This is a genomic window from Streptomyces sp. NPDC005962, from assembly GCF_040629205.1.
Lineage (GTDB): Bacteria > Actinomycetota > Actinomycetes > Streptomycetales > Streptomycetaceae > Streptomyces.
In genome coordinates this window covers 228,861-286,531 of sequence record NZ_JBEXVE010000009.1, presented here as the reverse complement: position 1 = coordinate 286,531, position 57,671 = coordinate 228,861, and the positions used below count along the sequence as shown (strand labels likewise).

Sequence of the window (57,671 nt, the reverse complement as noted above, 5' to 3'; positions counted from 1 at the left end):
AGGTCCAGCTCCGTCGGCTGGGCGAAGCGCGAGAAGTTGTGCACGCACAGCACCAGGTCGTCCTCGCCGTCCCGGGTCTGCGGGGCCTCGCGGAGGAACGCGAGGACGGCGGGGTTGGAGGAGGGCAGCTCGGTGAAGGAGCCCAGCCCGAAGGCCGGGTTCTGCTTGCGGATCTCGATCATCCGCCGGGTCCAGTGGAGCAGCGACGAGGGGCTGCTCATGGAGGCCTCGACGTTGGTGACCTGGTAGCCGTAGACCGGGTCCATGATCGTGGGCAGGAAGAGCCGCCCCGGATCGCAGGAGGAGAAGCTCGCGTTGCGGTCGGGGGTCCACTGCATGGGGGTGCGCACCGCGTCGCGGTCGCCGAGCCAGATGTTGTCGCCCATGCCGATCTCGTCGCCGTAATACAAAATAGGCGAGCCGGGCAGGGACAGCAGCAGAGCCGTGAACAGCTCGATCTGGTTGCGGTCGTTGTCCAGCAGCGGGGCGAGCCGGCGCCGGATGCCGATGTTGGCGCGCATGCGCGGGTCCTTGGCGTACTCCGCGTACATGTAGTCGCGCTCTTCGTCGGTGACCATCTCCAGCGTCAGCTCGTCGTGGTTGCGCAGGAAGATGCCCCACTGGCAGCCGGACGGGATGGCCGGGGTCTTGGCGAGGACTTCCGAGACCGGGTAGCGGGATTCGCGCCGCACGGCCATGAAGATGCGCGGCATGACCGGGAAGTGGAAGGCCATGTGGCACTCGTCGCCGCCCGCCTCGTAGTCGCCGAAGTAGTCGACGACGTCCTCCGGCCACTGGTTGGCCTCGGCCAGCACCACGGTGTCGGGGTAGTGGGCGTCGATCTCGGCGCGGACCCGCTTGAGGAGCTCATGGGTGCGGGGGAGGTTCTCGCAGTTGGTGCCCTCCTCCGCGTACAGATACGGCACGGCGTCGAGCCGGAAGCCGTCGATGCCGAGGTCCAGCCAGAAGCGCAGGGCGCCCAGTACTTCTTCCTGGACGGCCGGGTTCTCGAAGTTGAGGTCCGGCTGATGCGAGAAGAAGCGGTGCCAGTAGTACTGCTTGCGTACTGGATCAAAGGTCCAGTTGGACGTCTCGGTGTCGACGAAGATGATGCGCGCGTCCTGGTACTGCTTGTCGTCGTCGGCCCAGACGTAGTAGTCGCCGTACGGTCCGTCGGGATCGGCGCGGGACTCCTGGAACCACGGATGCTGATCGCTCGTGTGGTTCATGACGAAGTCGATGATGACGCGCATGCCGCGCTGGTGCGTGGCGTCGACGAACTCGACGAAGTCGGCGAGGTCGCCGAACTCCGGCAGCACGGCCGTGTAGTCCGAGACGTCGTAGCCGCCGTCGCGCAGCGGCGAGGCGAAGAAGGGCGGCAGCCAGAGGCAGTCGACGCCGAGCCACTGGAGGTAGTCCAGCTTGGCCGTGAGCCCCTTGAGGTCGCCGACGCCGTCCCCGTTGCTGTCCTGGAAGGAGCGGACCAGCACTTCGTAGAAGACGGCGCGTTTGAACCAGTCGGGGTCACGGTCCTTGGCCGGGGTGTCTTCGAACTTGTCCGGTACAGGCTCGTTGACGATCATGTTGTGGGTGACCCTCCGATCGGTGAGGACGGTCGCAGGGAGAGCACGTGCGCGGGAGCCATTTCACGCCCAGGCTCCAGGCGCACGTAGTTGTCCCTGCCCCAGTGATAGGTCTCGCCGGTGAGCTCGTCGCGCACCGGGGCGGACTCGTGCCAGTCGAGGCCGAGTTCCGGCATGTTCAACGAGACCGTCGCCTCCTGGGTGTGGTGGGGGTCCAGGTTGACGACGGCCAGCACGCACGAGTCGCCCGTGCGCTTGGAGTAGGCGATGACGGAGTCGTTGTCGGTGTGGTGGAATCGGAGGTTGCGCAGCCGGCGCAGGGCGGGGTGCCGCCGGCGCAGCCGGTTGAGCCGGGTGAGGAGCGGGGTGAGGGTCTCCCCGGTACGCTCCGCCTCCGCCCAGTCGCGGGGGCGCAGCTGGTACTTCTCCGAGTGGAGGTACTCCTCGCTCCCGGCGCGCAGCGGGGTGTTCTCGCACAGCTCGTAGCCCGCGTAGACACCCCAGGCGGGGGAGAGGGTGGCGGCGAGGACGGCCCGTACCGCGAAGGCCGGGCGGCCGCCGTCCTGAAGGTAGGCGTGGAGGATGTCGGGGGTGTTGACGAAGAAGTTGGGCCGCATCCAGGCGGCCGCGTCCCCCGACAGCTCGGTGAGGTAGTCGGTCAGCTCCTGCTTGCCGTTGCGCCAGGTGAAGTACGTATACGACTGCTGGAAGCCGATCATGCCGAGGGTGTTCATCATCGCGGGCCGGGTGAACGCCTCGGCGAGGAAGAGGACATCGGGGTCGGTGCGGTTGATGTCCCCGATCACCTTCTCCCAGAAGACCACGGGTTTGGTGTGCGGATTGTCGACCCGGAAGATCCGTACGCCGTGCGACATCCAGAACCGCAGCAGCCGCTCGGTCTCGCGGACGAGGCCGGAGAAGTCGGCGTCGAAGGCGAGGGGGTAGATGTCCTGGTACTTCTTGGGCGGGTTCTCGGCGTACGCGATCGTCCCGTCGGCGCGCCGGTGGAACCACTCGGGGTGCTGGGCGACCCAGGGGTGGTCGGGCGAGCACTGGAGCGCGAAGTCGAGCGCCACCTCCATGCGCAGCTCGCGCGCCCGGGCCACGAAGTGGTCGAAGTCGTCCAGGGTGCCGAGGTCGGGGTGGATCGCGTCGTGGCCGCCGTCCGGGGAGCCGATGGCCCAGGGGGAGCCGACGTCGAAGGGGCCCGCGGAGAGCGTGTTGTCGGGGCCCTTGCGGAACGCGGTGCCGATGGGGTGGACGGGCGGCAGATAGACGACGTCGAACCCGGCGGCGGCGATGGCGGGCAGCCGCTCGGCGGCGGTGCGCAGCGTGCCGCTGACCGGCCGCCGCCCCTCGGCCACCTTGGCGCCCTCGGAGCGCGGGAACAGCTCGTACCAGGAGCCGAACAGCGCGCGCTCCCGCTCCACCTGGAGCGGCATCGGACGGGAGGCGGTGACCAGTTCGCGCAGGGGGTGGCGGCCGAGGGCGGCGGTGACCTCGGGGGTGAGGGCCGCCGCGAGCCGGTCGGCGACCGGGCGGCGCTCGTCGCGCAGCCCGTCGACGGCCCCGAGCACCGCCTCCCGGCCGTCGCTCTTGGGCACTCCGGTCGCCGCTCTCTCGTGCAGCCGGGCGCCCTCCTCCAGCACCAGATCGGTGTCGATCCCGGCCGGGATCTTGATACGGGCGTGCCGGCGCCAGGTGGCGACGGGGTCGCTCCACGCCTCGACCGTGTACGACCAGCGGCCGGGCGCGGTGGGGGTGACCTCGGCGCCCCAGCGGTCGGTGCCGGGGGCGAGTTCGCGCAGCGGGGTCCATGGCCCCGACCGTCCCGCCGGGTCGCGGAGGACGACATTGGCGCCGACCGCGTCGTGGCCCTCCCGGAACACGGTGGCACTGACCTCGAAGGTCTCGCCCACGACCGCCTTGGCGGGACGGCGGCCGCAGTCGATCAGCGGACGGATATCCAGAAGGGGAATACGACCGATCATAGGATCACCTGACGGCGTCGCGGGCTGATGTGCGGAGGGCGCTCGATGGTCGGCGGCGGCTTCTGTCCTTTGTATAGGCTTTACCGCCGGGCGATGGGTTGCGGGCATGACAGCTCCTGTCCGCGTTCACTCTGGTGGGCGGATGAGTCGGCCATGGGGGGCGCGTTCGGGAAGCCTTCCCACCGCACACCGGGAGACAATCCGGGTTCCCGTTAACTACCGGTTCGTAACGCGGGGTGCACGACAAGGCCCCGCGCGTATCCGTGCGGGGCCGATGATATGACCGCAATCTCGGGTGATGTCAGATGCCGTGTCAGCCGCCCACGCGCAGCAGCCGGTTCGGCGAACCGCGCCCCGCGTTCCGTACCGCGCCCTCGGTCGCCTCGGCGTCGAGCGCCGCGCTCACCCGGGCCGGGCTCGCCGAGCGGTGGGCGGCCAGGTAGAGCGCCGCCGCGCCCGCGACATGGGGCGCCGCCATCGACGTACCCGACAGCGTCGCCGCCGCCGTGTCGCTCGCCCGGGACGCCGACACGATCCGGTCGCCGGGCGCGAACAGATCGACCGCCGGACCGTAGTTGGAGAACGGCGAGCGGCGGTCCGCCCGGTCCGTCGAGCCCACCGTGATCGCCTCGGGCACCCGGCCCGGCGAGTACGACCCCGCGGGCCGCCCCGCGTTGCCCGCCGCGACCGTGAAGGTGAGACCGGCCCGCACCCCGGCCCGAACGCCTGCGTCCCACTCCGGCACCGGCCCGGCGACCGGCGACCCCAGGCTCAGGTTCACCACCGCCGGTTTCCGGGCGTGCCGCAGCACCCAGTCAAGACCGGCCAGCACCTGGGCGCTGGTGCCCTCGCCCCGGTCGTCCAGCACCCGGACGGCGACGACCTCGGCCTTCTTCGCCACGCCGTACTGCGTACCGGCGGCGGTCGCGGCCACATGGGTGCCGTGGCCGTTGCCGTCCTGCGCCACCGGGTCGTCGTCCACGAAGTCCCAGCCGGAGCGGGCCCGGCCGCCGAAGTCCCGGTGGCTGGTGCGCACTCCCGAGTCGATGACGTAGATCGTCGTCCCGCGCCCGCCGCCCGACGGGGCCGAATACCGCCCGTCGAGCACCCCGGCGCGCTGATCGACCCGGTCCAGCCCCCAGGACGGCGGATACGCCTGGGTGGCCGTGGAGCGCAGCGACACCTCCGCGTCGCGGGTCACCGACGCGACGCCCGGGTCCGCCGCGAGCCGTCTCGCCTGCGCCTCGTCCGCCCGTACGGCGAAGCCGTTCAGCGCCCTGCTGTACGTACGGCGCACCGTCGCCCCGTACCGCTCCACGATGCCCCTGCCCTGCCCGGACGACGCCGACGGCGCCCCCGCCCCCCGTTGCAGCGTCACGATGTACGTGTGGTGCGCCGCCGAACCCGCGGCCTGGGCGGGCAGAGCCCCGCCCGTCAGCATCAGCGCGGCGGCGGCCAGCGCCCCGGCCGCCCGGCGGCGGCCCCTGCTCCTCCCGCGCGTGCTCCTCCTGTGCGCCATGGACGAACCCCTCCCACCCTCCCCGATGCGAAGGCGGCCAGGGTCTCGTGGGGCGGGGACCCCGACAAGTGCGCATCAGGGGGCGGAACCGGCGCGGTGCGCCCACGGGACGCGCGCCGCGCCCGTCCCCGGTGAAGGGGGCGGACACGGCGCGCGGTGGACCCGTTCCGGCGCCTACTTGTAGGAGATGTCGGACTCCTTGTAGAGGCACGTCTTGGCGTCCGGGCCGGAGCCGGTCTCCTCGGGCTCCGCACCGGTGTCGTTGCCCTGGAAGTGGACGCAGGGGTCGATCTTCTTCTTGTCGTCCCCGATGATCGTGATGTCGCTGAGCTTCGCGGTGTCCCCGAAGTTCTCGTTGACGCCGACCAGCGACTTGCCCGGCGCGGTCACCTCCACGCGGTCCACCACCACCGCGCGCTTCTGCTGCTTGGAGCAGTTGCCGCACGAGCGGTAGAGCTTGCCGAAGTCCCGCACGGCGAAGTCGCGGATGGTGAGGGTGCCGCCGCCGTTGTGCTGGAAGACCTTGTCGTCGGCCTTGCGCGCGCCGCCGCCCTCGACGGTGTACGTGGCGCCCGCGCCGCCCAGGAAGGTGGCGGCGTCCTCGCCGACGTCCTCCCACCAGACGTTTTGCAGCGTGCAGCTGCCCTCGCAGTGGATGCCGTCGGCGGCGGGGGCGCCGATGACGACGTTCTTCAGCGTGGCGCCGTCGGCGAGTTCGAACATCGCGGGCTGGCCCTCGTCCTGGCCGCCGTCGCCGAGTTCGCCCTCGCCGATGAAGCGCCGCATCTTGCCGTCGACGACCCCGGAGATCTTCTGCGTCGAGCTGACCGGCTTGTCGTCACCGGGGGTGGGCCACTCGGCGGACGCCGAGGCCGAGGAGAGCATCGTCCCGGCCGTGATCGCGCCGAGGGTGAGGGCCGCGGCGCCGAGGCCGCCGATCAGGGCGCGCTTGCGGGTGGGACGCGGTTTGTGGTGCTGCCGTGCCATGGGTATCCGTTCCGTGGGGGGAGCCCGGCCCGCGGAGAAACCACGGGCCGGGCGGTGGACCTCAGACGCGCGTGATGGCTACTTGTAGGTGAGGTCGGAGCTGCTGTACTTGCAGTACGTGCCGTCGGCGTCGGCGCCGTTCTTCGTCGGCTCCTTGCCGGTGTTGTTCCCGATGTACTTCTGACACGGGACGATCTTCTTGCTGCTGTCTCCGACGATCGTGACCTTGCGCAGGGTCAGCGAGTCGCCGTAGTTGGTGTTGATCCCGCCGATCACCTTGCCCGGCGCGGTGATCTCGGTGTTGCTCACATTGATCGTGCGCTTGTACTGGCTGGAGCAGTTGCCGCAGGAGCGGACGAAGGTCGAGAAGTCCTGTCCGGCGAAGTTGGAGATGTTGAGCGTGCCGCCGCCGTTGAACTGGAAGATCTTGTCCGAGGCCTTGCGGGCGCCGCCGCCGATGACGTTGTACGTCTCGCCGGTGCCGCGGAAGGTGGCGGCGTCCTCGCCGACGTCCTCCCACCAGACGTTCTGCAGGGTGCAGCTGCCCTTGCAGTGGACGCCGTCGGCGGCCGGGGCGCCGATGATGACGTTCTTCAGGGTCGCGCCGTCGGCCAGCTCGAACAGCGGGCCCTGGTCCTCGTCCTGGCCGCCGGTGCCGAGATCGCCGGAGCCGTAGTAGCGCTTCATGCCGCCGTCGGTGGTCCCGCTGACGGGGATCGTCTTGGTGACGGCCTGTGGGGTGCCGCTGGGCGAGGGCCAGGTGGCGGCCGACGCGGCCGACAGGGACAGCCCGGTGGTGATCGCGCCCGCGGTGAGGGCGATGGCGCCGAGGGCACCGCCGATCGCCCGCCGTCTCATGCGTGGTTCAGCCATGTCACAGCTCCTTGTGCGGAAGGGGGTGATGGTGAATTCGGGAGGGGGTCAGGGGGTCTTGATGGACGGCCGCGGCGGGGTCGCCATCTTGTTGCCGAGGAAGAAGCTGGGGTGCGGCGGCTGGTTGTAGGCGGTGTTCTGCCAGGCCAGCGCCTCGCGGTACTGCCGGTCGTGCAGCAGCGTGGTGATCCGCCGGTCGGTCTCGTACGGCGTGGAGTAGATCCGCAGCGCCGTGTTGTCGCTGGTCGGCCAGATCACCTCTTCGCGCCAGTCGCCGAGGATGTCGCCGGACAGCGACGGAGTGGCCTTGGTGCCGTTGTTGGAGTGCACCCCGGAGGCGGTGAGCTGCCGGGTCTCGCCGGACGTGCCGTACTTGTCGATGCGCGTACCGTCCAGCAGCTCGCGCACCGGGTCGCCGTCCCACCAGGACAGGAAGTTCATCGACGACGGCTTACGGCCCTTGGCGGCACCGGAGGCCGAGCGGATCTGGTCGTCCTTCGCGGACCACATCTCGGCGCCGTCGTTGCCCGCCCAGATGTCACCGGCCACGCCGCGCCCGTTGTCACCGCTGGCCGGGGTCGTCCAGAGCACCTGGCCGGTCTTGGCGTCCGCGAGGTACGAGGACGGCTTGGAGGAGTCCTCGTCGACCTTGAAGTACTCCAGGCCCGGCCGGGACGGGTCGAGGTCGCCGAGGTGGGCCGCGTCGCCGTGGCCGTTCTTCGTCGTCCACAGCCCGGAGCCGTTGTCGTCCACGGCCATCGAGCCGTACACGATCTCGTCCTTGCTGTCGCCGTCCACGTCGGCGATGGCCAGTGCGTGGTTGCCCTGGCCGTCGTAGCCCTTGCCGCTGTTGGTGGAGCTGTTCGTGTCGAACGTCCACTTGCGGGTCAGCTTGCCGCCCTTGAAGTCCCAGGCGGCGATGACAGTGCGGGTGTAGTAGCCGCGTGCCGCGATCAGGGAGGGCGTGGAGCCGTTCAGATACGCCGTCCCGGCCAGGAAACGGTCCACCCGGTTGCCGTACGAGTCGCCCCACGAGGAGACCGTGCCGCGGGCCGGGACGTAGTCCACGGTGTCCAGCGCGGCGCCGGTGCTCCCGTTGAACATCGTCAGGAACTCGGGGCCGCTCAGCACATAGCCGCTGGAGTTGCGGTAGTCGGCGGACGCGCTGCCGATCGTCTTGCCCGCGCCGTCGACCGTGCCGTCCGCGGTCTTCATCGCGACCTCGGCCTTGCCGTCGCCGTCGTAGTCGTACACCTGGAACTGGGTGTAGTGGGCGCCGGAGCGGATGTTGCGGCCCAGGTCGACGCGCCACAGCCGCTTGCCCTGGAGGGTGTACCCGTCCACGATCGTGTTGCCGGTGACGCCGGACTGCGAGTTGTCCTTCGCGTTCGTCGGCTGCCACTTGAGGACGAGATCGAGGTCGCCGTCGCCGTCCAGGTCGCCCACGGAGGCGTCGTTGGCCTCGTACGTGTAGTCGGAACCGGCGGCCGGGGGCGAGATCGGGACATCGAGGTAGCCCGAGCGGAACTGGAGGGCGCCCGGTGAGGCGGGCTGCTCCGCGCCGTTCACCACGGCGCGCACCGTGTACGTCTCCGTGGCCGCCGCGCCCTTGTCCAGGTAGTTGGTCGAGCCCGTGATGGGGGACGCGTTGACCTTGGTGGAGCCGCGGTAGACGTTGAACGCGACATTGTCCGGGTCGGTGGCGAGCCAGCGCCAGCTGACCAGGTTGTCGCTGCCCGAGCGGACGCTGACCAGACCCCGGTCCAGCTTCTCCAGCTGGGCGGCCGCGGCCGCCTTGGCCGTCGCGCCCTTGGCCGCCGTTCCTCCGGCTTCGGTGTCCGTCTCGGCGGCCCCCGAGACGCCCGCCAGACCGGTGACCGCCAGCCCGCCCACCGCGAGCGCCGCGACCAGCGTCCGGGGGCGGCCGAGACGGACGCGGGCGGCGTGTCTGGGCGGGTGACCGGGTGCGGGCTGCGATTCGTCCCGAATACGCACGGGGCCTCCAAGGCATGGGGGGAAGTGAACGCCCCCTAGTCGTCGCCCTGGCCGGAAAGGTTGCCGCCTCCCGACCGAACTTCGCGGGGCAAGACACTCCCTAAGACGAAACAGCCGAAACGGGGGCGCGTCGGCCGCTACCGTCGAAGGCGTGAAGGCCATCCGTCGCTTCAGCGTGCGTCCCGTGCTCCCGGAACCCCTACGACCGCTCCACCGGCTGGCGCGCAATCTGCGCTGGTCCTGGCATCCCGAGACCCGCGAGCTGTTCGAGTCCATGGACCCCGAGGGCTGGCGGGCTTGCGGTGGCGACCCCGTACGGCTGCTGGGCGCCGTACCCGTCGCCCGCCTGGCGGAACTCGCCACGGACCGCGCTTTTCTGCGGCGGCTCGCGGCGGCCGCCGATGAACTGGACGACTATATGACCGGCCCCCGCTGGTACCAGGGCCGTACAACAGCCCCGGACGCCCCGGGCGGTATGGACGCCCCGGGCGGTATGGACGCCCCGGGCGGTATGGACGCCCCGGACCGTATGGACGCCCCGGACCGGACAGCCCGGTCGGCGACATCCCCCGCCCTGCCCGCCGCCATCGCCTACTTCTCGCCCGAGTTCGGCATCACCGCCGCCCTGCCCCAGTACTCCGGCGGTCTCGGCATCCTCGCCGGGGACCATCTCAAGGCCGCCAGTGACCTCGGCGTTCCGCTCATCGGGGTCGGGCTGCTCTACCGGCACGGCTACTTCCGGCAGTCCCTCTCGCGCGAGGGCTGGCAGCAGGAGCAGTACCCCGTCCTCGACCCCAACGAGCTGCCGCTCACCCTGCTCCACGAGCATCACCCCGGCGCGGGCATCGGCAAGCCCGCAAGGATCACCCTCACCCTCCCCGGCGGCCGCCCGCTGCACGCCCACATCTGGCAGGCCCAGGTGGGCAGGGTGCCGCTGCTGCTGCTCGACTCGGACGTCGAGGGCAACGGCCCCGGCGAGCGCGACGTCACCGACCGGCTCTACGGGGGCGGCAGCGAACACCGGCTGCTCCAGGAGATGCTGCTCGGCATCGGCGGCGTGCGCGCGGTGCGCGCGTACTGCCGGCTCACCGGGCACGCCGCGCCCGAGGTGTTCCACACCAACGAGGGCCACGCCGGGTTCCTCGGCCTGGAGCGCATCCGCGAACTCATGGCGGAGGCCGGTCCCGGCGTGGACTTCCCCGCCGCCCACGAGACGGTGCGGGCCGGTACCGTCTTCACCACCCACACCCCGGTCCCCGCCGGGATCGACCGGTTCGAGCGCGACCTCGTCGCCCGGCACTTCGGGGACGGCGGCGAACTGCCCGGCATCGGCGTCGAGCGCGTCCTCGCCCTCGGCCGGGAGACCTACCCCGGCGGCGACCCCGGCGTCTTCAACATGGCCGTCATGGGACTGCGGCTGGCCCAGTGCGCCAACGGGGTCTCCACCCTCCACGGCCAGGTCAGCCGCGAGATGTTCGCAGGGCTCTGGCCCGGATTCGACGCCGACGAGGTGCCCATCACCTCCGTCACCAACGGCGTCCACGCACCCACCTGGCGCGCCCCCGAGGTGACCCGGCTCGGCGCCCGCCAGTTCGGCCACCTCCCCGCCGGGGAACTGTGGGAGCTGCGCCGCACCCTGCGCAAGCAGCTCGTCGCCGAGGTACGGCAGCGGCTGTACGCGTCCTGGCGGCAGCGCGGCGCGGGCACCGCCGAACTCGGCTGGATCGACTCCGTCCTCGACCCCGACGTCCTCACCATCGGCTTCGCCCGCCGCGTCCCCTCGTACAAGCGGCTCACCCTCATGCTGCGCGACCGCGACCGCCTCACCGAGCTGCTGCTGCACCCCGAGCGGCCCGTCCAGATCGTCGTCGCGGGCAAGGCGCACCCGGCCGACGACGGCGGCAAACGCCTCGTCCAGGAGCTCGTCCGCTTCGCCGACGACGCCCGGGTGCGGCACCGCCTCGTCTTCCTGCCCGACTACGGCATGGGCATGGCCCAGAAGCTCTACCCCGGCTGCGACGTCTGGCTCAACAACCCGCTGCGCCCCCTGGAGGCGTGCGGCACCAGCGGAATGAAGGCCGCGCTCAACGGCTGCCTCAACCTCTCCGTCCTCGACGGCTGGTGGGACGAGTGGTACGAGCCCGACTTCGGCTGGGCCATCCCCACCGCCGACGGCTCGGCCGTCGACGACGACCGCCGCGACGACCTGGAGGCGACCGCCCTCTACGAGCTGCTGGAGAACCGCGTCGCCCCGCAGTTCTACGACCGCGGCCCCGACGGACTCCCCGGCCACTGGATCGACATGGTGCGCGAGACCCTCACCACCCTCGCCCCCAAGGTCCTCGCGGGCCGCATGGTGCGCGAGTACACCGAGCGGCTCTACGCCCCCGCCGCCCGCGCCCACCGCGCGCTGGACCCCGGGACGGCCCGCCGCCTGTCCGCGTGGAAGGCCCGGGTCCGCGAGGTCTGGCCGCAGGTGGCCGTCGACCATGTGGAAACCCGGATCACCCCACCCGCCCCGGGCGGCGCCGCCGAGCTCGGCTCCGCCCTCTCCCTCCGCGTCCAGGTCCGCCTCGGCGGCCTCGACCCGGCCGACGTCGAGGTCCAGGCCGTCGCGGGCCGCGTCGACGACGGCGACCGGCTGACCGACACCACCGCCGTCCCCCTCAAGCCCACCGCGGGCCCCGACGACGAGGGCCGCCACCTCTACGAAGGCCCCCTTGCCCTCGACCGCACGGGCCCCTTCGGCTACACCGTGCGCGTCCTGCCCACCCACCCCCTCCTGGCGTCCCCGGCCGAACTCGGCCTCACCGCCCTGCCGTCCGAATCCACCTCCGAGGTCGCGGGAGTCCTGATGCGCTGAACCCCTGTGCGCTGAACCCCTTCACCCTTCACTGAACGGACGACGAACAGTGCGGGATGTTTTGGCCATGGCCGCCCGATGTCCGTTTTGGGCCCGTACATTCGCCCCCCAAGACATGCGTCCGACGGGGGAAAAGACATGGAGTGGCTGGAACAGCTGCTGGCTCCGGAGAATCTGCTGGCGCTCCTCGGTGTCGTCGTCACGCTCGGCGGACTGTCGTACGAACGGCTGATCCCGGGGCGGAAGCGCATCGGCTACCGCGTGCAGATGGACACGCTGATAGACGACGCCGCCGAGGACGGGCAGATCCACCAGCGGCTGCGGATGCTGGAGAACACCCCGGATCTGGCCGGGGCCTCGCTGGTGCTGCTGCGCATCGAGAACGACGGCTTCCGCAGCATCGACGCCGACGACTACATCACCGCGCCGTCCACGGAGCACCGCGGGCTCACCGCGACCTTCCCGAACCGGACCGTCCGGGACGTGGCGGTGACCGAGCCCAGCCATCCGGACCTGCTGCGCCATCTGCCGCAGAACGGCACCGAGGAGCGGCCCGGGCTGATCTGTACGGGGCATGAGATCGCCCTGCCGCGGGTGCCGTTGAACAAGGGCGACCACTTCAAGCTGCTGGTGCTGCTGACGGGGAACGGCACCGACAAGCCGCCGCATGTGGGCGGGCGCATCAAGGAAGGCAGAATCCGGAACAACGAGAAGTTCCGGCGGCCCAGCAACCGGGTGCTGGGGCTCATCGGGAGCCTGCTGGCCTTGCTGATCCTCCAGACGTTCGGTACGCAGTTCCTGAAGGACGATCCGCTGCCGCGCGGCTGTGCCCAGGGGACGCTGACGGTCGTGGGGTCCACCGCGTTCAAGCCGGTGGCGCAGGATCTGGGCGGGGCGTACGAGAGCGACTGCCTCGGGGCACGGATCGAGGTGGCGGCCCAGGGCAGCGGACGCGGAACGAACACACTGCGGGAGGCGGGGGAGTCGGCCAAGGCCGGTTTCCCCGCGTATCTCGCCTTCTCCGACGGCCCCGCCGGGGACGGGGACCCGAAACTCAAGGAGCATCTGGTCGCGCTGTCCGTCTTCAGCGTGGTGGTGAACAAGGATGTACGGATTCCCGACCTCTCGCTCACCGAGCTGCGCGGCCTCTACGCGGGGCGGATCATTCGCTGGAACCAGCTCCCCGGCGGCCCCGATCTGCCCGTGCGGCTGGTGAGCCGGGACGCGAAATCGGGTACCCGCGGGGTGTTCGAGGGCCGGGTGCTGGGCGGCAACGAGATCTCCCGGACGTCCGACAACTGCCGGACCCCGAATTTCGCCAGGGACACCGTCATCCGCTGTGAACTCGACAGCACGGGCGAGGTGCTGAAGGCCGTGGCGGACACGCCCGGCGCGATCGGATACGCGGAACTGCATTCCGCCGAGGCGAGCGCCGCCGGGGGCGATGTCCGGCTGCCGCGGCTGGACGGGCGTATTCCCTCCACCGACGCGGTGCGGGCCCGGACCTACCCCTTCTGGGAGCCGGAGTACGCGTACACCTATACCGCACCGCCCGCGAACTCCCTGACGTCGAAATTCCTCGACTATCTGGCGGGGGACACCGGGCGGAACCTCATCGAGAAACACGGCCATCTGCCGTGTTCCGTCCCGGAGAACCGGAGGGCCTGCGACATCCGGTGATATCCGGGGACGGTGACATCCGGGGACGGTGATATCCGGCCGGGCGGGTCACGGGGCCCGCCCGGCCGGTTATCGGTTCATCTCAGGGCCGTCACTTGACGTTGACGCCGCCCCAGGCGTTGTTGACCGTCTTGTACTCGGTGCTGTTGGCGCCGTAGAGCTTCTTCGCGGCGCTGAGCGTCGCGGTGCGGGCCTTGGCGTAGTTGGTGGTCGAGGTCATGTACGTGGACAGGGCCTTGTACCAGATCTTCTCGGCCTTGGCCCGCCCGATGCCCTTGACGACCCGGCCGTCCTTGGTCGGGCTGTTGTACGTGACGCCGCCGATCACCTTGCGGCCACTGCCCTCGGCCAGCAGGTAGAAGAAGTGGTTGGCGATGCCCGAGGTGAAGTGCGGGTCGTCCTCGCCGACGCCGCTCTTCCAGTAGTCGTAGGACAGTCCGTCCTTGCTGGGCTTGTCCATGTAGCGCAGCGGGGTGCCGTCACCGTTGATGTCGATCTTCTCGCCGATGAGGTAGTCGCCCGGGTCCTTGGCGTTCTTGGAGTAGAACTCCACGGCGGTGCCGAAGATGTCGGAGGTCGCCTCGTTGAGGCCGCCGGACTCGCCGCTGTACTCCAGGTTGGCGGTGGCCGAGGTGAGGCCGTGGCTCATCTCGTGGCCCGCGACGTCGAGCGAGGTCAGCGGCTTCTTGTTGCCCTCGCCGTCGCCGTACGTCATGCAGAAGCAGGCGTCGTCCCAGAACGCGTTCTGGTAGGCGTCGCCGAAGTGGACGCGGGAGTACGCGGCCTTGCCGTTGCCCTTGATGCCGTTACGGCCGAGGACCTTCTTGTAGTAGTCCCAGGTCTTGGCGGCGCCGTACTGGGCGTCCACGGCGGCGGTCTGGGCGATGGTGGGCTTGCCGTTGCCCCACACGTTGTTGGGGTCGTAGAACGCCGACCCCTTCTTCGTGTCGTCCCACGAGTGCTTGGAGTTGTACGTCCGGTGGCCGCCGCGCGCGGTGTCCTTCATCAGCCACTGGCTGCCGCTCTTGACCGAGCCGACGGTGACCTTGCCGTTGTGCTGGCCGGTGCCGGTGCCGTTCTCGATGGCCTGGTACTCGTACAGCTTCTTGCCGCTGTCGGCGTCCGTGATGACGTGCAGCCGGTTCGGCGTGCCGTCCTTCTGGAGGCCGCCGATGACGGTCTCGTACGCCAGGACCGGCTTGCCGGTGGCGGCCCAGATGACCTTGCGCGGGGCGCGCTCGGTGGTGGCGCCGGTGACATCGGCGGCCTTCGCGGCGGCGAGGGCGGTCCGCTGCGCGCCGGAGGCGGCGAAGGAGGCGCGGGTGTCGGCCACCGTGATGTCGGCGTTCGTCGCCTTGGTCACGCCGTCCTTGGCGCCGCTCGGCGTCTGGTGGACGATCAGGTCGCCGCCGAGGACGGGCAGTCCGTCGTAGGTGCGCTCGTAGCGGGTGTGGACGGAGCCGTCGGCGTCCGTGACGACATCACGGACGACCAGCTTCTCCTTGCCGCCGAGCCCGAGGGACGCGGCGGTGGTGCCGGACTGCGGAGTCGCCGCGCCCGCGGGGCCCGCGGTGGCGCCGGCGGCGAGCAGGGAGGCGGCCAGGGTGGCCGCTCCGGCGGCGAGGGCGGTACGCGAACGTCTATGACGGGATATGCCGGATATGGCAGACGTCGAGCGTGAATCCACGCGTATCTCCTGTTGTCATGGGAGGTTGACCGACACGTCGGTGCAACCCGGCAAAGATGTGTCTTTGCTGTGAAGAAAACATACCGGTGCCCGGGGACAAACCCCGGGCACCGGCCGCATGTTGTGCGTTACGCATCGGTAACGCCGTTGGTCCTACTTGACGTTGACACCCGCCCAGGCGGCGTCCACGCCCTTGGACTCGGCGCTGCCATCCCCATAGAGGTCGTTCGCGGCCTTCTGGGTTGCCTCACGCGCCGCCTTGTAGTCCGTCGTGGAGGTCATGTACGTGGTCAGGGCCTTGAACCAGATCTTCTCGGCCTTGTCCCGCCCGATGCCCTCGACCTTCTTGCCGTCCGAGGTCGGGCTGTCGTACTTGACGCCGTCGATCTCCTTCGCGCCGCTGCCCTCGGACAGCAGGTAGAAGAAGTGGTTGGCGACACCGGAGGAGTAGTGGACGTCGAGGTCGCCGACCTTGTCCGACCACTCGTCCGCGGACTGGCCGTCCTTGCTGGGCTTGTCCATGTAGCGCAGCGGGGTGCCGTCGCCGTTGATGTCGATCTTCTCGCCGATGAGGTAGTCGCCCGGGTCCTCGGTGTTCTTGGCGCTGAACTCGACCGAGGTGCCGAAGATGTCGGAGGTGGCCTCGTTGAGGCCGCCGGACTCGCCGCTGTACTCCAGGCCCGCGGTCTTGGAGGTGACGCCGTGGGTCATCTCGTGCGCTGCGACGTCGATGGCGGTCAGCGGGGCCTTGTTGCCCTCGCCGTCGCCGTACGTCATGCAGAAGCAGGAGTCTTCCCAGAAGGCGTTGACGTAGCTGTCGCCGTAGTGGACGCGGGACGTGGCGGCCTTGCCGTCGCCGCCGATGCCGTCGCGGCCGTGCACGTTCTTGTAGTAGTCCCAGGTCGTGGCGGCGCCGTAGTGGGCGTCCACGGCGGCGGTCTGCGGGTCGTCGCCCTTGCCGTTGCCCCAGGCGTCGTCCTCGTCCGTGAACTCCTTGCCCTCGCCGTCCTCCTTGTTCTCCAGGTTGAGGGTCTTGTGGCCGCCGCGGTCGGCGTCCTCCAGGGTGAAGCCGCTGCCCTTCTTGGAGGTGCCCAGCTCCACCTTGCCGCTGTACTCGCTCTGGCCGCTGCCGGTTTCGACGCCCTGGCGCTCGTAGAGCTTCTTTCCGGTGGCCGCGTCGGTGATGACGTGCAGCTCGTTCGGTGTGCCGTCCTTCTGGACGCCGCTGACGACCGTCTCGTACGCCAGGACGGGCTTGCCGCTGGCGGCCCAGATCACCTTGTGCGGGGTCTGCGCCTTCGCGTCCGTGCTGTCGTCCGCCTGCGCGGCCTTCACCGCGGTCCGCGCGGCGCCGCTGGGGGCGGTCTCGGCGGTGGTGGTGGCGACCTTGACGGTGGCGTCCGTGGCCTTGCTGACGCTGCTGACCTTGCCGTTTCTGGCCTGGTGGACGATCAGGTCGCCGCCGAGGACGGGCAGTCCGTCGTAGGTGCGCTCGTAGCGGGTGTGGGTCGTGCCGTCGGCGTCCTTGATGACGTCCTTGACGACCAGCTTCTCCTTGGCGCCGAGGCCGACGGCCTTCGCCGTGTCGGCCTTGGTGGCGTTCGCGTCGCGCAGCAGCTCGGCGCGGGCGGACGCGGTGAGCTTGGCGGGCAGGGCGCCCGCCCTGGCGTCCGCGTCGGCCGGTGCGGCACCGGCCGATCCGGTGGTCAGTCCGGTGGCCAGCAGTGCCGCGGTGGCGACCGCGGCGCCGGCGGCGATCGCCGAACGGCGCTTTCCGCCACCGGATATGGGCATGCCGAAGGTCTTGCTCACGCTAACTCCCTCGTTGCTGTGGGGGTCAGTGCCGGGCAGCGGGAAACGCGGCACGGCACTGAACAAGAGGTACTGGTGCGTAATGCGTGGGCAGACTGTCATATCGGCCACGGACATGTCACGGGTTTCCTGGCGGGTCCAGCAGAATTTGTTCATGGAAACGCGGGCAAACACATGGAGACGCCGCCAGGAGGAGTCGGGTCACTCCTGGCGGCGCCTGGTTCTCTGTGGCGTTGCTGTAGGTGTTGTCGTAAGGGCTGCTGACGTTATGTCAGAAAGTCAGCTTCCAGCCGTTGATGGTTCCGGAGTCCGAGGAGTAGACGTCCTGGACCTTGAGGTTCCAGGTGCCGACCGAGGTCTCGGACGAGGCGTCCACGGTGTAGGTGGTCTTCACGTCGTCCACCGAGTCGAAGATGCTGGAGTCCTTCAGCCGGTAGGCCGTGCCGTCCGGGGCGATCAGGTCGATCACCAGGTCGCCGCGGTAGCTGTGGGTGATGTCCACGGTCACCTGGAGGGCGGACGGGGCGTTCCCGGCCCGGCTCACGGTGATCGGCGAGTTGACCGCGTTGCCCCCGTCCGGGATGGCGAGCGGCGTGTTGTTCTCGAAGACGTTGCCGCCGGTGGTGTTGACGGTCCAGGTGAACGACGCGGTGCCGGTCTCGCCCGCCGAGTCGGTCACCGTCACGGTCACCGCGCCGGCGCCCTCGGTGGTCGGGGTGCCGGAGATCAGGCCGGTGGCGGAGTCGAGCGAGAGGCCCGCCGGCAGCCCGGTGGCCGCGTAGCTCAGCGCGCCCGGGTTGGAGCTGGTGGCCTTGATCTGCACGCTGGTGGCCTGGCCGACGATGCTGGTCTGGTCACCGGGCGGGGTGACGCTGACGCCGTCGACGATCCGGGCCCCGACGTTCACCCCGGCCCAGGCGTTCGCCACCGCGTTGTACTGGGCGCTGCCCTGGCCGTACAGCTCGCCCGCCGCCCACAGCGTCGCCTCGCGCGCGGCGGCGTAGTTGGTGTTGGACGTCATGCGCTGGCTGAGCGCCTTGAACCACACCTGCTCGGCGGCGTCCCGGCCGATGCCGGTGACCGGCAGTCCGTCGGAGGTCGGGCTGTTGTAGCTGACGCCGTTGATCACCTTGGCGCCGCTGCCCTCGGAGAGCAGGTAGAAGAGGTGGTTGGCGACACCGGACGAGTAGTGCACGTCCACGTTGCCGACGCCCGAGTACCAGCTGTCCTTGGACGCGCCGTCCTTGCTGGGCTTGTCCATGTAGCGCAGCGGAGTGCCGTTGCCGTTGATGTCGATCTTCTCGCCGACGAGGTAGTCGCCCTGGTCGGACGCGTTGTCGGCGTAGAACTCGACCGCGGCGGCGAAGATGTCGGACGTGCCCTCGTTGAGGCCGCCGGACTCACCGCTGTAGACCAGCTTGGCGGTGGCCGCGGTGACGCCGTGGCTCATTTCGTGCGCCGCCACGTCGATCGAGGTCAGCGGCTTGGCGTTGCCCGAGCCGTCGCCGTAGGTCATGCAGAAGCAGGAGTCCTGCCAGAAGGCGTTGACGTAGCCGCTGCTGTAGTGGACCCGGGAGTACGCGCCCACGCCGTCGCCCCGGATGCCGCTGCGGCCGTGCACGTTCTTGTAGTAGTCCCAGGTCTCGGCGGCGCCGTAGTGCGCGTCGACCCCGGCGGTGGCGGTGTCGGCGGTGGTGCCGCTGCCCCAGACGTCGTCGGCGTCGGTGAACAGGGTGCCGGTGCCCGAGGTGCCGCGGTTGAGGTTGTACGTCTTGTGGCCGCCGCGGTCGGCGTCGGTCAGGTTGTACGAGCCCGAGCTGCCCGAGGTGCCGAGGGCGACCTGCCCGCTGTACTGGCTGTTGCCGGTGCCGTTCTTGACGCCCTGGTACTGGAAGAGCTTCTTGCCGGTGGCCGCGTCGCTGATGACGTGCAGCTCGTTGGGTGTGCCGTCCTCCTGGAGGCCGCCGACGACGGTCTCGTACGCGAGCGTCGGCGTGCCCGACGCCGCCCAGACCACCTTGCGCGGCGCCCGGTCGGCCCCGGTCTGCCGCGAACCCTGCGCGTCCGCCGCCTTCACGGCGGCCTTCTCGGCGGCGCCGGGCTTGACGGCGGCGGTGGTCGACGCGACCGTCAGCCGGGCCTTGGTGGCCTTCGCGACCGTCTCCACCGCGCCGCCCTTGGCGCGGTCCACGACCAGGTCGCCGCCGAGGACGGGGAGCCCGTCGTAGGTGCGCTCGTAGCGGGTGTGGGTGGTGCCGTCGGCGTCCTTGATGACGTCCCTGACGACCAGTTTCTCCTGGGAACCCAGGCCCAGGGTCTTCGCGGTGGCGGCCTTGGCGGAAGCGGTGTCCGCGGCGCGGATCAGCGCGGTGCGGGCCGCGGGGGACAACTGCGCGGGCAGCGCGCCGGGCCGGGCCTTGGCGGCCATCGTGCCACCGGCCTTCTCCGCGGCCGAATCGCCCGCCCGCGCGGTGGCGGGGCCGGTCTGCACACCGACGACGATCATCGCGGCGGCGGCCACCAGGGCGCCGGTCGCGGTGGCGCGCCGGTGGGATCTGTGAGGTCTGGAATGCCGTTGGGGGAAGGGTCTCACGCTGACTCCTTCTGCGCTGGCCGCGCGTGGCACGGCCGTCCGGGCTGGACATGGCGGAGCAGGGTGGTACGGCGTGGGGGGAGATGGGGGGTGGCCCGAGGTGGGGATGAGCTGGAGTTACCGCACCTCGGTCGAGGGAAGAGTGCCATCATTGGACTCAACCTGTCAGGAGCGCGACAAGAATGTGGCCGGAAAGCGTCCGTTGACACGTGTGCTGTATTCGCATACCGGATACCGGAGTCCAGTCCGAGCCACGTCCGGTGCTGACCTTCGTCGAACGGCGCTGGCTGCGCTGGGGGTTCCTCGGGGAGCCGGTGGACGCCCCGTGGGGCGACCGCGGGCCCGGCGACCGCTGGCAGGTGCCGGACGAGCTGACCGCTGCCGAGGTCCGGGGCCGGTTCGAGGCGCAGTGCGAGGAGTCGCGGGCGGCCGTCGCGGGCGTACCGCTGGACCGGCGGGCCCGCACCGGCGGCCGGTTCGCCACCGAAGCCGACGCGCCCGTCCTGGGCTGGATTCTCTTCCACCTGCTCCAGGAGTACGCCCGCCACGCCGGACAGCTCGACGTCGTACGGGAGTTGGCGGACGGCGCCGTCGGGGAGTGACCCCGGCCGCTCAGGCCTCCGCGGTGTCGAACCGCGCCGTCGCGCCGAGCAGCGCGCTCAGGTCGTGGCCCGGCCGCAGTTCGGACACCGCCTCGCCGCGGCGGAAGAGCACGGCCCCGGCCTCGATGCCGCCCAGGGTGAGCCGGTCGCCGTCGCGGCGCAGCCAGGTGCCCTCGCGCAGGCCGAGCACCGGCACGTCGTTCTCCTCCAGGAACTGCTCCAGGCGCTGGGCGCGGGTCTCGCCCATGTGGGCGCTGTCCGGGCGGGCGTCCAGGAAGTGCGGGTTGATCTGGAACGGCAGCAGGCCCAGCGCGTCGAAGCTCGGCGGCTGGACGATGGGCATGTCGTTGGTGGTGCGCAGGGTCGGGCAGGCCATGTTGGTGCCCGCGCTCGATCCCATGTAGACCGCGCCCCGCTCGATCCGCTCGCGGATCGCCCGCACCAGACCGTGCCCGTGCAGCGCCTTGAGCAGCCGGAAGCTGTTGCCGCCGCCGACGAACACCGCCGCCGCGTCCCGTATCGCCGCGGCGGGCTCGGCCGCGGTGTGCGCGCCGGTCACCGTCACGCCCAGCGGTTCCAGGGCGCGCGCCACCTGGGCGGTGTAGCCGTCGTGGTCGGCCAGCGCGTACGGGACGAAGACCAGCTCGCGGGCGCCGCCCAGCGCGGAGGCGATCTCCTCCAGGGCGTGTTCCAGGTAACCGCGGCCGGGCGCGGTGGAGTTCGAGAGCAGCAGCAACTGCATGAGGGGCCTTTCCGGTACGGACGTAAGGGGGCGTCAGGGGCGCGGTCAGCGCCGGTCGCGGCGCGGGACCTGCCGCGGCCGGGCCGGGGTCAGCAGTCTGCCCAGGTCCGCCGCGCCCTGGAGCAGCGGGGCCACCAGGTCGTCCCGGCGCGGCCGCAGCACCTCCTGGGTGGCGGCCAGGGTCAGGGTGCCGACCGGGCGTCTGCCCACCAGGACCGGCGCGGCCAGCGCCGCGGTCTCCGGATCGTACTCGCCCTCGGAGTACGTGAAACCCTCGCGCCGCACCTGGGCGAACCGTTCCTCCAGCGCCGCCGGGTCGGTCAGGGTGTGCGCGCTGAACCGGGCCATCGGGCGGCCGTAGATCAGCGCGGCCCGGTCGTCGGCGTTGAGCATGCCGAAGTACGCGCGGGAGGTGGCCCCCGCGTGCGCCGGGTACAGCTCGCCCGCCAGCACGTAGTAGCGCAGCGGCCCGGTCGCCCCGTCCACCGCGGCCACACAGCGCATGTGCACCCCGTCCGGGACCGCGAACAGCGCGTTCACCCCCGCCTCCCGGGCGAGGACCGCCAGCGCGGGCCGGACCAGGCTGGCCATGCCGCCGCCGCGCTCCCACACCCGGGACAGATGCCAGACGGCCGGGCCCAGCCGGTAGCGGCGGGTGCGCCGGTCGGAGACCAGGAAGCCCCGGTGGGCGAGCGCGGCGAGCAGCCGCTGCGCCACCGACTTGTCGAGGCCGAACTCGGCGGCGACCTCCGTCACGCCCCACTCGGGGCGCTCCCGGTCGAAGGCGAGCAGGACGCTCAGCACGCGGTCCGCCGTCTGGAGCGGCGGTGCGCCGGTTACCGGTGTCTCGTCGGACATGACGAAAGCGTAAACAATCCCGGATATAGAGAAAACATTGCGCCCTGGGTCACACCGGGCGGACGCTGGCCGCCCCCACCGCTCCCCCCGAGAGGTCCCCGTGCTCAAACACGTCCTTGAGATCATCGAACTCCTCGACCGCCCGCAGACCGGCGGCGCACTGCTCGCCGAGCATCTGCGCGCGGTCCAGGCGGCGGCCGGTGCCGACGCGCGGACGGTGCCGGAGATCGAGGTACGCACCGTCGAGGGCGACCGGGGCAGCACCGACTTCGTCTCCGTGACCGTCCCCGGCCGCCGCGGCAAGACCGCCGGCGGCGACGCCCCCACCCTGGGCGTACTCGGCCGGCTCGGCGGCGTGGGCGCCCGCCCCGAGCGCGTCGGGCTGGTCTCCGACGCGGACGGCGCGGTGGCCGCCCTGTCCGCCGCGGCCAAGCTGCTGGACATGCACGCCCGGGGCGACGTCCTCGACGGCGACGTCATGGTCTCCACCCATGTGTGCGGCTGGGCCCCCACCCGTCCGCACGACCCGGTGCCGTTCATGGACTCCCCGGTCGACACGCTCGTGTGCAACCGCGAGGAGGTCTCGGCCGCGATGGACGCGGTCGTCTCCATCGACACCACCAAGGGCAACCGGCTGCTCAACCACCGGGGCGTCGCCCTGTCCCCGACGGTCCGCGAGGGCTGGATTCTGCGCGTCAGCGAGGATCTGGTGGGCCTCCTGGAGACCGTCACGGGCGAGCCCGCGCGCATCCTGCCGATCACCACCCAGGACATCACCCCGTACGGCAACGGGGTGCACCACATCAACTCCATCCTCCAGCCCGCCGTCGCCACCTCCGCGCCCGTCGTCGGCCTCGCCGTCACCGCCGCGACCGCCGTCGCCGGATGCGCGACCGGTGCCAGCCACGAGGCCGACATCGCGGCCGCCGCCCGGTTCGCGGTCGAGACCGCCAAGGAGTTCGGCCGCGGCGCCGTCCGCTTCCACGACCCCGAGGAGTTCACGCGGCTGGTCGGGATGTACGGACCCATGACCCACCTCCAGGCCCTCACCCCCACGGGGTGAGCCCGCCTGGGGCCTGCCCTCCCCGTCCCCGCAGGAGCCCCACGTGAACCCGAAGTCCCCGGCCGCCGCCCCAGCGGCCACGGCCGCCCCGCCGGAGCGCCACCCCAGCGCCTTCGAACCGGTCACCCTCGTCCTCACCATCGTGCTGTCGGTGCTGGGCGCCCTGATCGGCATCGTGCTGATCACGTCGCTCGGCGTGTCCCCCAACACGGCGGTGATCGGGGCCCTGGTGGCGATGCTCATCGGCCGCGTCCCGGTGGGCGTGCTGCGGCGGATGCGTTCCCGGCACCGGCAGAACCTGGTGCAGTCGGCCATCTCCGGCTCCACCTTCGCCGCGGCCAACTCCCTGCTCACCCCGATCGCGGTGCCCTTCGCGCTCGGCCGCACCGATCTGGTGTGGCCCATGCTGGGCGGCGCCGTGCTCGGGCTGGCGGTCGACAGCTGGGTGCTGTTCCGGGTCTTCGACTCCACGCTGCTGCCCGCCACCGGGTCCTGGCCCGCGGGCATCGCCGCGGCCGAGACCATCAAGGCGGGGGACGCGGGCGGCCGCAAGGCCGCGATCCTCGGCGCGGGCGCGCTCGTGGGCCTGGTCGGGGCGCTGTTCAAGCTCCCCACCAGCGCCGCCGGTGTCGGCTTCCTCGGCAACATATGGGCGCTGCTGATGTTCGGCATCGGGCTGACCGTCGCCCAGTACGCGCCCGACGTGCTCCACACCGACCTGCTCGCCGATCACGTACCGCACGGGATGATGATCGGCGCCGGTCTGGTGGCCCTGGTGCAGGCGCTGCTGCTGATGCGGAAGCGCGGAGGTCAGGCGCCTGTTCAAGAACCGGGGGAGGAACGTACCGTCCAGGCGCCCCGGCTGCGCCGCGGACTGCTGGAGGGCATGGGGCTCTTCGTCTGCGGGGCGGTCGTGGTCGCGTTCGCCGGTGGAGTGGCCGGAGACCTCTCCGTCCCCGGGCTGATCGGGTGGGTGGCGCTCGCCGGGGTCGCCGCCATCGTCCACCAGCTCATCGTGGGCCTGGCGGCCATGCACTCCGGCTGGTTCCCGGCCTTCGCCGTCACCCTGATCTTCCTGATCATCGGGCTCGTGGCGCACATCCCGACCGTGCCGCTCGCCCTGCTCGTCGGCTACACGGCGTCCACCGGCCCGGCCTTCGCCGACCTCGGCTACGACTTCAAGGCGGGCTGGCTGCTGCGCCGCGACGCGACTCCCTGGCACCCGTTCGAGATGGACGGCCGCCGTCAGCAGTACCTCGCCCAGCTCGTCGGCTTCGGTGTCGCGCTGGTCGTGGTCGCCGTCGCCTGGAAGACGTTCTTCGCCGACGGCAAGGTGCCGCCGGTCGCCGAGGTCTACGTCACCACGATCAAGACCGGCCTGGAGCCGGGCACCGTGACCACCATGCTGCTGTGGGCCGTTCCCGGCGCGCTCGTCCAGTTCCTCGGCGGGCCCTCCCGGCAGATGGGCGTCCTGCTGGCCACCGGCCTGATGGTCGCCACGCCCCAGGCGGGCTGGATGGTGCTCGGCGCCCTGGCCGTACGGCAGCTCTACACGATGTGGCGGCGGCGCGGGATCACCGACCGCGCGGCGCGCGAGGAGTCCGACGAACAGGCCGAGAACGAGCTGTCCCTCGTCGGCGCCGGACTGGTCGCGGGCAGCTCGCTCAACGACGTCGGCCAGCTCACCAAGGCCCTGTGAGGACCCCCTGTGAATACCCCTGCCCTCGGCCTGGTCACCATCGGCCAGGCCCCGCGCGCCGACCTGCGCCCCGACGCCGAACCCCTGCTGCCCGGCGTGCGCATGGTCGAGCACGGCGCGCTCGACGCCGACCGCTTCGACGGCGACGCCGAAGCCGCCACCCGCCGCCTGCTGGCCCCCGAGGACGGCGAACCACCGCTGATCTCCCGGCTGCGCGACGGCCGTTCGGTGCTGCTCGGCCACGGCGCGCTCGTCCCGCGCATCGAGAGCGCGGTCGCTCGCGCGGAGCGCGACGGCGCCGCCGCGACCCTGCTGCTGTGCACCGGACGCTTCCCCGCCGTACGGGCCACCCGGCCGCTGCTGTTCGCCGAACCGCTGGTGCAGCGGGCCGTCGCGGCCGCCGTCGGCGACGACCCGGTGGGCATCGTCTGCCCGCACCCGGACCAGGCCGAGGACGTGGCCGCGCGCTGGTCGCGGCTGCTGCCCGGCGGCGCCCGGGCCGTGGCCGCCGACCCGTACGCGTCCGACGGGAGCGCCCCGGAAGCGGTCGCCGCGGCCGCGCGCACCCTCGCGGCAGGCGGCAGTACCTGGATCGTCCTGGACTGCATCGGCTACACCGAGCGGATGCGCGCCGCCGCCCTGCGCGCCGCGGAGCGGCCGGTGCTGCTGGCCCGCGCGATCGCGATCCGGATGGCAGCCGAGGTCGTCGCCGCCTCACCCTGACCCGAGCGATGCCCCCGCCCGCGAGCACCCGCACCGGTCGTCGTCTTCCGACCTGCGCCGTCCGCACCAGGCCGTCCGCACCAGGCCGTCCGCACCTGCCCCGTCCGCACCTGCGCCGTCTGCGCCGACCCCGTCCGCACCTGCCCCGCCTGCTCTCACCTCGCCCGCGCCCGCTCAGTCCGCGCCTACCTCGCCTGCCTCACCCCGGTAGGCGCGCCCGCCCTATACCCGCGCCGACCCGCACGTGCCCGGCCGTATCGGCGCCGGGCCGCATCTCCACCGCTCGCTCCACCGGCCCGTACTCACCCGCCCCGTCCGAGAGGAGACCCACCGCCCATGCATGGCATCATCCGCGTCCTCACCTGTGACGACCCCACGGCGCTCGGCGCCCACGGCAGGGTCATCGAGGAGCGGTACGCCCTCGCCACCGTCTCCCGCTGCATCCCCGGCCAGCCGCACGGCATCCACGATGACGAGTCGGAACGCCGCGCCGAACCGAAGATCGTCTCCCTGGCCCGGGAACTGGCCGACGAGGGCGCCGAGGCCCTCATCATCAGCTGCGCCGCCGACCCGGCACTCGACCTGACCCGCGAGGCCGTTGACATACCGGTCATCGGCGCCGGTTCGGCGGCCGCCGCGGTCAGCCTCGGCCTCGGCCGCCGGGTCGGCGTGATCGGCATCCGCGACCAGGCCCCGCCCGCCGTACGCGCCGTCCTCGGCGACCACTTCGCCGGTTCGGCCCGCCCGCACGGCGTCCACCGCACCACCGACCTCAGCGCCCCCGGCGGCCGCGAGGCGGTGGTCGACGCCGCGTCCGAACTGCTCGGCTCCGGCGCGGACACCCTGCTGCTGGCCTGCACCGGCCTCAACACCATCGGCATCCGCCCGCTGCTGGAGGAGCGCCTGCGGGTGCCGGTGGTGGACCCGGTGCTCGCGGCCGGTCTGATGGCGTCGTACGCGGCGTAGCCGCCCTCACACGAGGCTGTCCCGCCAGGCCTGGCGCAGGGCCGCGAAGCGGCCCTCGCCCGCGATGAGTTCGGCAGGGGTGCCGTCCTCGACGAGGTGGCCGTCGGCCATCACCAGGACGCGGTCGGCGATTTCCACCGTGGAGAGACGGTGGGCGATGACGACGGCGGTGCGGCCGCGCAGGACCGTGTCCATGGCGCGCTGGACGGCGCGTTCGCCCGGGATGTCGAGGGAGGACGTGGCCTCGTCGAGGATGAGGACGGCGGGGTCGGCGAGGAGGGCGCGGGCGAAGGCGACCAGTTGGCGCTGGCCCGCGGAGATGCGGCCGCCGCGCTTGCGGACGTCGGTGTCGTACCCGTCGGGCAGGGCGGTGATGAAGTCGTGCGCGCCGATGGCCTTCGCCGCCTGTTCGATGTCGGCGCGGGTGGCGTCGGGGCGGCCGATGGCGATGTTGTCGGCGACCGTGCCGGAGAACAGGAACGCCTCCTGGGTCACCATGACCACGCCGCGCCGCAGTTCGGGGGTGGCGAGGTCGCGCAGGTCGACGCCGTCGAGCAGCACCCGGCCGTCGGTGGGGTCGTAGAAGCGGGCGAGCAGCTTGGCGAGGGTGGACTTGCCCGCGCCGGTCGCGCCCACCACCGCGACGGTCTGCCCGGCGGGCAGGGTGAGGTCGAAGCGGGGCAGCACCTCGCCGCCGGTGCGGTAGGCGAAGCGCACCCCGTCGAAGACGACGGCGCGGCCGGGCGCCTCCGTGGGGCGCGGCGGCAGCGGGCGCGGGTCGGCCGGTTCGGGGACGGTGGGCCGCTGGGCCAGCAGGCCCGCGATCTTCTCCAGGGAGGCGGCGGCGGACTGGTAGGAGTTGAGGAACATGCCCAGGCGGTCGATCGGGTCGTACAGCCTGCGCAGATACAGCGCGGCCGCGGCCAGCACCCCCAGCTCCAGATCGCCCGAGGCGACCCGGTAGGCGCCCCACAGCACGATGGCGGCGACCGCGGTGTTGGCGGTCAGCCGGGAGCCGATGACATAGCGGGCCATCTCCAGGATCGCGGTCCCGTTGATCCGCTGATGGCGGTCGTTCAGTTCGCCGAAGTGGGTGTCGTTGGCGCGCTCGCGGCGGAAGGCCTGCACCGGGCGGATGCCGTTCATGGTCTCGGTGAAGGCGACGATGACGGCGGCGGTGGCCGTCGACCGCTTGCGGTAGACGCGCATCGACCTGCGCCGGAAGGAGCGGATGAGCAGATACAGCGGCCAGAAGGAGAGCACGGCCGCGGCGCCGAGCCCCCAGTCCAGGTACAGCAGGGTCGCGGCGATGTAGACGACGGACAGCGCGATGCCGAGCAGCTCCTCCAGCCCCTCGTTGAGCAGTTCTCGCAGCGATTCGACGTCCGTCGTGGCGCGGGAGATGAGCCGCCCCGAGGTGTACCGCTCGTGGAAGTCCACGCTGAGGACCTGGGCATGGCGGTAGATCCGGCCCCGCAGGTCCAGCAGCACGTCCTGGCTGATGCGGGCGGAGGCGCGGATGAACGCGAACTGGAGGGCGCCGGAGGCCAGCGCGCAGCCCAGATAGGCGGCCCCGACGGCGGTGAGCGGGCCGTGGTCGCCGTCCCGGAAGGCGGGCACCGCGCGGTCGATGGCGAACGCGACGAGCAGCGGGCCCGCCTGCACCGCGGCCTGCTGCAGCAGCAGGAGGACGGCCGCGAGCCGGACGCGGGCGCGGCGCGGGGCGAGCAGCGAGCGCAGCAGGGAGAGGGACGCGCCCTTGGGGGCGGGCAGCACATCGTGGTCGAAGGGGTCGCCCCCGACCGGGCTCTCCTCCTCAGCCGTGCGGTCCTCTTCGGCCGTGCGCTTCTCCTCGGCCGTCCGGTCCGCCTCGGCTGTGCGCTTCCCCTTGGCCGTGCGCTTCTCCTTCGTGGTGTCCCGCGCGTCCTCGGCCGTCGTCATGGGCCGTCCTCCCCCTCCGCGTCGTCCTGTCCCGACATCAGCGCCCGGTAGGCCGCGCTGTCCCGCAGCATGTGGTGGTGGGTGCCGACGGCGGTGATACGGCCGTCCTCCATCAGCGCCACCCGGTCGGCGAGCAGCACGGTCGACGGCCGGTGCGCGACGACCAGCGCGGTCGTCGTCGCGAGGACCTGCCGCAACGCCGCCTCCACCCGCGCCTCGGTGTGCACGTCCAGCGCGGACAGCGGGTCGTCCAGCACCAGGAAGCGCGGTGCGCCGACGACGGCGCGGGCCAGCGCGAGCCGCTGCCGCTGCCCGCCGGACAGGCTCAGCCCCTGCTCGCCCACCTCGGTGTCGGTGCCCTTCGGCAGGGCGTGCACGAACTCCGCCTGCGCCACCTCCAGGGCCCGGACCAGCGCTGCCCGATCGGCGCCCGCGTCGCCCGTACCGTCCGAGCCCATCAGCACGTTCTCACCGGCCGTCGCCGAGAACAGGGTGGGCTCCTCGAAGGCGACGGCGACCAGGGCGCGCAGCTCGTCGCGGGGGAGCGCGGCGATGTCCCGCCCGTCGAGGGTGATCCGCCCGCGCGTCACCTCGTGCAGCCTCGGTACGAGGGCGGTCAGCGTGGTCTTCCCGGAGCCCGTCGCCCCGACGAGCGCCATGGTCTCGCCGGAGCGGATGTGCAGGTCGATCCCGCGCAGCACGGGCGGGGCGGCCGCGGGGGCGTCGCCGTACCGGAACTCCACCCCCTCGAACCGCAGCCCGCCCTCGTCCCGCTGCCGGGGCAGCACGGAAGCCCTCTCCACCGGGCCGTCCGCCGCGTCCGCCGGGGTGGCGTCCATGACCTCGAAGAAGCGGTCGGTGGCCGTCGCCGAGTCCTGGCTCAGCGCCAGCAGGAAGCCCAGGGACTCCACCGGCCAGCGCAGGGCCAGGGCCGTGGACAGGAAGGCGACGAGCGTGCCCGCCGAGAGGTCGCCGTCGGCGACCTGGATGGTGCCGAGGACCAGGGCCGTGCCGATCGCCAGCTCCGGCAGGGTCATGATCAGCGCCCAGATGGTGGCCAGCATCCCCGCCTTGCGCAGCTCGGTGGCGCGCACCCGCTCCGTGAGGGCCCGGAAGGCGCGGGCCTGGCTGCGGTGGCGGCCGAAGCCCTTGACGATGCGGATGCCGAGCACGCCCTCCTCGACGACCGTCGTCAGATCCCCGGTCTGGTCCTGGGCGGTGCGGGCCACGGCCGCGTACCGCTTCTCGAACAGCGAACAGAAGATCATCAGCGGGATGGCCGGGGCCAGGAGCACCAGCCCCAGCGCCCACTGCTGCGCCAGCAGGATCGCGAAGCCGACCACGATGGTGACCCCGTTGACCACCAGGAAGGTCAGCGGGAAGGCCAGGAACAGCCGCAGCAGCATCAGATCGGTCGTGGCCCGCGACAGCAGCTGGCCCGAGGCCCAGCGGTCGTGGAAGGAGACCGGCAGCCGCTGGAGATGGCGGTAGAGAGAGGCGCGCATGGAGGCCTCGACGGACGCCAGCGGCCGCGCCACCAGCCAGCGCCGCAGCCCGAACAGCGCGGCCTCGGCCAGCCCGAGGGCGAACAGCAGCGCACCGCCCAGCCACACCCCGCCCGGGTCGCGGTCGGCGACCGGCCCGTCCACCATCCACTTGAGGACGAGCGGGATGACCAGGCCCAGGCAGGAGGCGACTACCGCCACCCCCGCCGCCGTGAAGAACCGGGCCCGCACCGGACGCAGGTAAGGCCACAGCCGCAGCAGGGAGCGCGTGGTGGAGCGGTGCCGCGGGGCGGCTCCGCCCTCCTGGGCCCGGGGTGTCGTCGTCACAGCCATCAGTGGCGAGACTACGGTCCGCCACTGACAGAGCTCACTCGGTTTTTTGGCGTAGGTCCGCGGCCGGGAGAGCGCGCAGCAGCAGAACCGAGCGCTCCGGTAGCTCGATCGACGCACCCGCCGGGTACCGTGCGCCGGGTGGGGCGTCCTGGTCCTCGCGCGAGGTGTCCAGCAGGAGTTCGTAGCCCGCCGCCCACGGCGGCCCGGGCAGCGTGAAGGGCAGCGGTCCGGCGCCCGCGTGGAGCAGCGTCAGAAAGCTGTCGTCGGTGACCGGCACGCCCCGCGGATCGCGCTGCGGCAGGTCACGGCCGCAGAGGTGGACGCCGAGGGCGGTCGGGGGCGCGTACCAGTCGGATTCGGTCATCTCCTCGCCGCGCGGCGTGAACCAGGCGAGGTCGCGCACCCCGTCCGGGGGCCGGGCGCGGCCGGAGAAGAAGGCGGGCTGCCGCAGCACCGGATGGGCGCGGCGCAGCCGGATCAGGCGGGCGGTGAGATCGGTGAGCGCCTGCCAGCCCGGGTCGTCCAGCAGCGACCAGTCGACCCAGCCGGTGGCGTTGTCCTGGCAGTACGCGTTGTTGTTGCCGCCCTGGGTGCGGCCCATCTCGTCGCCCGCGACGAGCATCGGGACGCCGGTGGACAGCAGCAGGATGGCGAGCAGGCCGCGCAGTCTGCGGCGGCGCAGGGCGCGGATGTCCGGGTCGTCGGTCTCGCCCTCGGCGCCGCTGTTCCAGGAGCGGTTGTCATGGGTGCCGTCCCGGTTGCCCTCGCCGTTGTCCTCGTTGTGCTTGAGGTCGTAACTCACCAGGTCGCGGAGGGTGAAACCGTCGTGGGCGGTGATGAAGTTGACAGAGGCGGACGGTCCGCGTCCGCCGTGTCCGTACAGGTCGCTGGAGCCGGAGAGCCGGTAGCCGAGGTCGCGCACATCGGGCAGGGCGCCGCGCCAGAAGTCCCGTACGGCGTCGCGGTAGCGGTCGTTCCACTCGGCCCACAGCGGGGGGAACGCGCCCACCTGGTAGCCGCCGGAGCCCACGTCCCAGGGCTCGGCGATCAGCTTGACGCGCCGCAGCACCGGGTCCTGGGCGATCACGGTGAGGAACGGGGAGAGCATGTCGACGCCCGTGCCGCCGCCGTGCGCGGAGCGGGCCAGCGCGGCTGCCAGGTCGAAGCGGAAGCCGTCCACGCCCATCTCGGTGACCCAGTAGCGCAGCGAGTCGGTGATCAGCCGGAGCACCTGCGGCTGACCGGACTGGAGGGTGTTGCCGCAGCCGGTGAAGTCGGTGTAGCGGCGCGGGTCCTGCTGGAGGCGGTAGTAGCCGCGGTTGTCGATGCCGCGCAGCGAGAGGGTCGGGCCCAGCTCGCCCGCCTCGGCGGTGTGGTTGTAGACGACGTCGAGGATGACCTCGATCCCGGCGGCGTGCAGGGCGCGCACCATCCGCCGGAACTCGCCCACCTGCTGGCCCCGGGTGCCGGTGGCCGCGTATCCGGAGTGCGGGGCGAAGTAGCCGATGGAGTTGTAGCCCCAGTAGTTGCGCAGGTTCCGCCGCAGCAGATGGTCCTCGTGCGCGAACTGGTGCACCGGCAGCAGCTCCACCGCCGTCACCCCGAGCCGGGTGAGGTGCTCGATCGCGGCGGGGTGGGCGAGCCCGGCGTAGGTGCCGCGCAGCTCGGGCGGGACGCCGGGGTGGCGCATGGTGAAGCCGCGCACATGGAGTTCGTAGATCACCGACTCGGCCAGGGGGGTCCTGGGGCGGCGGTCCCCGGTCCACCCGTCCGGCGGCCCGCCCGGGGCCTCGTCGCCCAGGACGACGCCCTTGGGAACGTACGGGGCCGAGTCGCGCTCGTCCCGTACGGTGTCGGCGACGTGCTGCTGCGGCCAGTCCCGTACGTGGCCGTAGACCTCGGCGGGCAGCGGACCGCCGGGCCGCCCGAAGTCGCCGTCCACGGCGCGCGCGTACGGGTCCAGCAGCAGCTTGGCCGGGTTCCAGCGGGCGCCGGTCCACGGGTCCCAGCGGCCGTGCACGCGGTAGCCGTACCGGCGGCCGGGCAGCACCCCGGGTACGAAGCCGTGCCAGATCTCATGGGTCTGCTCGGTCAGCGAGTGGCGGCTCTCCCCGCCGTCGTCGTCGAACAGGCACAGCTCGACGGCCTCCGCACCGCCCGCCCACAGCGCGAAGTTGGTGCCGGGCACCCCGTCGGGCCCGCGGTGCACCCGCGCGCCGAGCGGCTGCGGACCGCCCGGCCACGCGGCGGGTCCGGCGGGTCCGGTCGCGGGTCCGGCCGTGGGGGCGCCGCCGCGCGGGGCGGGCAGCGGTGCGGGCGCGGCGGGGCGGCGGAGGGCCGGTCCGGCGGCGGGCGGGGCGGGTAAGCCGTCGGAGGGCTCCAGGGTGTGCTGCTCGACTGCTTTCGACACATGCGCCTCCGGCGGCTCGCACGGGACCGGGCTCCGCACCTCCCGTCCGGAGCCCGACGGACCGGGCGGCACCGCCCCGCGGCGTCCCGACCGCGTCCGGCTGTGCCCGGTAGCCCTTTTGTGCCCGCAATCCCGGCGGCCCTCACGTTTCCGCGCCCCGGCGCGGCGGCGGTGCGCGCCCAGCGCACCCGCGCCCGGTCACGGGGACCGCTCCCACCTGGGACAGAACCGTAACCCTCGGACATGATCCCGCTGTCGGTGCGATGTGATTACCTATCGGCATGCGCGCGGGTGCGCGTCTGTGCGTGACGGGGCTGCCGCGGGGGCCGCGGCTCCGCAGAGGGGAGCAGTTGTGAGGGTGCGGCCGATTTCGGGGATGCCGGGGATGCCGGGGATATCGCGGGCGCGGGCCCGCAGGGGACTTTTCGCGCTGCTGCTCGGCGCGTTGCTGACGCTGGTGGCCGCGTGCGGCGGAGGCGGTTCCGGCGACGACGGCAAGCAGGGCAAGGACACCGAGGCCGCCAAGCCGAGGCCCTCCCGGGCCGTGGTGTCGGTCGAACCGGGGGACGGGGCGAAGGGCGTCGGCACCAGCGGCGCGCTCAAGGTCACCTCCGCCAAGGGCAAGCTGACGTCCGTCAAGGTCGAGGACGACAAGGGCCGCGCGGTCGCCGGGAAGACCGCCGGGAGCGGCACGAGCTGGAAGCCGGACGGGCACCTGCGCGCCGACACCACGTACACGGTGGACGCCCTCGCGAAGGACGCGGACGGCCGCGCGGCCCGCAAGCACACCACCTTCACCACGCTCAAGCCCGAGGAGACCTTCGTCGGCGTCTACACCCCGGAGGACGGCTCCAAGGTCGGCGTCGGCATGCCGGTCTCGCTCCGCTTCAACCGGGGGATCACCGACCCGGGCGCGATCGAGAAGGGCATCAAGGTCAGCGCCTCCCCGTCGGTGCCGATCGCGAGCCACTGGTTCGGCAACGACCGGCTGGATTTCCGCCCCGAGAAGTACTGGAAGCCCGGCACCAAGGTGACGCTCAAGCTGGACCTCGACGGCGTCGAGGGCCGCCCGGGGGTGTACGGGGACCAGAGCAAGACCGTGAAGTTCACCGTCGGCCGCAGCCAGATATCCGTCGTGGACTCCAAGGCCCACACCATGAAGATCAAGCGGGACGGCAAGACCCTCAAGACGCTCCCGATCACCTCGGGCGCTCCCGGCCACGAGACGTACAACGGCATCATGGTCATCAGCGAGAAGCTCGCCGTGACCCGGATGGACGGCGCGACGGTCGGCTTCAAGGGCGAGTACGACATCAAGGACGTGCCGCACGCGATGCGGCTGTCGGACTCCGGCACCTTCCTCCACGGCAACTACTGGGCGGGCAAGTCCACGTTCGGCACGGCCAACGTCAGCCACGGCTGCGTCGGCCTCTTCGACCAGCGCGGCGGAGGCGATCCGTCCACCCCGGCTGCCTGGTTCTTCGGCCAGTCGCTCATCGGGGACGTGGTCATCGTGAAGAACTCGGACGACGAAACGATCCAGCCGGGCAACGGGCTCAGCGACTGGAACATGTCCTGGGAGAAGTGGAAGGCGTAGAGGCACCCGGGCGGCGCGCATCCACGGCCACTAATCTGCGGCGTATGACTGTGAATCTTGAGCTCGCCGACGGCGTGGCCACCTTCCGTCTCGACCGCCCCCCGATGAACGCGCTCGACGTCGCCACCCAGGACCGGCTGCGGGAACTCGCCGCCGAGGTGACCCGCCGCGACGACGTACGGGCCGTGGTCGTCTGGGGCGGCGAGAAGGTGTTCGCGGCGGGCGCGGACATCAAGGAGATGCGGGACATGGACCACGTCGCGATGGTGGCCCGCTCCCGCGATCTGCAGGACGCCTTCACCGCCGTCGCCCGCATCCCCAAGCCCGTGGTCGCCGCCATCACCGGCTACGCCCTCGGCGGCGGCTGCGAGCTGGCGCTGTGCGCCGACTTCCGGATCGCCGCCGAGAACGCCAAGCTCGGTCAGCCCGAGATCCTGCTCGGGCTGATCCCGGGCGCGGGCGGCACCCAGCGCCTGTCCCGGCTGGTGGGCCCCTCCCGGGCCAAGGACCTCATCTTCACGGGCCGTCAGGTGAAGGCCGACGAGGCGGCCGCCATCGGGCTGGTCGACCGGGTCGTCCCGGCCGAGGAGGTCTACGAGCAGGCCCACGCCTGGGCGGCGAAGCTGGCCAAGGGCCCGGCGATGGCGCTGCGCGCGGCCAAGGAGGCGGTGGACGCGGGGCTGGAGACGGACCTCGACACCGGGCTCGCCATCGAACGCAACTGGTTCGCCGGGCTGTTCGCCACCGAGGACCGGCAGACCGGGATGCGGAGCTTCGTCGAGGACGGCCCGGGCAAGGCCACGTTCTCCTGACCTTGCCGCTGACCGGGCCCCTGACCGGCTCGGGTATGCCCCGTGCGAGCGAATTTCTTCACCTGCCGAGCGGCCGCCCGTTGGCCGGTTCCGGTACGCTGGGTGATCACGCATACGCGTGGTGACATCGCTGGTCAAGTGGGGTGTTTTGGCTCCCCGCGCTGCCAATGGCACAACTGGGATCGGTTTGTGGAGCCTGGGGCTCCGGTGTTCGGAATCCCCTGGTTCCGCCCCGGATGGTCTTTCGGGCGTCCATCATGGGGGGCATGGCGGGCTTGGAGGGAATGGAGCAGCCGCAGCAGCGCACTGGTACGGCTGCGGTCCGGCGGCTGCCGTCCGCCGGGGAGGACCCGACTCTCAGGGCGCTCGAACTGTTCGGGAATCCCGCGGACGAAGAGGTGCGGCTGCCGTCCCGGCCCGAATCCGCGGCCACCGCACGCCGGTTGACCGAGTTCGTGGTGCTGCGGGACTGGGGGCTCACCTGTCAGCTCGCCGAATACGCCGTGCTGCTCGTCTCGGAGCTGGTGGGCAACGCCGTGCGCCACACCGGCGCCCGCACCTTCGGGCTGCGGATGCTGCACCGCCGCGGCTGGATTCGGGTCGAGGTGCGCGATCCGTCGCGCGGGCTGCCGTGTCTGCTGCCGGTCGGGGCGCTCGACACCAGCGGGCGCGGCCTCATGCTGGTGGATCAGCTCTCGCAGCGCTGGGGCGTGGACCTGCTGCCGTGCGGCAAGACGACCTGGTTCGAGATGCGGGTGACGGAGAGCGTCTGAGATGACCTAGGGCAGAGGTCCCGACCGTCCTCGTGTGACGGTCCGGGGACCTCTGTCCGCCCCGCCGTGGAGCGGAAGGGGTGTGGCTCCACGGCATTCGGGGGAACGACCTGGCCCGGGTCAATGGGGGGCCGCGGTCCTGACTATTGCAGACCCGCCGGATCAGCTCCAACTCAATCCAAGGTGAGCTCTGACACTTGCCTTGTTAATGGCGGGTAGAGTTGTGAGTTTCCCTTGCTGTTCATCTCCCTGTAGGGCCGGTACGGAATCGTCAGTGGTGCAGACCGGGACGCGGGTTCTTTCTTTGCCTGTCGGTTCTTGGCATGGCCCTGCCGACGCTTCACCATGGGAATCCGCGCTACGCGCGTCACACCCCGTCAGATCCCTTGTCCTGGCACTGCATTCGGGAGCCCCCCATGGAAGCGCACGGCCCTGCCCCCACCCGACGCACCCTCCTCCGCTCCGGCGCCGGTCTCGGCGCCGCCGCCCTCGGACTCGCCGCCACCGCCACCGCGCCCGCCGCCCACGCCGCCGACAGACGCGGCCGCCGCGCCGCCGCCTATCCCCCCACCCACTGGATTCCGGCCTCCGCCTCCAACTACCGCGTCTCCAGCCGCCCCACCGCGTACCCGATCGACTTCGTCGTCATCCATGTGACCCAGGAGACCTTCCCGGACGCGGTGAAGATCTTCCAGGACCCGGCCCGGCAGGTGTCCGCCCACTACATGGTCGCCTCGGCCGACGGCTACATCGGGCAGTTCGTCCGCGAGAAGGACGTCGCGTGGCACGCGGGCAACAAGGACTACAACAACCGCGGCATCGGCATCGAGCACGAGGGGTGGGTGGACGACCCCGCCTGGTTCACCGAGGAGATGTACGCCTCGTCCGCCGCCCTGACCGCCGCCGTCTGCGACCGCTTCGGCATTCCCAAGGACCGCGAGCACATCATCGGCCACAGCGAGGTCCCCGGCGCCGACCACACCGACCCCGGTCCGCTGTGGGACTGGGACCGCTATATGGAGCTGGTCGGCCAGGGCTGACCACGCGCGCGGAACCTCTGACCAAGGCCGCTAATCTGTGCGGGTCAGACTCACGCACGAAAGGGGCGGAACAGGTGGCGGACATCGACGCGGCGCGCAAGGCGTTCGAGCGGTACGACCTCGACGGGGACGGACTGATCACGGCGGCCGAGTACAAGAGCGTGATGGCGCAGCTGGGGGACCCGTATGTCACGGAGCCCGTCGCCCAGGCCGTCATCAACGCCCATGACGGCAACGGAGACGGTCAGCTCAACTTCGACGAGTTCTGGGCCGCTCAGGGCAACGACTGACTCATCGGGTCGCCCCTCCCGGGCTGCCCATCGGCTCCGGTCCGGTCCGGTCCGGGCCGCACGGCGGCGCCGCCGGCGCGTCAGCGCCAGCCGCGCCGCTGTGCGCTCGCCCGCCGCCGCCGGTCGTTGCACAGCAGACAGCGGCCATAGCCGGGCGGCAGCGGATCGTCCGCGTCCCCGTACAGCGGATCGACGGCCCCGCGCGGATGCTGGGCGCAGCCGGTCGCCCCGTGCTCGGCGGTCAGCGCACCGGCTGCGGCGAGCGCCCGGCGCAGCGCGTCGGCGAGCTGCTCGGTCTCCTGGCCCGAGGGGCTGGCGTCGAGGGAAAAGGCGATGTCGGACGCGGTCGTGAGCGCGCTGCGGAGTTCGTGCAGGTCTGCGTAGCTCATACCGGGAAGCGTAGGCGCCCCCACCGACAACGCCCCCACCGGCAATGTCCTCGCCCGTGATGCCGCCGCGACCGCCCTTACGCCTGGCTCTGCCCCTCCGCCTCGGCCTGCCCCTTCGTCTCCGGCTGCGCCGTCGTCTCGCTCTCCTCCGTGCGCTCTTCCTCGTCGTCGCCGTCCACGAGGTCCTCCAGCGCGTTCGCCACCCGGGTCACCGTGGCCCAGGTCTTCAGCGATGTCTTGCTGGAGAAGTCGGCCACGTTCTTGTCCACCGGCCGGTCGGTGTACTGGTGAATCCGCCACTTCGCCTTGATCCGCGGCTTGCCCGACGCGACGTAGTCGGCGATCCACAGCCCGTCCCCGGAGTAGGACGTGGTGTCGTGGTTGAGCCAGAAGCTCCGGTTGCAGTACAGCAGCACCCGGTGGGTGGGCCGCAGCTTCTTGACCTCCCGGATGAACCGGTCCTTTTCCGCGTTGCTCGCGCGCGTCCCCGAGCCGGTGGTCTCCCAGTCCACGGCGAGCAGATCGTGCTTCTGGGAGGCGCACTTCTCGACGAAGTACTTGGCCTGCGCGGCGATGTTCCCGGGCCACAGGAAGTGGTAGAAGCCGACGACGCACCCGGCCTTGCGCGCCCGGGCCGCCTGCGAGGACTGCTTCGGGTTGATGTACGACCGGCCCTCGGTGGCCTTGATGAAGACGAAGGCCAGTCCGTCCGTGTCGAAGCTGGACTGGTGCGAACTCACGTCGATGCCGTGCAGCATGGTTCCTGCCTCAGAAGTGGAAAAGGGGACGGGCGGTCTCCCTTGTCATGCCCTGTCCAGGACACTACGCAACGCTGTGGGGGTCACGCACGGTATTTGCACATGCGACTGATTTGGCCGGGAAATTCGTGTTTCCTCCCCACCGCCGTGATAAGTCACCGGCTCACCCCCGGACATGAGTCTGCAGGACATCGCAGGTGTACTGGAACTCCTCCGTCAACCGGGTCGCCTCGATCACCAGCACCCCGTACGGCCGCGTGGGGTCGCCCAGCGGCAGACCGTCGCTCTCCGCCTGCTCGGTGACGGTCCGGCGCTGCCGCTGCATGTCCTCGGCCAGCTCGCACAACTGCGCGGCCTGGTCCCGCAGATGCGTCTCGTCCAGCCGGGCCAGGACCCGCACGATCTCCTCCAGCGAGCCGAGGAAACCGCCGTAGCAGCGCAGAAACCGCCGGTAGGAGTAGTCCCGCTCCTCGTCGCGCCACCGCTCCAAGCTCCGGGTGAGCGACGCCAGTTGATACGCGGCCCGCTCCAGCGCGTCCAGAACGGCGCGGTAGTTCGCGAACGACGTGCGCCCCCGGTGCCGGGGCAGCAGCCGCCGCGGATTGAACGGAACGCTCTCCTCCGCGGTCTGCAGCCCCGACCTCGCCTGGGTGACCAGCGCCTGGGCGTGGCCGGACCGCGAACGCCAGTGCCGCGCGTGCTCCTCGGCGCACTCGCCGTCCCGCAGTGCCGGTCCCATATCGGCGAGCAGCGACTCCAGCGCCCCGGCCAGGGCCCGGATGCCGTACTCCGCGCTGCGGTACCGCAGCGGCGGGACGAGCACGACGTTCACCAGCAGCCCGAGCGAACAGCCGACCAGGACGAGCAGCACGATCTGGCCCAGCTGGGTGGCCCGTTCCGCGTTGTCCGTCGCGGAGACGTACGTGGAGAACGCGAAGAACGCCGCCGTCGCGACCTGCGACCGCTGCGCCCCCAGCGCTCTCCACTGCCCTATCGTCAGCGCGATCACGGCGACCAGGACGAACGTCAGCGGATCGGGCCCGGTCACGAACCCCAGCGCCGCCTGGACCGCCACCCCCGTCACCACCGCGGCGACATAGCGCAGGGACTGCGCGATCGACTGGTACACCGTCACGTTCATGATGAGGACGGCGGAGAAGGGCGCGAACGCGGGGGACTGGGCGTGCAGCAGATCCTCCGCCGTGAACCACGCGAGGGTGGCGGCGAGGGTGCTCTTGCAGATCAGCAGCAGCGTGTGCCGCTCCGGCCCATGCGCCCCCGCTGCCCACCGCCCCCACTCCCGCAGCCGCCCCCGCCTCGTCCGTTCCTCGTCATGCCCACCGCCTGTGCTCGTCTGGCCGTCCATCCGGCTATGGGTTCCCCCTCAGCGGCCCCTCTCACCTGAGGGGAAACGGAGGGTGGCGGCGTCGGCCGTCCACTCGACCCCACCCCGCTCCGGCCGGAGGAAGGCCACCCGATAGCCGGTCGCCTGGTGATCGAAGAGCAATTCGTCGGGCGAGTGCACCGCCTGCACCACCCCCGTCCGGTCGCTGGCCGGGTCGTACGCCAACTGCCCGGGGACGGGGCGCTGCGGCTGGCTGCTCTGCTGGTTCATGCGGTTCGCTCTCCGGGGTTGATGCGGATGTGGACGGTGTGGGCGGGATGGCGGCGGCGCAGCACCTCGTAGTCGGTGGCCCTGCTGTAGTCCCCGGCCTGTTCGGCCTCTTCGCGCAGCACCTCGTAGTGGCGGCAGCGGGAGCAGGCGTCCGGCTCCGGCGGAGGTGCGCCGCTGGATTCGTTGATGTGTTCGGAGGGAAACACCATGGGGGGTTCTTCCTGACCTGGATGTCTCTTGCGAGCTTTAATCACTGTGTGTACTCCCAGCGTTGCCCTGCGGGGCCGCGCGCAACAGGGATCGGGGCACACCAGGAGGCTTGGGGTGAGGGGAGATCCACAGGTGAGTGAGACCGACGAGGGTTCGGAACCGGAGAGCGGCCCGGCGTTTCTCGGCGCCGAGGTGCGGATCTGGCGGCTGCGGGCGAAGCTGAGCCAGCGGGAGTTGGGCTTGGAAGCCAACTACGGGCAGCAATATGTGGCCAAGGTGGAGGCGGGTGAGCGGCTGGCCAGCCAGGAGTTCGCGAAGGCGTGCGACCAGGTCTTCTGTACCCCGGGTTTGTTCTGGCGGCTGCGGGAGCGCGCGAGTCAGCACGGCTATCCGGACTGGTTCGTGCCGTACGTCCAGTTCGAGCGGCAGGCGACGAGCATCCTGGACTACTCAGCCACGTTCGTCATGGGCATGTTGCAGACGGCCGACTACGCACGGGCGGTCTTCCGTAGTGCCCATCCACGAGAGGATGACGTCAAGATCGAAGCCAAAGTGGAGCGGCGGCTGCGAAGGCGGGAGGTGATGGAGAAAGACGCAACTCCGCTGCTGTGGTGCATCCTGAACGAGGCCTGTGTACGTACCGTCGTGGGCGGCGCCGACGTGATGCGTGCGCAACTCGCCCATCTCCTCAAGGAAGCAGAAGCCCCGGACGTCACCTTGCAGGTACTGCCGTTCGCGGCAGGAGCGCCACCTGTGCCGGGAAGCTTCACGCTTCTGACGTTCGACGAAGGGCCGGACATCGCGTACGCGGATACGGCGATGTCGGGTCAGATGGTCGACTCCAAGGCGGAAGTGGAGCGCGCCGCGGCCAGGTACCAACGGCTTCGGGCTGCGGCTCTTCACCCCAAGGAGTCGTTGGACATGATCCGTAGAGTGATGGAGGAGTACACCTGATGGAAGCCGCCCTCGACCTGTCGTGCGCTGAGTGGGTCAGGTCCAGTTACAGCAGCGGCGACGAAGGTCAGTGCGTGGAGTTCGCGCCTGGCATAGCCGCCACCGCCGGTGTCGTCCCGGTGCGGGACAGCAAGAACTCGGCGGGTCCCGCCCTGGTCTTCCCGGCGGCCGCGTGGGACTCGTTCACCACCGCCCTGCGCGGCGGAGAGTTCCCCACCGCCTGAGGCACAGCGCCGCGAGGCCCCGTCGTCCTCTCGTACGAGAGCGACGGGGCTGTCGTCAGACCTTGACCACGCGGCGTCCGCGCGCCGTACGAGCTTGAACAGCCAGTCGCGGTACACGACCAGCGTCCCGCTCACGCGGCGTCTGTCGAGTCCGCCGTGGCTCGTCGCAGGAGGGCCCGCTTCCCTTCGACCGAGGCCTGATCGACCGGCCCATGCTCGGCTTCAGCATCCTCGATCAACTCACGCAGCCGGTCCCGCTCCAGTTGGCGCTGGATGAGGGCTTCGACGTATGCCGACATGCCGCGCTTGCCGATGCGCTCTTTGAGCGCAGCGATCATGCCCTCGTGGAGGGATACGGACACCGGCCTGGTGGGGCCTTTGCCGGGGGCGGGAGGAGTGGCCATGGGCCCCATGGTCGCAGGAGCGGGATCTCCTCCCTTCTCATTCCCTTGTCGCGCTCATGCCCGCCCTTTGGCCTCGCCATCCGGATCGAACATCCGTCGGGGGCTGGGCGTGGCGCTGCTCATGGTGGCGGCGGCGTACACGCGCGGGGTCTCCGAGAACACCGGGGAGTCGCTGGTCAAGGTCGTGCGGGCGGCGAGCTACACTGCCGACCCGGTCATCGAAGAGCTGATGAAGCTCGCACCCCTGCTGTTCATGGCGTGGAACGTCAGAATCCGCCGACAGTGGGGGGTGCGGCTCCTGGTCCGATGCGGACTCGGCCTCGGCCAGACCTGAGCGGACACCCCGGCCGCCCTGTCCGGCCAGGGGGATGCCTTCGGGGGATACAGTCCTGCCAGGGACCTGGCCGGGGCCGTGGGAGGGGCTGGTGTGTTCGAGATGGTGACGGTGGGCGCGCTCACCGCGTTCCTTACGGCGGTGGGCAACGGCGCCGCCGGAGAGGTCGGCAAGCAGGTGCTCGTCTCGACGGGCGCCCTGGTGCGGCGGACCCTGGGGCGGGAGGCGCCGCTGCCGAGCAGCCCGGAGGGGTGGGAGCTGCTGGCGCGTCAGATGCACCCCCGGCTGCTGGAGGACCCCCGCCGGACGGATGAGTTCTCCCGGCTGCTGCGGAGCCTGCCCGAGGTGGACTTGCTTCCGGGGGCCGGACTGCCGCCCGCCACGCGGGACTTCACCGACCGTCAGACCGTACTGAAGAAGCTCAAGCGCGAGGCGACCCGCCCCGCCGCAGGGCGGCCGCGGGTCGCGCTGCTGTACGGGTCGCCCGGCATCGGCACCAGCGCGGTGGCGCTGCACTGCGGCGCCGACCGGATCGCGCGGTACCCCGACGGGCAGTTCTACGTCGACGCACGCGACACCGCGGCCGAGAACGGCCTCGAACCGGCCGTCGTCCTGCTGCGCCTGCTGCGGCAGATGGGCGTCGCCCCCGACAAGATGCCGCCCACCGAGGTGGGGCGCGAAGCGCTGTACCGGCGGTTGACGGCGGGCCGCCGGGCGCTCGTGGTGATCGACCACGCCTCCTCGGCCGCGCAGGTCCGTGGCCTCATCCCGGCCACCCCGGAGGTGTTCCTGCTGGTCGTCGCGTCCGGACCGGCGTTCCTGCTGGAGGCTGAGCGGATCGCCGTACCGCCGCTGAAGGACCGGGACGCGGTGGAGTTGCTGCGCAAGGTGGCGGGGCCGGAACCGGTCGCGCGCGCCAAGCCGCACATGCCCGCCCTGCTCGACGGCTGCGCGGGCAACGCCTTCGCGCTGAAGGCCGCGGCGGTACGTCTGCTGACCGGCGAACCGTCCGCCGCGTCCGGGACGGAACCCGCACCGGACCGGCATCCGGTGCGCGGCATGGCCCACGACGCCTGCCGCCGTCTCCGCCCGGAGGCGGCGCGGCTGTGCCGGTTGACCGCGCTGGGCGGCTGGCCCGCCATCGACGCCCGCCTGGCCGGAGAGGCCGCGGGCGTGCCCCGGGAGGACGCCGCCCGCATGCTCGCCGAGGCGGCGGACGTGCGGCTGATGGAGCCGGTGGGGGACGGCCGCTACCGCTTCCGGCCCGAGGTGCGCCGTCACTTGGCCGACGCCGCGGTCCCGGAGCACGGCATCCCGGACTGCGTCGCGGCGGTGTCCCGCGCCCTCGACGACCTGCTGAACCGCGCGCTGCACGCCGCACGCGCCGCCCTCCCGCAGAGCTGGCGCACCGAGTCCGCACCCCACGGGGACACCCCGTACGGCGATGAGGCCGCGGGCATGACGGCGCTGCTCGCCGAGGCGGACAACCTGGTCCGGGCGGTCTCCGTCGCCGAGGAGTACCAGTACGTCGACACGGCGCTGTGGCTGGCCCGCGCGCTGTGGCCCCTGCAACTGAAGGCCGGATACTGGGACGAGGCCCTGCCCGCCCTCCGCATCGCGGCCCGCTGCGCCGACGAACATCACCCTCGGACCCGCCTCGCCGGGGCCCTCCACTTCCAGCTCGGCCACTGCCTGGGCGAGCTGAGGCAGTGGGAGGAGGCCGAACGCGCGGTGCGCGCCGCCGTCGACTGCGAACGCGCGGCGGGGCACGCCCGGGGCGAGGCGTCATCCGTCGAGATGCTGGGCCTGCTGTGCCTGTACCAGTGGCAGTACCCGCGGGCATACGAACGGTTCGCCGAGGCGGAGCGCGTCTACGGGCGGATCGGCCCCGACGACGATGGCGCCGGGGACCTCCCGCGCGCCCTCGCCCTGATCCAGCGCCACCAGGGGCGCGCCCTGCGTGGCATGGGGGACCTGACGGAAGCCGCCAACCGGCTGGAGTCCGCGCGGGCCTTCTTCGCGGCGCAGAACGAGGCGTACAACCTGGCCCGCACCCTCACCGACCTCGCCGAGACGCTGCACGAGGCGGGGGACGACGCGGAGGCTCTGACGAAGGTCGCCGAAGCGCAGAGCCTCCTCACCCCGGAGCAGGCGGCCCCTCACCTGGCCTACCTGGCCCACCTGCGCGAGCTCTGCGAGGCGTAGGCCCCGCTGGCCGCCGGGCGGTGGCTGGGGGCGTTCCTCTCCCCTACCCCGCCCCTTCCCGAAACCGGGGGCACCCCGGACCCCGGCCTGGTGGAGGTTTCGCTGCCGGGTGCGGCCCGGTGGCCGGGTTGTGCCCACCCGTTCCTCCCCCAGCTACCGCTGGGAGGTGCCCCCCCGGCGGAACGATTGCCCACAACCGGGGGTACGGAGCCGCTGACGATGCGGGTGGGGGGCGGGGTCGGGCCCACCCGGCGTCCGGCCGTCTGCCACGGGGCGGACCGGAGTGGGGCCGGGGCCGGGGTCACCGGTGGGGAGTCGCCGACGAGGCGGGAGGGGCGGGGTCGCCCACCCCGCCGACTGCCCGCCGGCGGGCGAACCGGGGGCGGACGGAGGGCTGGTCCACCGGCGGGAGGGGGCGGGGCCCCGTGCCCACCCCGTCCGGCCGTCCGCCGCCGGGTGGGGCGGAAGCGGGCCGGGGGCCGGTGGCCGTCGTACGACGGGAGGGGCGGGGCCGCTCCCACCCCCGCCCGGCGGCCGCCAACGGGCGGGCCGGAGGCGGACGGAGGGCCGGGGTCACCGGCGGGAGGGGGCGGGGCCGTGCCCACCCCCGCCCGGCGCCCGCCGCCGGGCGAACTGGAGGCGGACCTAGGGTTGGGCCACCGGCGGGAGGGGGCGGGGTCGCAGGGGTGGGGTGCTGGACGATGACGTGTATTTGTGGCGCCTACTCCCGGCCCACCCCACGTTCTACGGCACCGGCGCCAAAAATATACGAGTCCAGGGCCCTGCCCCGGAGGCCCCGCACCCGCACCCACTCACGACACGCGCACCCCGCGCACCACCCGCACCTCGTGCACCCCGCCCGCCACCCGCACCCGCAGGGTCACCGGCAACGCCCCGCCGCCCGCCTGCCACGCGTACAGCGACGACGCGTATACCGCCGGGTCGGCGTCCGCGTTCGGGGTGCCCGATAGATGGAGTACGCCGTGATCCCGGGTGCGGACAGTGCACGTGTCCGGGCCCGTCACGTACGCGGCCAGCGCGCAGTGCGGATACCGGCGCAGCACCTCCGCCGTCCAGCCCTCCGCGCCGCCCAGCCGGGGATCGTCCGGCGGACCCTCGCGCAGGATCACGTCGGCCCGGGTCAGGTCGCCGGGGTCGCGGGTGTCCTCGTGGACGGCGAGATGGGCGTCGCCGACCGCGTCGTACGGGTGGCCCGTGGTGCGTTCGATCCAGACATCAGGCCCGCTCACCCGCGTACGGACGTTCAGGGGAGCCGTACGACGCGCCGGGCCGTACGGCGGCAGGGGCAGCGGCTCCAGGAGGGCGGGGGCCGGGGGCTCGGGCAGGTCCATCAGCGCGTAGAAGTGCCGCCGTAGCAGCGCGGCCGACGCGCCCGGGGCCGACGTCGTGAACGACGCCGGGCCCGCGGCCGGGCGGTGCCGCGCCATCAGCTCCTCCACCTGATCCCGCAGCGGGCCGAGCGGATCGAGCCGGGGCGCGTCCCGGACGAACGCCGTGAGTGGGGCGTCGGGATCGAGTCGCTGCTGCGTGGCGGACGCGAGCAGGACGGGGGTGCCCAGCGCCGCGGCGTAGTACGAGACCGCCCCGAAGTCGCCCACGACGGCGTCCGCGGCCAGCAGGGCCTGCCGCCACGCGTGCACGGGGTCGATCAGGGTCAGCCCGCTGCGGAGGGCCCGGTCGAGCCAGACGCGGATCTGGCCAGGGCCGTGGCCGTACCAGATGTTGGGGTGCAGCACGGCCGCCAGCCGGTAGTCGTCGGCGGGCAGTTCGGCGGCGAGCCGGGGCAGCAGTCCGGGCAGGACGTCCTGGTCGCCGCCGTTGCCGAAGAAACCCTCCGGGTTCCAGGTGGAGTTGAGGACGACGAGGCGCTGCCCCCGGCGCACGCCCAGGGCGCGCCGGAACCGCTCCCGGTGGGGCCGGGCGGCCAGCATGCGATCGAAGCAGGGGTCGCCCGCCAGGACGGACGCGGCCTCGGCCTCGGGGCAGACGCGCTGCAGCCGCTCCAGCTGCTCGGGGTGGGACAGGACGAGTCCGTCCACGAACGGCTGCCCGTCCACGAGCAGCCACTCCGGCGACAGGCCGAACGTCGGCTCACGGATGTCCCCCGGTTGAGCGAGCCGTTTCGTGTAGCCGACGCCGTGCGACAGGACGGTCAGTTTGCCGTGCAGCCCGCTGAGTTGACCGCCGAAGCTCGCCGAGACCGCCAGATCCACCGGTGTCGCGAGCGCCTGCGCCCATGGCAGCACCGGCAGCCCCAGGTCCGCGAACAGCTCCCGCACTCCGCCCTGGAACGCGGACGACTCCGTCGAGGTGACCAGGAGCTGCACCCGGAAGTCGTCGTGGAACAGCGGCAGGACGTCCAGCAGCCGCCCGGCCGAGGTGACGTTGTGCACGACGAGCAGGACGCGGCGGCTCGCCGCACGGCTGGTCCAGCGGTCCGCGTCGTCCCCGACCGGGACCCGTATCGCCGGAATATCGGACGGCGGATCAGCCGACGTCACGGGCCACCCCCATTCGTCAGCACTCGATGACGTTGACCGCGAGCCCGCCCCGCGCCGTCTCCTTGTACTTGACCTTCATGTCGGCGCCGGTGTCCTTCATGGTCTTGATGACCTTGTCGAGGGAGACATGGTGGCGGCCGTCGCCGCGCAGCGCCATCCGCGCGGCGGTGACGGCCTTGACCGCCGCCATGCCGTTGCGCTCGATGCAGGGGATCTGGACGAGACCGCCGACCGGGTCGCACGTCAGGCCGAGGTTGTGTTCCATGCCGATCTCGGCGGCGTTCTCGACCTGTTCCGGGCTGCCGCCCAGCACCTCGGCGAGGCCGCCCGCGGCCATGGAGCAGGCGGAGCCGACCTCGCCCTGGCAGCCGACCTCGGCGCCGGAGATCGAGGCGTTCTCCTTGAAGAGCATGCCGATGGCACCGGCCGCGAGGAGGAAGCGGATGACGCCTTCCTCGTCGGCGCCCGGGACGAAGCGGGTGTAGTAGTGGAGGACGGCCGGGATGATCCCGGCGGCGCCGTTCGTCGGGGCGGTGACGACGCGGCCGCCCGCCGCGTTCTCCTCGTTGACGGCCATGGCGTACAGCGTGGTCCACTCCATCGCCCGGGCGGCCGCGTCGCCTTCGGAGCGCAGGGCGCGGGCGGCGTTGGCGGCGCGGCGGCGGACCTTGAGGCCGCCGGGCAGGATGCCCTCCTGGGACAGGCCGCGGGCGACGCACGCCTCCATGACCTGCCAGATCTCCAGCAGGCCCGCGCGGATCTCGTCATCCGTGCGCCAGGCCTTCTCGTTCTCCAGCATCAGGGCGGAGATGGACAGGCCGGTCTCGCGGGAGAGCCGCAGGAGTTCGTCGCCGGTGCGGAAGGAGTACTTCAGCACGGTGTCGTCGAGCTTGATGCGGTCCTCGCCGACCGCGTCCTCGTCCACGACGAAGCCGCCGCCGACCGAGTAGTAGGTCTTCTCCAGCAGCGGATGGCCGGAGTCGTCGTACGCGAAGAGGGTCATGCCGTTGGCGTGGTACGGCAGGGAGCGGCGGCGGTGCAGGATCAGCTCGTCGGACTCGTCGAAGTCGATCTCGTGGCCGTGGCCGCCCTCGATCTCGGCGGCGAGCAGCCGCAGCCGCTTGGTGGTGCGGATGCGCTCCACCTCGCTGTCGGCGGACTGGACGTCGACGCTGCGCGGGGAGTGGCCCTCCAGGCCGAGCAGCACGGCCTTGGGGGTGCCGTGGCCGTGGCCGGTGGCGCCGAGGGAGCCGAAGAGTTCGGCGCGTACGGAGGTGGTGTGGGCGAGCAGGCCCTCGTTCTTCAGCCGGAGGACGAACATCCGGGCCGCCCGCATCGGGCCGACCGTGTGCGAGCTGGACGGGCCGATGCCGATCGAGAAGAGATCGAATACCGAGATGGCCACCGGGGACTCCTTCGTCTGCACGGCGCGGCGTGGGGAGCGACGTGCGGGGTGGTGCGGTGCGGGGGCGCGCCGGGCGGACGCGCCCCCAGGGAGGCGCGCCGGGTGGGCGCGCCCCCCAGGGTCCGGGCCCCGGAAGGCCGGGACCCGGACTACTTCGACAGGTGCGGGTACAGCGGGTGCTTGTCGGCGAGGGCGGTGACCCGCGCCGACAGCGCGTCGGCGTCGTAGGCGGGCTTGAGTGCCTCGGCGATGATGTCCGCGACCTCGTGGAAGTCATCGGTGGTGAAGCCGCGGGTGGCCAGTGCCGGGGTGCCGATCCGCAGACCCGAGGTGACCATCGGGGGCCGCGGGTCGTTCGGGATGGCGTTGCGGTTGACGGTGATGCCGACCTCGTGGAGCCGGTCCTCGGCCTGCTTGCCGTCCAGTTCGGAGTTGCGCAGGTCGACCAGGACGAGGTGCACGTCGGTGCCGCCGGAGAGGACGGAGACGCCCACCTCGCCGACGTCGGCCCGGGTGAGCCGCTCGGCGAGGATCTTGGCGCCCTCGACCGTGCGCTCCTGGCGCTCCTTGAACTCGGACCCGGCCGCGACCTTGAAGGACACCGCCTTGGCCGCGATGACGTGCTCCAGCGGGCCGCCCTGCTGACCGGGGAAGACCGCGGAGTTGATCTTCTTGGCCAGCTCGGCGGTGGAGAGGATCACGCCACCGCGCGGACCGCCCAGGGTCTTGTGGGTGGTGGTGGTCACGACATGGGCGTGCGGTACGGGCGAGGGGTGGAGCCCGGCCGCGACCAGGCCCGCGAAGTGGGCCATGTCGACCATCAGGTACGCGCCGATCTCGTCCGCGATCCGGCGGAAGGCGGCGAAGTCCAGCTGACGCGGGTACGCCGACCAGCCCGCGATGACCAGCTTGGGACGGTGCTCCTTGGCGAGGCGCTCGACCTCGTCCATGTCGACCAGACCGGTCTCGGCGTCCACGTGGTAGGGCACCACGTTGTAGAGCTTGCCGGAGAAGTTGATCTTCATGCCGTGGGTCAGGTGGCCGCCGTGCGCCAGGCTCAGACCCAGGATGGTGTCGCCGGGGGAGAGCAGCGCGAACATGGCGGCCGCGTTGGCCTGCGCGCCGGAGTGCGGCTGGACGTTGGCGGCCTCGGCGCCGAAGAGCTCCTTGACGCGGTCGATGGCGATCTGCTCGACCACGTCGACGTGCTCACAGCCGCCGTAGTAGCGGCGGCCGGGGTAGCCCTCGGCGTACTTGTTGGTCAGGACCGAGCCCTGGGCCTCCATGACGGCGGCCGGAGCGAAGTTCTCCGAGGCGATCATTTCGAGGGTGGACTGCTGGCGGTGGAGTTCGGCGTCGACAGCAGCGGCGACGTCCGGGTCGAGCTCGTGCAGGGAGCTGTTGAGAAGCGACATCTGGGTCCCGATCGAAGAAGGAGGGTCAGTTGTGGGAGAAGGCGGCGTATTCCTCGGCGGACAGCAGGTCGCCCGGCTCGTCCGTCACCTTCACCTTGAACAGCCAGCCGCCCTCGAAGGGGGCGGAATTCACCAGCGCCGGGTCGTTCACCACGTCCTCGTTGATTTCGGTGACCTCACCGGAGACCGGCGCGTACAGGTCGCTGACCGACTTCGTGGACTCCAGCTCACCGCAGGTTTCACCGGCGGCGACGGTGGAGCCGACATCCGGGAGCTGGACGTACACGACATCACCGAGCGCGTTGGCCGCGTATTCGGTGATGCCGATCGTCGACACGCCGTCCTGGTCGGCGGCCGACAGCCACTCGTGCTCCTTGCTGTAGCGCAGCTGCTGGGGGTTGCTCATGGTCCGATTCTCCTGGATAGGGGGGAGTGCTTGGGAAACGGGTCTTAAGCGGTGGGACGGATCGGTGGGGAGGGGCGGGCCGCAGGAGGTTTCAGCGCTCGCGGCGGTAGAAGGGGAGCGCGACGACCTCGTACGGCTCCCGGGTACCGCGGATGTCCACCGTCACGCCCGGGCTGCCGGGCGCGGCGTGCTCCGCGTCGACGTACGCCATGGCGATCGGCTTGCCCAGCGTCGGGGAGGGGGCGCCCGAGGTGACCCGGCCGATCTCCGAGCCGTCGGGGCCGACCACGGCGTATCCGGCGCGCGGCACCCGGCGGCCCTCGGCGACCAGCCCGGCCAGCGTGCGCGGCGGCCGGGCCTCGGCCTCGCGCGCCGCGGCTTCGAGGGCCTGGCGTCCGACGAAGTCGCCGGGCTTGCCGAACTTCACCACCCGGCCGAGCCCCGCGTCGAACGGGGTCGTGTCGGTGGACAGCTCATGCCCGTACAGCGGCATCCCGGCCTCCAGGCGCAGCGTGTCCCGGCAGGACAGCCCGCACGGCACCAGCCCCACCGGGGCGCCCGCCTCGGTCAGCGCCTGCCAGACCCGCTCGGCGTCGTCCGGCGCGACGAACAGCTCGAAGCCGTCCTCACCGGTGTAGCCGGTGCGGGCGATCAGGGCGTCCACGCCCGCGACGGTGCCGGGCAGCCCCGCGTAGTACTTCAGCCCTTCCAGCTCGGCGTCGGTCAGCCCCTTCAGGATGCCGGGGGACTGCGGCCCCTGGACGGCGAGCAGCGCGTACGCGTCGCGGTCGTCCCGTACGACGGCGTCGAAGCCGGTGGCGCGCTCGGTCAGCGCGTCCAGCACCACCTGGGCGTTCGAGGCGTTGGCGACGACCAGGAACTCCCGCTCGGCGAGCCGGTAGACGATCAGGTCGTCGAGGATGCCGCCCTCGCTGTCGCAGATCATCGTGTAGCGGGCGCGGCCCACGGCGAGCGCCGAGAGATGGCCGACCAGGGCGTGGTCGAGGGCGTCCGCTGCCTGCGGCCCGGTGAGAGCGATCTCACCCATGTGGGAGAGGTCGAAGAGCCCGGCGCGGGTGCGCACCGCGGTGTGCTCGTCGCGCTCGCTCCCGTACCGCAGCGGCATGTCCCAGCCCGCGAAGTCGGTCATGGTGGCGCCGAGCGCACGGTGGACCGCGTCCAGCGCGGTGCGGCGGGGCGTGGGCGGGGCGTCGGTCATGGTTCAGCTCCCAAGGGCATGTTCACGGCGATGACGGGACGGACGGGCCGGAGGGGACGACAAGGACGGCACGGCGTCCTCCCCATCTGTCATCGGAACCTGAGAGGTTCGCCGTGACCGTTCCCGCGTGGCGGGGCCGGCTCGGCTTGCACCTTGGGTGGAGCCACATCGAGGTGGCCCGCTTTTCAGATCTGCCTCATCCGCGCGGTATCAGGGGCCTGAGAGATTCAAGGGAGGACTTGCTCCTTCGGCGCCTCGGAAAATCCCGGCGACTGCCGGTGACCGAGGACTCTCCCGCGTGGATTCAAGCGGCCGGTATGCAGTTGGCGCGGACATCATCGCACGTCCGCTCCGGAACGGAACCCCTGATCTGTGAGCGGCTCTGTGAGCGGTGTCGCGCCGGGGCCTCCTTGATGGGCATTACCTTTTCTTGACACTCTCGGGGTACGGAGCCGCTTGACCGACCTTGGAGGACGATCACGGTGCACGGGCAGGGAACATACGCGACAACACCAGGACCCCTGCCCGCGCGGCAGGAGCGGACGGCGCGATCAGGCGGCACGGGCGGCGAGGGCGGCATGGGCGGCACGGTCAGGCCGGATCGCCAGGCCGCCGTGCACGACCTGCGCGGGGGCGGGGCGGGAGCGGAGCTGCGCTACCCGGCACGGGACCTGATCATCGCCTCGGGGCTGCCCGGCAGCGGCAAGTCGACCCTGATCAACCGGGTCGTCCCCGGGATCGACCCGAGCGGCGCGGCCGTGGTGCGGGTGGACTCGCAGCGCACCCGGGAGGCCTGGGAAAGACGCATGCCGCGCTGGCTGCCGTACGCCGTCTACCGGCCGCTGGTCCGCTGCGCCCACTACGCGGGGCTGCGCCGGGCGCTCGGCTCGGGCGCGAGCGTCGTCGTCCACGACTGCGGCTCACAGCCCTGGGTGCGCCGCTGGCTGGCCCGGGACGCCCGGCGCACCGGCCGCGGGCTGCATCTGGTCCTGCTGGACGTGGACCCCGCGATCGCCCTGGAGGGGCAGGCCGCCCGCGGCCGGGGGGTCTCCGGCTTCGCCTTCGGACGGCATCAGCGGGCGATGGGCCGCCTGGTGGCGCGGGTGGAGGGCGGGCGTCCGCCGGAGGGCTGTGCCTCCGCCGTGCTGCTGGACCGGGCAACCGCGAGCACGCTGCGGGGCATCTCCTTCGAGTGACGGCGACTCCTTCGAGTGACGGCGACCGGGCGTCAGGGCGCCGGGTGAGGGAAGTCCGGGTGAGGAAGTGCTGTGGAGATCACCGGGCGGCCCATGGCCTTCCGCCGTCCAGCCGTTAGGGTGCTGGTGCAGGTCGGACGAGATGGCGGTTGGGACGAAGATGAGTATTCCGGAGCACCAGGGCATAACCCCCGCTCACGGAGGATTTCCCGACGGCGCTTATCCCGCCTTCCCCGGCAATGAGCTGGAAGAGGTGCTCGCCGCCTCGGTCGGAGTCCCGGGCGCCGGAGCGCGGATCGTCGAGACGCTCGCCCGCAGCTATGTCTGGATTCCGCTGCCGAACGGCGGAAGCCCCGACAGCCCCAGCCTCGACCTGCCCACGGTGGAGATCGACGGCCAGGCGTACGTCCCCGTCTTCAGCTCGGAGCAGCAGTTCCTGCAGATCGTCGGCGGCCATATGTCGTTCACGGTCGCCCCGGCCACCGAGTTCGCCCGCGGGCTGCCGCCGCAGCTCGGCATCGCGGTGAACCCGGACGGGCCGGTCGGCGTCCCGCTGCCGCCGCCCGCCGTCGAGGAGCTGTGCAAGTCCGGGCGCAGCGCGCTGGACGGGCCCGCGCGCGGGGGCCGGGTGCGGCTGTTCGAGCCCGACTGGCAGGAGGAGCCGGTCGACTTCCTGGCCGCCGCCGGGATCGAGTTCGGCAGGGAGCCCGGGGTACGCACCGCGCGGCGCGCGCTGGCCAGCGTCGAGGGCGATCAGCCTGCGCTCTTCGTCGGGGTCCAGCTGGACGCGCCGGACCCGGAGGGGCAGGCCCTCGCGGTGGAGGCGCTCGGCCGGGCGCTCGGGACGGTGCCGGTCCCGTGGGTCGTTCAGCTCGTCGCGCTGGACGTCGCGCAGGGTGATCCGGTGGCCACGTGGATGCTGGAGCGCGTACGGCCGTTCTACGACCGTGACCTGTGACGCACTCCGGGGACGGCCACCGGGGCCCGTAAGCTGGTTGGATGACCAGACGGGGCGGGGCGCGTCCCGGTGAGTGCGGGCAAGGCCGAGAGAGGGGCGGACCCAGGTGAGCGCGGGCGCGGATTGGGGGGCGGCTGCCGGTCAGGTCGAGCGGATGCTGCAGCAGGTAGCTCCCGGCCGGTACGACGCCTACGAGGCGCTGCTGCACGCCCTCGCCGAGGGCCAGGTCTGGATGCTGCTGTGGAACGGCGCACCCGGCGACCCCGACGCCCAGTACGGGAACATGGACGTGGACGGCCACGGCTACGCACCGTGTGTGACCTCCGCCCAGGAACTCGCCGCCAGTGGCTGGAATCGCGCGCATGAGGTGGTGGACGCGCGCCGGATCGCCGAATCCCTCTACCGCGACCACTACGGCCTGTGGCTCAACCCGCACGCCGTCGGCGGCGGGGTGGGCATTCCCTGGCTCGATCTGCGCCGGATAGCGGGCGGGCTGGACCGGCTGCCCGCCGGTCCGCTGCGGCTGACCGAACCGGCCATCGAAATCCCGCAGTTCTACGCCCTGTTGGGGCAGAACGCGCACCGCACCGCCGCGGTGCGCTCGCTGCGCCGGGCCTGGGTGCAGCCCGCGCTGGGCGCCCCGTATCTGGCCATCGGGCTCGATCTGTACGAGAACAGCCAGCCGGCCGTGGAGTCGGTGCGGCTGATGATGCAGCAGTCGGTCGGCGTGGTGCCGGAGGGGCTGCCGGTCTCCACGGTCGAGCTGTCGGACGAGCACGACCCGGTGGCGATGTGGATGCGGGTCCACGCCCGGCCGTTCTTCGACCGGGACGCCTACAACGGCCCGCCCGCGGCGCCGCCGCCCCCGTCGTACGGGTACGGCTACCCGCCGCCCCGTCACGCGTACTGAGCCGCCGCGCCGCGTGTCCTGAGCCGCCGCGCCGCGCACCGAGCCGCCCCGCCGAGCCGAAGTCCCGCACCGCCTCACCGTGAAACCCCCGCGGTGGGGCGGTTGTTACTGATGCGTTCTCGGGTCACAACTGTCCGTATACCGGAACCGCTTACCGCACATCACGGTTAGGCATCCATTGCCCGTGGGTACTGGCGGGTGATCACAAACGCGATGAAGACTCCCGCTCCAAGGGGCGCGGTTCCTGCATTCCCGGATAACGACCCCTTTCGCTCACCTTGTGAACTTATGCCGCCACAGCGGCGAGTCGTGGGCCGGTCACCACCGGTCGAGAGGGGTCCCCACCACGATGACGGCACCATTGCACGGCACGAGCGCCGACGCAGAGCCGGTCGCGACTGCCGATGTAGCGGCGGATGTGGTCAAGGCGTCGGTCGAGGGAAGATCGCTGCGGCAGATCGCCTGGAGACGCCTCAAGCGCGACAAGTTGGCGCTTGCGGGCGGCGGCGTGGTCGTCTTTCTCGTGCTAGTGGCGATCTTCGCGCCGCTGATCGTGAGTCTGCTGGGCCACCCGCCCAACGAGTTCCACCAGGAGCAGATCGACCCGCTGTTCGGCACCCCCAAGGGCGGCCTGGGCGGCATGAGTTCGGACTTCCTCTTCGGCGTCGAGCCCTCCAACGGCCGCGACGTGTTCAGCCGGGTCGTCTACGGCGCGCGGATCTCGCTGCTGGTGGCGTTCCTCGCGGCCATCGTCGCCGTCGTCCTCGGCACCGTTTTCGGCATCATCGCCGGATATTTCGGTGGCTGGGTGGACTCGGCGATCAGCCGGGTGATGGACATGCTGCTGGCCTTCCCGCAGCTGCTGTTCATCATCTCCCTGGTCTCGGTGCTCCCCAACGACCTGCTGGGCCTGACCGGCAGCGGCGTGCGCATCGCGGTACTGGTCTCCGTCATCGGCTTCTTCGGCTGGCCGTACGTCGGCCGCATCGTGCGCGGCCAGACGCTGTCGCTGCGCGAGAAGGAGTACGTGGAAGCCGCGCGCAGCCTCGGCGCCGGCCGCCGCTACATCCTCTTCCGGGAGCTGCTGCCCAACCTGGTGGCGCCGATCACCGTCTACGCGACGCTGATGATCCCCACCAACATCCTCACCGAGGCGGCGCTCAGCTTCCTGGGCGCGGGCGTGAAGCCGCCGACCGCGTCCTGGGGCCAGATGCTCTCCAAGGCGGTCGGCACCTACGAGGACGATCCCATGTTCATGATCATCCCGGGTGCGGCGATCTTCATCACCGTGCTGGCCTTCAACCTGTTCGGCGACGGCGTCCGCGACGCCCTCGACCCCAAGGGCACCCGATGAGGCGCCCCGGCCGCGGTTGTCAGGCGGCTCCCCGAAGCTTTCCCCGCGCTTTGCCACGTACCGCTATCCCGGAGGTTGCAGGAACCATGAAATCCCTACGTTCGTCGAGAAGCAGGCGGATCGTCGGCGCGACGGCTGTCGTCTGCGCACTGCTGGCCACCGTCGCCGGGTGCGGTGGCGGCAGCGACGACGAAAAAGGCTCGGGAGCCGGATTCAACGCGGGGATGAAGGGCGTCGCCAGCAAGTCCACCAAGAAGGGCGGCACGCTGAAGTTCATCAACAAGCAGAACTTCGACTCGCTCGACCCGCAGCGCCAGTACTACGGCTTCGCCTGGGACTTCGCCCGGTTCTACTCGCGTCAACTCATCTCGTACGCGCCGAAGCCGGGCAACGCCGCCAATGAGCTGGTGCCCGACCTGGCCACCTCCACCGGCAAGATCACCGACGGCGGCAAGACGTACACGTACACCCTCCGCTCCGGGGCCAGCTGGGAGGACGGCTCGGCCATCACCTCCAAGGACATCAAGTACGGCATCGAGCGCATCTGGGCCAAGGACGTCGTCTCCGGCGGCCCCGGCTATCTGCGCCAGGTCCTCGACCCCAAGGGCGAGTACAAGGGCCCGTACAAGGACAAGTCCAAGGACAAGCTCGGGCTGAAGACGATCGAGACGCCGGACGACAAGACCATCGTCTTCCGTCTCGCCGCGCCCAACGGTGACTTCGAGCAGATGCTCGCGATGCCCACCGGCTCCCCGGTCAAGCGGGAGAAGGACACCGGCGCCCAGTACACCAACCGGCCGTTCTCCTCCGGCCCGTACAAGGTCACCTCGTACACCCCGGGCAAGAGCCTGGCGCTGGTCCGCAACGACAAGTGGAAGAAGTCGTCCGACCCGATCCGCGCCGCCCTGCCTGACCAGGTCACGGTCACCTTCAACTCCAACCTGGAGGCGATCGACAAGCTGCTGATCAAGGGCGACTACGACGTCTTCCTCAGCGCCACCGGCATGAGCCAGTCCGGCCGCGGTGCCGCGCTCAAGGAGCACAAGGGCAACGTCGACAACATCGCGACGAGCTTCGTCCGGTACGTCGACCTCGCCACCAAGGTGAAGCCGTTCGACAACATCCACTGCCGCAAGGCGGTCTTCTACGCGGCCGACTACACCTCGCTGCAGACCACCCGCGGCGGCCCGCAGGCCGGTGGTGACATCGCCACCAACATGCTGCCCAAGAGCGTCGCGGGCGCGGACGACTACGACCCGTACGGCATCATCAAGCGCAAGGGCAAGGCGGACCTGGCCAAGGCCAAGGACGAGCTGAAGCAGTGCGGCAAGCCGAACGGTTTCTCCGCCAAGATCGTCTCCCGGGTCGACCAGCCCAACGAGACGCCCGCCGCCGAGACGCTCCAGGAGTCGCTGAGCAAGGTCGGCATCAAGCTCGACATCAACGAGATCGAGGGCGGCTCGTCCGCCGGCATCACCGGCTCCCCGTCCGTGATGCACAAGCGCGGCTACGGCCTCAACATGACCGGCTGGGGCCCCGACTTCCCGACCGGCCAGGGCTTCTCCCGCCCGCTGTACGACGGCCGCTTCATCGAGCAGACCGGTAACTACAACGTCTCCGAGGTCAACGACCCGGCGATCAACAAGGACTTCGACAACGCGCTCAAGGAGACCGACCCCGCCAAGGCCGGTCAGATCTACACGGACATGAACCACAAGGTCGCCGACCTGGCCGTGTCCATGCCGTTCCTCTACGAGAAGAACATCACCTGGCGCAGCTCGCGGCTGACCAACGCCTACTCGTCGGCGGCCTACAACGGCCGGTACGACTTCGTCTCGCTCGGGGTCAAGTGACGGCCGGCCACCGGCCGCCCCACCCCCACCGTCGCTTCAACCGATAGGCCCGAAGGGCAGGTGATGGCCACGCGTGGCGGTGCCGGAACCCCGTACCCCGGGGTTCCGGCACCGCCACCGGGCCGCGCACAGTGCTTGCTTACGTCATCCGGCGCTTGTTCGCCGTCGTCATGATGCTGCTGGTCGTCACCCTGACGACCTTCGCCATCTTCTTCGTGATCCCGAAGTGGGCCGGTTCCGACCCCGCGCTGCTCTTCGTCGGCAAACAGGCCGACCCCGCGGCCATCGAGGGCATCAGGACGAAGCTGGGGCTCAGCGATCCGCTCCTGGTGCAGTTCTGGCACTTCGTCGAGGGCCTGTTCGCGGGCCGCGACTACGCCAACGGCTCCGATGTCACCCACTG

47 protein-coding genes and 1 riboswitch (2 of these 48 cut by a window edge) are annotated in these 57,671 nt (G+C 71.5%); of the genes, 22 read left to right on the top strand and 25 right to left on the bottom strand.

Annotation, left to right across the window (positions count from 1 at the left end; genetic code table 11):
- The 6 genes from treS to ABZ370_RS18005 all read right to left on the bottom strand — a co-directional run.
- Positions 1-1,583: the 5' portion of a maltose alpha-D-glucosyltransferase gene (treS, locus tag ABZ370_RS18030; protein ID WP_358621484.1), read on the bottom strand. The gene continues 157 nt to the left of window position 1, outside the view; 1,583 of the gene's 1,740 nt are visible here — the first part of the coding sequence; its start codon is at positions 1,581-1,583; the stop codon falls past the left edge of the window.
- A complete protein-coding gene (locus ABZ370_RS18025) occupies positions 1,580-3,574 on the bottom strand; it encodes an alpha-1,4-glucan--maltose-1-phosphate maltosyltransferase (protein WP_358621482.1) in 1,995 nt (664 codons plus the stop codon). Before ABZ370_RS18025 ends, treS begins: the two co-directional genes overlap by 4 nt.
- 313 nt (positions 3,575-3,887) lie before the next feature.
- Positions 3,888-5,093: a S8 family peptidase gene (locus tag ABZ370_RS18020; RefSeq protein WP_358621479.1), complete on the bottom strand. Its 1,206-nt coding sequence runs from the start codon at positions 5,091-5,093 to the stop codon at positions 3,888-3,890.
- A 174-nt stretch (positions 5,094-5,267) separates the two neighbouring features.
- Positions 5,268-6,080, bottom strand: coding sequence for a pectate lyase (locus ABZ370_RS18015; RefSeq protein ID WP_358621476.1), 813 nt, complete (start codon positions 6,078-6,080; stop codon positions 5,268-5,270).
- A 78-nt stretch (positions 6,081-6,158) separates the two neighbouring features.
- Entirely contained in the window at positions 6,159-6,953 is a 795-nt protein-coding gene (locus ABZ370_RS18010) for a pectate lyase (RefSeq protein WP_358621473.1), read from the bottom strand.
- Positions 6,954-7,001: 48 nt separating this feature from the next.
- Entirely contained in the window at positions 7,002-8,822 is a 1,821-nt protein-coding gene (locus ABZ370_RS18005; RefSeq protein ID WP_358621610.1) for a rhamnogalacturonan lyase, read from the bottom strand.
- Between the two features lie 277 nt (positions 8,823-9,099).
- Between ABZ370_RS18005 and glgP the strand changes: the two genes are divergently transcribed.
- Both glgP and ABZ370_RS17995 read left to right on the top strand, forming a co-directional pair.
- Positions 9,100-11,811: an alpha-glucan family phosphorylase gene (glgP, locus tag ABZ370_RS18000; protein ID WP_358621470.1), complete on the top strand. Its 2,712-nt coding sequence runs from the start codon at positions 9,100-9,102 to the stop codon at positions 11,809-11,811.
- A gap of 138 nt (positions 11,812-11,949) precedes the next feature.
- Positions 11,950-13,491: a substrate-binding domain-containing protein gene (locus ABZ370_RS17995; RefSeq protein WP_358621467.1), complete on the top strand. Its 1,542-nt coding sequence runs from the start codon at positions 11,950-11,952 to the stop codon at positions 13,489-13,491.
- 91 nt (positions 13,492-13,582) lie between these two features.
- On the opposite strand, the gene ABZ370_RS17990 is transcribed toward ABZ370_RS17995, so the two are convergent.
- From ABZ370_RS17990 to ABZ370_RS17980, 3 genes are all read right to left on the bottom strand, one after another.
- A complete protein-coding gene (locus ABZ370_RS17990; protein ID WP_358621465.1) occupies positions 13,583-15,178 on the bottom strand; it encodes a M4 family metallopeptidase in 1,596 nt (531 codons plus the stop codon).
- Between the two features lie 153 nt (positions 15,179-15,331).
- On the bottom strand, positions 15,332-16,972 hold the full coding sequence (locus tag ABZ370_RS17985) for a M4 family metallopeptidase (RefSeq protein WP_358621607.1): 1,641 nt from the start codon (positions 16,970-16,972) through the stop codon (positions 15,332-15,334).
- A 289-nt stretch (positions 16,973-17,261) separates the two neighbouring features.
- Positions 17,262-19,496 carry a M4 family metallopeptidase gene (locus tag ABZ370_RS17980; RefSeq protein ID WP_358621606.1) on the bottom strand — a complete coding sequence of 745 codons (2,235 nt, stop codon included), beginning with the start codon at positions 19,494-19,496 and terminating at the stop codon, positions 17,262-17,264.
- Positions 19,497-19,843: 347 nt separating this feature from the next.
- Between ABZ370_RS17980 and ABZ370_RS17975 the strand changes: the two genes are divergently transcribed.
- The gene (locus tag ABZ370_RS17975; RefSeq protein WP_358621463.1) at positions 19,844-20,185 is read left to right on the top strand and encodes a DUF664 domain-containing protein; all 342 of its coding nucleotides are present in this window, start codon (positions 19,844-19,846) and stop codon (positions 20,183-20,185) included.
- A gap of 10 nt (positions 20,186-20,195) precedes the next feature.
- On the opposite strand, the gene pepE is transcribed toward ABZ370_RS17975, so the two are convergent.
- On the bottom strand, positions 20,196-20,927 hold the full coding sequence (gene pepE, locus ABZ370_RS17970) for a dipeptidase PepE (RefSeq protein ID WP_358621460.1): 732 nt from the start codon (positions 20,925-20,927) through the stop codon (positions 20,196-20,198).
- 45 nt (positions 20,928-20,972) lie between these two features.
- Positions 20,973-21,785, bottom strand: a complete 813-nt coding sequence (locus tag ABZ370_RS17965; protein WP_358621458.1) for an IclR family transcriptional regulator — start codon at positions 21,783-21,785, stop codon at positions 20,973-20,975.
- A gap of 100 nt (positions 21,786-21,885) precedes the next feature.
- Between ABZ370_RS17965 and ABZ370_RS17960 the strand changes: the two genes are divergently transcribed.
- From ABZ370_RS17960 to ABZ370_RS17945, 4 genes are all read left to right on the top strand, one after another.
- Positions 21,886-22,848: a DUF1177 domain-containing protein gene (locus ABZ370_RS17960; protein ID WP_358621456.1), complete on the top strand. Its 963-nt coding sequence runs from the start codon at positions 21,886-21,888 to the stop codon at positions 22,846-22,848.
- A gap of 43 nt (positions 22,849-22,891) precedes the next feature.
- Entirely contained in the window at positions 22,892-24,547 is a 1,656-nt protein-coding gene (locus ABZ370_RS17955) for an OPT family oligopeptide transporter (RefSeq protein ID WP_358621453.1), read from the top strand.
- A 9-nt stretch (positions 24,548-24,556) separates the two neighbouring features.
- Entirely contained in the window at positions 24,557-25,270 is a 714-nt protein-coding gene (locus ABZ370_RS17950) for an AroM family protein (protein WP_358621450.1), read from the top strand.
- A 336-nt stretch (positions 25,271-25,606) separates the two neighbouring features.
- A complete protein-coding gene (locus tag ABZ370_RS17945) occupies positions 25,607-26,236 on the top strand; it encodes an aspartate/glutamate racemase family protein (RefSeq protein ID WP_358621447.1) in 630 nt (209 codons plus the stop codon).
- A gap of 6 nt (positions 26,237-26,242) precedes the next feature.
- Here ABZ370_RS17945 and ABZ370_RS17940 read toward each other — a convergent pair whose 3' ends face one another.
- The 3 genes from ABZ370_RS17940 to glgX are packed head-to-tail and all read right to left on the bottom strand — an operon-like array spanning position 26,243 to position 32,323.
- Positions 26,243-28,177 (bottom strand): ABC transporter transmembrane domain-containing protein, encoded by a 1,935-nt coding sequence (locus tag ABZ370_RS17940; RefSeq protein ID WP_358621445.1) that lies wholly within the window; start codon positions 28,175-28,177, stop codon positions 26,243-26,245.
- The gene (locus tag ABZ370_RS17935) at positions 28,174-30,015 is read right to left on the bottom strand and encodes an ABC transporter ATP-binding protein (protein ID WP_358621443.1); all 1,842 of its coding nucleotides are present in this window, start codon (positions 30,013-30,015) and stop codon (positions 28,174-28,176) included. Before ABZ370_RS17935 ends, ABZ370_RS17940 begins: the two co-directional genes overlap by 4 nt.
- 34 nt (positions 30,016-30,049) lie before the next feature.
- Positions 30,050-32,323, bottom strand: coding sequence for a glycogen debranching protein GlgX (glgX, locus tag ABZ370_RS17930; protein WP_358621604.1), 2,274 nt, complete (start codon positions 32,321-32,323; stop codon positions 30,050-30,052).
- A gap of 478 nt (positions 32,324-32,801) precedes the next feature.
- On the opposite strand from glgX, the gene ABZ370_RS17925 reads away from it, so the two are divergent.
- From ABZ370_RS17925 to ABZ370_RS17905, 5 genes are all read left to right on the top strand, one after another.
- Complete coding sequence (locus ABZ370_RS17925; protein ID WP_358621601.1) at positions 32,802-34,022, top strand: Ig-like domain-containing protein; 1,221 nt, start codon at positions 32,802-32,804, stop codon at positions 34,020-34,022.
- A 44-nt stretch (positions 34,023-34,066) separates the two neighbouring features.
- Positions 34,067-34,834, top strand: coding sequence for an enoyl-CoA hydratase-related protein (locus tag ABZ370_RS17920; RefSeq protein ID WP_358621440.1), 768 nt, complete (start codon positions 34,067-34,069; stop codon positions 34,832-34,834).
- Between the two features lie 266 nt (positions 34,835-35,100).
- Positions 35,101-35,607: an ATP-binding protein gene (locus ABZ370_RS17915; protein WP_358621438.1), complete on the top strand. Its 507-nt coding sequence runs from the start codon at positions 35,101-35,103 to the stop codon at positions 35,605-35,607.
- A gap of 416 nt (positions 35,608-36,023) precedes the next feature.
- Positions 36,024-36,647: an N-acetylmuramoyl-L-alanine amidase gene (locus tag ABZ370_RS17910; protein WP_358621436.1), complete on the top strand. Its 624-nt coding sequence runs from the start codon at positions 36,024-36,026 to the stop codon at positions 36,645-36,647.
- A gap of 74 nt (positions 36,648-36,721) precedes the next feature.
- Positions 36,722-36,937 carry an EF-hand domain-containing protein gene (locus ABZ370_RS17905; RefSeq protein ID WP_358621433.1) on the top strand — a complete coding sequence of 72 codons (216 nt, stop codon included), beginning with the start codon at positions 36,722-36,724 and terminating at the stop codon, positions 36,935-36,937.
- Between the two features lie 80 nt (positions 36,938-37,017).
- Here the strand turns inward: ABZ370_RS17905 and ABZ370_RS17900 are convergent, their stop codons facing one another.
- From ABZ370_RS17900 to ABZ370_RS17880, 5 genes are all read right to left on the bottom strand, one after another.
- Positions 37,018-37,326, bottom strand: coding sequence for a hypothetical protein (locus ABZ370_RS17900; protein ID WP_358621431.1), 309 nt, complete (start codon positions 37,324-37,326; stop codon positions 37,018-37,020).
- A 77-nt stretch (positions 37,327-37,403) separates the two neighbouring features.
- Entirely contained in the window at positions 37,404-38,084 is a 681-nt protein-coding gene (locus tag ABZ370_RS17895) for a glycoside hydrolase family 25 protein (RefSeq protein ID WP_358621428.1), read from the bottom strand.
- Between the two features lie 163 nt (positions 38,085-38,247).
- Positions 38,248-39,450, bottom strand: coding sequence for an aromatic acid exporter family protein (locus ABZ370_RS17890; protein ID WP_358621426.1), 1,203 nt, complete (start codon positions 39,448-39,450; stop codon positions 38,248-38,250).
- 18 nt (positions 39,451-39,468) lie between these two features.
- Complete coding sequence (locus ABZ370_RS17885) at positions 39,469-39,699, bottom strand: hypothetical protein (RefSeq protein ID WP_358621424.1); 231 nt, start codon at positions 39,697-39,699, stop codon at positions 39,469-39,471.
- Positions 39,696-39,908: a hypothetical protein gene (locus ABZ370_RS17880; RefSeq protein ID WP_358621422.1), complete on the bottom strand. Its 213-nt coding sequence runs from the start codon at positions 39,906-39,908 to the stop codon at positions 39,696-39,698. Before ABZ370_RS17880 ends, ABZ370_RS17885 begins: the two co-directional genes overlap by 4 nt.
- Before the next feature lie 133 nt (positions 39,909-40,041).
- Here ABZ370_RS17880 and ABZ370_RS17875 point away from each other — a divergent pair, with 133 nt between their 5' ends.
- Both ABZ370_RS17875 and ABZ370_RS17870 read left to right on the top strand, forming a co-directional pair.
- Complete coding sequence (locus tag ABZ370_RS17875; protein WP_358621420.1) at positions 40,042-40,863, top strand: helix-turn-helix transcriptional regulator; 822 nt, start codon at positions 40,042-40,044, stop codon at positions 40,861-40,863.
- The gene (locus tag ABZ370_RS17870) at positions 40,863-41,087 is read left to right on the top strand and encodes a DUF397 domain-containing protein (protein ID WP_358621418.1); all 225 of its coding nucleotides are present in this window, start codon (positions 40,863-40,865) and stop codon (positions 41,085-41,087) included. Before ABZ370_RS17875 ends, ABZ370_RS17870 begins: the two co-directional genes overlap by 1 nt.
- Before the next feature lie 131 nt (positions 41,088-41,218).
- On the opposite strand, the gene ABZ370_RS17865 is transcribed toward ABZ370_RS17870, so the two are convergent.
- Positions 41,219-41,491 (bottom strand): hypothetical protein, encoded by a 273-nt coding sequence (locus tag ABZ370_RS17865; RefSeq protein ID WP_358621415.1) that lies wholly within the window; start codon positions 41,489-41,491, stop codon positions 41,219-41,221.
- A gap of 109 nt (positions 41,492-41,600) precedes the next feature.
- Between ABZ370_RS17865 and ABZ370_RS17860 the strand changes: the two genes are divergently transcribed.
- The gene (locus tag ABZ370_RS17860) at positions 41,601-41,825 is read left to right on the top strand and encodes a hypothetical protein (protein ID WP_358621413.1); all 225 of its coding nucleotides are present in this window, start codon (positions 41,601-41,603) and stop codon (positions 41,823-41,825) included.
- A gap of 102 nt (positions 41,826-41,927) precedes the next feature.
- A complete protein-coding gene (locus ABZ370_RS17855) occupies positions 41,928-44,030 on the top strand; it encodes an ATP-binding protein (protein WP_358621599.1) in 2,103 nt (700 codons plus the stop codon).
- A gap of 812 nt (positions 44,031-44,842) precedes the next feature.
- Here ABZ370_RS17855 and ABZ370_RS17850 read toward each other — a convergent pair.
- The 5 genes from ABZ370_RS17850 to gcvT form a co-directional block, all read right to left on the bottom strand.
- Positions 44,843-46,552, bottom strand: coding sequence for a hypothetical protein (locus ABZ370_RS17850; RefSeq protein WP_358621410.1), 1,710 nt, complete (start codon positions 46,550-46,552; stop codon positions 44,843-44,845).
- A gap of 16 nt (positions 46,553-46,568) precedes the next feature.
- Complete coding sequence (locus ABZ370_RS17845; RefSeq protein ID WP_358621408.1) at positions 46,569-47,957, bottom strand: L-serine ammonia-lyase; 1,389 nt, start codon at positions 47,955-47,957, stop codon at positions 46,569-46,571.
- Between the two features lie 149 nt (positions 47,958-48,106).
- A complete protein-coding gene (gene glyA, locus ABZ370_RS17840) occupies positions 48,107-49,372 on the bottom strand; it encodes a serine hydroxymethyltransferase (protein ID WP_358621405.1) in 1,266 nt (421 codons plus the stop codon).
- A 25-nt stretch (positions 49,373-49,397) separates the two neighbouring features.
- Entirely contained in the window at positions 49,398-49,778 is a 381-nt protein-coding gene (gene gcvH / locus ABZ370_RS17835; protein WP_358621403.1) for a glycine cleavage system protein GcvH, read from the bottom strand.
- 91 nt (positions 49,779-49,869) lie between these two features.
- Positions 49,870-50,997: a glycine cleavage system aminomethyltransferase GcvT gene (gcvT, locus tag ABZ370_RS17830; protein WP_358621400.1), complete on the bottom strand. Its 1,128-nt coding sequence runs from the start codon at positions 50,995-50,997 to the stop codon at positions 49,870-49,872.
- A 195-nt stretch (positions 50,998-51,192) separates the two neighbouring features.
- Positions 51,193-51,304, bottom strand: a riboswitch (glycine riboswitch).
- Positions 51,305-51,479: 175 nt separating this feature from the next.
- Between gcvT and ABZ370_RS17825 the strand changes: the two genes are divergently transcribed.
- The 6 genes from ABZ370_RS17825 to ABZ370_RS17800 all read left to right on the top strand — a co-directional run.
- Positions 51,480-52,193: an AAA family ATPase gene (locus ABZ370_RS17825; protein ID WP_358621397.1), complete on the top strand. Its 714-nt coding sequence runs from the start codon at positions 51,480-51,482 to the stop codon at positions 52,191-52,193.
- Between the two features lie 160 nt (positions 52,194-52,353).
- Entirely contained in the window at positions 52,354-53,151 is a 798-nt protein-coding gene (locus ABZ370_RS17820) for an enhanced serine sensitivity protein SseB (RefSeq protein ID WP_358621395.1), read from the top strand.
- Between the two features lie 154 nt (positions 53,152-53,305).
- Positions 53,306-54,061 carry an enhanced serine sensitivity protein SseB C-terminal domain-containing protein gene (locus tag ABZ370_RS17815; protein ID WP_358621393.1) on the top strand — a complete coding sequence of 252 codons (756 nt, stop codon included), beginning with the start codon at positions 53,306-53,308 and terminating at the stop codon, positions 54,059-54,061.
- A 349-nt stretch (positions 54,062-54,410) separates the two neighbouring features.
- Positions 54,411-55,415, top strand: coding sequence for an ABC transporter permease (locus ABZ370_RS17810; RefSeq protein WP_358621390.1), 1,005 nt, complete (start codon positions 54,411-54,413; stop codon positions 55,413-55,415).
- Between the two features lie 86 nt (positions 55,416-55,501).
- Positions 55,502-57,268, top strand: a complete 1,767-nt coding sequence (locus ABZ370_RS17805; protein ID WP_358621388.1) for an ABC transporter substrate-binding protein — start codon at positions 55,502-55,504, stop codon at positions 57,266-57,268.
- Positions 57,269-57,399: 131 nt separating this feature from the next.
- A protein-coding gene (locus tag ABZ370_RS17800) for an ABC transporter permease (RefSeq protein WP_358621386.1) crosses the window boundary here: on the top strand, positions 57,400-57,671 show its 5' portion. 727 nt of this gene lie beyond the right edge of the window; only the first 272 of its 999 coding nucleotides appear in the window; the start codon lies at positions 57,400-57,402; its stop codon lies beyond the right edge, outside the window.

Bases quoted from the DNA above. Each gene is read 5' to 3' on its own strand.
- ABZ370_RS17965 (WP_358621458.1), bottom strand. From the start codon at position 21,785: ATGTCCGACGAGACACCGGTAACCGGCGCACCGCCGCTCCAGACGGCG.
- ABZ370_RS17890 (WP_358621426.1), bottom strand. From the start codon at position 39,450: ATGGACGGCCAGACGAGCACAGGCGGTGGGCATGACGAGGAACGGACG.
- ABZ370_RS17980 (WP_358621606.1), bottom strand. From the start codon at position 19,496: ATGATCGTCGTCGGTGTGCAGACCGGCCCCGCCACCGCGCGGGCGGGC.
- gcvT (WP_358621400.1), bottom strand. From the start codon at position 50,997: ATGACCGACGCCCCGCCCACGCCCCGCCGCACCGCGCTGGACGCGGTC.
- ABZ370_RS17815 (WP_358621393.1), top strand. From the start codon at position 53,306: ATGCTGCAGCAGGTAGCTCCCGGCCGGTACGACGCCTACGAGGCGCTG.
- ABZ370_RS17985 (WP_358621607.1), bottom strand. From the start codon at position 16,972: ATGCCCATATCCGGTGGCGGAAAGCGCCGTTCGGCGATCGCCGCCGGC.
- ABZ370_RS18015 (WP_358621476.1), bottom strand. From the start codon at position 6,080: ATGGCACGGCAGCACCACAAACCGCGTCCCACCCGCAAGCGCGCCCTG.
- ABZ370_RS18010 (WP_358621473.1), bottom strand. From the start codon at position 6,953: ATGGCTGAACCACGCATGAGACGGCGGGCGATCGGCGGTGCCCTCGGC.
- ABZ370_RS17925 (WP_358621601.1), top strand. From the start codon at position 32,802: ATGCCGGGGATGCCGGGGATATCGCGGGCGCGGGCCCGCAGGGGACTT.
- ABZ370_RS17870 (WP_358621418.1), top strand. From the start codon at position 40,863: ATGGAAGCCGCCCTCGACCTGTCGTGCGCTGAGTGGGTCAGGTCCAGT.
- ABZ370_RS17900 (WP_358621431.1), bottom strand. From the start codon at position 37,326: ATGAGCTACGCAGACCTGCACGAACTCCGCAGCGCGCTCACGACCGCG.
- ABZ370_RS17880 (WP_358621422.1), bottom strand. From the start codon at position 39,908: ATGGTGTTTCCCTCCGAACACATCAACGAATCCAGCGGCGCACCTCCG.
- ABZ370_RS17995 (WP_358621467.1), top strand. From the start codon at position 11,950: ATGGAGTGGCTGGAACAGCTGCTGGCTCCGGAGAATCTGCTGGCGCTC.
- ABZ370_RS17810 (WP_358621390.1), top strand. From the start codon at position 54,411: ATGACGGCACCATTGCACGGCACGAGCGCCGACGCAGAGCCGGTCGCG.
- ABZ370_RS17885 (WP_358621424.1), bottom strand. From the start codon at position 39,699: ATGAACCAGCAGAGCAGCCAGCCGCAGCGCCCCGTCCCCGGGCAGTTG.
- pepE (WP_358621460.1), bottom strand. From the start codon at position 20,927: ATGCAGTTGCTGCTGCTCTCGAACTCCACCGCGCCCGGCCGCGGTTAC.
- ABZ370_RS17910 (WP_358621436.1), top strand. From the start codon at position 36,024: ATGGAAGCGCACGGCCCTGCCCCCACCCGACGCACCCTCCTCCGCTCC.
- ABZ370_RS17935 (WP_358621443.1), bottom strand. From the start codon at position 30,015: ATGGCTGTGACGACGACACCCCGGGCCCAGGAGGGCGGAGCCGCCCCG.
- ABZ370_RS17865 (WP_358621415.1), bottom strand. From the start codon at position 41,491: ATGGCCACTCCTCCCGCCCCCGGCAAAGGCCCCACCAGGCCGGTGTCC.
- ABZ370_RS18025 (WP_358621482.1), bottom strand. From the start codon at position 3,574: ATGATCGGTCGTATTCCCCTTCTGGATATCCGTCCGCTGATCGACTGC.
- glyA (WP_358621405.1), bottom strand. From the start codon at position 49,372: ATGTCGCTTCTCAACAGCTCCCTGCACGAGCTCGACCCGGACGTCGCC.
- ABZ370_RS18020 (WP_358621479.1), bottom strand. From the start codon at position 5,093: ATGGCGCACAGGAGGAGCACGCGCGGGAGGAGCAGGGGCCGCCGCCGG.
- ABZ370_RS17915 (WP_358621438.1), top strand. From the start codon at position 35,101: ATGGCGGGCTTGGAGGGAATGGAGCAGCCGCAGCAGCGCACTGGTACG.
- ABZ370_RS17820 (WP_358621395.1), top strand. From the start codon at position 52,354: ATGAGTATTCCGGAGCACCAGGGCATAACCCCCGCTCACGGAGGATTT.
- ABZ370_RS17945 (WP_358621447.1), top strand. From the start codon at position 25,607: ATGCATGGCATCATCCGCGTCCTCACCTGTGACGACCCCACGGCGCTC.
- ABZ370_RS17920 (WP_358621440.1), top strand. From the start codon at position 34,067: ATGACTGTGAATCTTGAGCTCGCCGACGGCGTGGCCACCTTCCGTCTC.
- ABZ370_RS17895 (WP_358621428.1), bottom strand. From the start codon at position 38,084: ATGCTGCACGGCATCGACGTGAGTTCGCACCAGTCCAGCTTCGACACG.
- ABZ370_RS17855 (WP_358621599.1), top strand. From the start codon at position 41,928: ATGGTGACGGTGGGCGCGCTCACCGCGTTCCTTACGGCGGTGGGCAAC.
- gcvH (WP_358621403.1), bottom strand. From the start codon at position 49,778: ATGAGCAACCCCCAGCAGCTGCGCTACAGCAAGGAGCACGAGTGGCTG.
- ABZ370_RS17805 (WP_358621388.1), top strand. From the start codon at position 55,502: ATGAAATCCCTACGTTCGTCGAGAAGCAGGCGGATCGTCGGCGCGACG.
- ABZ370_RS17940 (WP_358621445.1), bottom strand. From the start codon at position 28,177: ATGACGACGGCCGAGGACGCGCGGGACACCACGAAGGAGAAGCGCACG.